General features: G+C 34.5%; 49 protein-coding genes (2 of these 49 only partly in view). 24 read left to right on the forward strand and 25 right to left on the reverse strand.

Annotated elements, in window-relative coordinates; all coding sequences use genetic code 11:
- Nucleotides 1-1,229, reverse strand: partial view of a T9SS type A sorting domain-containing protein gene (locus tag EG348_RS14370; protein ID WP_123983696.1) — the 5' portion only. It extends 556 nt beyond the left edge of the window; only the first 1,229 of its 1,785 coding nucleotides appear in the window; its start codon is at nucleotides 1,227-1,229; its stop codon lies off the left edge, out of view.
- A 337-nt stretch (nucleotides 1,230-1,566) separates the two neighbouring features.
- Between EG348_RS14370 and dnaG the strand changes: the two genes are divergently transcribed.
- The 4 genes from dnaG (at nucleotide 1,567) to EG348_RS14390 (ending at nucleotide 6,405) form a co-directional block, all read left to right on the forward strand.
- Entirely contained in the window at nucleotides 1,567-3,543 is a 1,977-nt protein-coding gene (gene dnaG, locus EG348_RS14375) for a DNA primase (RefSeq protein WP_123983697.1), read from the forward strand.
- A 55-nt stretch (nucleotides 3,544-3,598) separates the two neighbouring features.
- A complete protein-coding gene (gene clpP / locus EG348_RS14380; RefSeq protein WP_123983698.1) occupies nucleotides 3,599-4,288 on the forward strand; it encodes an ATP-dependent Clp endopeptidase proteolytic subunit ClpP in 690 nt (229 codons plus the stop codon).
- 173 nt (nucleotides 4,289-4,461) lie between these two features.
- Nucleotides 4,462-5,001 carry a type 1 glutamine amidotransferase domain-containing protein gene (locus EG348_RS14385; RefSeq protein WP_123983699.1) on the forward strand — a complete coding sequence of 180 codons (540 nt, stop codon included), beginning with the start codon at nucleotides 4,462-4,464 and terminating at the stop codon, nucleotides 4,999-5,001.
- 141 nt (nucleotides 5,002-5,142) lie between these two features.
- On the forward strand, nucleotides 5,143-6,405 hold the full coding sequence (locus EG348_RS14390) for an esterase-like activity of phytase family protein (RefSeq protein WP_123983700.1): 1,263 nt from the start codon (nucleotides 5,143-5,145) through the stop codon (nucleotides 6,403-6,405).
- A gap of 444 nt (nucleotides 6,406-6,849) precedes the next feature.
- Here the strand turns inward: EG348_RS14390 and tpiA are convergent, their stop codons facing one another.
- From tpiA to EG348_RS14415, 5 genes are all read right to left on the reverse strand, one after another.
- Entirely contained in the window at nucleotides 6,850-7,611 is a 762-nt protein-coding gene (gene tpiA, locus EG348_RS14395; RefSeq protein WP_123983701.1) for a triose-phosphate isomerase, read from the reverse strand.
- Between the two features lie 165 nt (nucleotides 7,612-7,776).
- Entirely contained in the window at nucleotides 7,777-9,903 is a 2,127-nt protein-coding gene (locus EG348_RS14400) for a S9 family peptidase (protein ID WP_123983702.1), read from the reverse strand.
- 83 nt (nucleotides 9,904-9,986) lie between these two features.
- The gene (locus EG348_RS14405; RefSeq protein ID WP_123983703.1) at nucleotides 9,987-10,334 is read right to left on the reverse strand and encodes a TerB family tellurite resistance protein; all 348 of its coding nucleotides are present in this window, start codon (nucleotides 10,332-10,334) and stop codon (nucleotides 9,987-9,989) included.
- A gap of 94 nt (nucleotides 10,335-10,428) precedes the next feature.
- Nucleotides 10,429-11,541, reverse strand: a complete 1,113-nt coding sequence (locus EG348_RS14410; protein ID WP_123983704.1) for a BT_3928 family protein — start codon at nucleotides 11,539-11,541, stop codon at nucleotides 10,429-10,431.
- A gap of 2 nt (nucleotides 11,542-11,543) precedes the next feature.
- Nucleotides 11,544-12,110, reverse strand: coding sequence for a DUF1599 domain-containing protein (locus tag EG348_RS14415; RefSeq protein WP_123983705.1), 567 nt, complete (start codon nucleotides 12,108-12,110; stop codon nucleotides 11,544-11,546).
- A gap of 333 nt (nucleotides 12,111-12,443) precedes the next feature.
- On the opposite strand from EG348_RS14415, the gene folP reads away from it, so the two are divergent.
- From folP to ilvA, 8 genes are all read left to right on the forward strand, one after another.
- A complete protein-coding gene (gene folP / locus EG348_RS14420; RefSeq protein WP_123985086.1) occupies nucleotides 12,444-13,217 on the forward strand; it encodes a dihydropteroate synthase in 774 nt (257 codons plus the stop codon).
- Nucleotides 13,218-13,226: 9 nt separating this feature from the next.
- On the forward strand, nucleotides 13,227-13,628 hold the full coding sequence (locus EG348_RS14425; RefSeq protein WP_123983706.1) for an ACT domain-containing protein: 402 nt from the start codon (nucleotides 13,227-13,229) through the stop codon (nucleotides 13,626-13,628).
- Between the two features lie 415 nt (nucleotides 13,629-14,043).
- On the forward strand, nucleotides 14,044-14,946 hold the full coding sequence (locus EG348_RS14430) for a branched-chain amino acid transaminase (protein WP_123983707.1): 903 nt from the start codon (nucleotides 14,044-14,046) through the stop codon (nucleotides 14,944-14,946).
- The gene (gene ilvD / locus EG348_RS14435; protein ID WP_123983708.1) at nucleotides 14,947-16,623 is read left to right on the forward strand and encodes a dihydroxy-acid dehydratase; all 1,677 of its coding nucleotides are present in this window, start codon (nucleotides 14,947-14,949) and stop codon (nucleotides 16,621-16,623) included.
- A 12-nt stretch (nucleotides 16,624-16,635) separates the two neighbouring features.
- Entirely contained in the window at nucleotides 16,636-18,384 is a 1,749-nt protein-coding gene (gene ilvB, locus EG348_RS14440) for a biosynthetic-type acetolactate synthase large subunit (protein WP_123983709.1), read from the forward strand.
- A 9-nt stretch (nucleotides 18,385-18,393) separates the two neighbouring features.
- Nucleotides 18,394-18,681, forward strand: coding sequence for an ACT domain-containing protein (locus tag EG348_RS14445; RefSeq protein WP_123983710.1), 288 nt, complete (start codon nucleotides 18,394-18,396; stop codon nucleotides 18,679-18,681).
- Between the two features lie 34 nt (nucleotides 18,682-18,715).
- Nucleotides 18,716-19,762: a ketol-acid reductoisomerase gene (ilvC, locus tag EG348_RS14450; RefSeq protein ID WP_123983711.1), complete on the forward strand. Its 1,047-nt coding sequence runs from the start codon at nucleotides 18,716-18,718 to the stop codon at nucleotides 19,760-19,762.
- A gap of 5 nt (nucleotides 19,763-19,767) precedes the next feature.
- The gene (gene ilvA / locus EG348_RS14455) at nucleotides 19,768-21,030 is read left to right on the forward strand and encodes a threonine ammonia-lyase IlvA (protein WP_123983712.1); all 1,263 of its coding nucleotides are present in this window, start codon (nucleotides 19,768-19,770) and stop codon (nucleotides 21,028-21,030) included.
- A 123-nt stretch (nucleotides 21,031-21,153) separates the two neighbouring features.
- Here the strand turns inward: ilvA and EG348_RS14460 are convergent, their stop codons facing one another.
- From EG348_RS14460 to alaS, 4 genes are all read right to left on the reverse strand, one after another.
- Nucleotides 21,154-22,626: a M20/M25/M40 family metallo-hydrolase gene (locus tag EG348_RS14460; protein WP_410494128.1), complete on the reverse strand. Its 1,473-nt coding sequence runs from the start codon at nucleotides 22,624-22,626 to the stop codon at nucleotides 21,154-21,156.
- Between the two features lie 13 nt (nucleotides 22,627-22,639).
- A complete protein-coding gene (locus EG348_RS14465; RefSeq protein WP_123983713.1) occupies nucleotides 22,640-22,876 on the reverse strand; it encodes a hypothetical protein in 237 nt (78 codons plus the stop codon).
- Nucleotides 22,877-22,922: 46 nt separating this feature from the next.
- A complete protein-coding gene (locus tag EG348_RS14470) occupies nucleotides 22,923-25,337 on the reverse strand; it encodes a hypothetical protein (protein ID WP_123983714.1) in 2,415 nt (804 codons plus the stop codon).
- Nucleotides 25,338-25,493: 156 nt separating this feature from the next.
- The gene (gene alaS, locus EG348_RS14475) at nucleotides 25,494-28,097 is read right to left on the reverse strand and encodes an alanine--tRNA ligase (RefSeq protein ID WP_123983715.1); all 2,604 of its coding nucleotides are present in this window, start codon (nucleotides 28,095-28,097) and stop codon (nucleotides 25,494-25,496) included.
- A gap of 503 nt (nucleotides 28,098-28,600) precedes the next feature.
- Here alaS and EG348_RS14480 point away from each other — a divergent pair.
- From EG348_RS14480 to msrB, 4 genes are all read left to right on the forward strand, one after another.
- Nucleotides 28,601-29,155: a sigma-70 family RNA polymerase sigma factor gene (locus tag EG348_RS14480; protein WP_123983716.1), complete on the forward strand. Its 555-nt coding sequence runs from the start codon at nucleotides 28,601-28,603 to the stop codon at nucleotides 29,153-29,155.
- An 11-nt stretch (nucleotides 29,156-29,166) separates the two neighbouring features.
- Complete coding sequence (locus EG348_RS14485; protein WP_123983717.1) at nucleotides 29,167-29,439, forward strand: hypothetical protein; 273 nt, start codon at nucleotides 29,167-29,169, stop codon at nucleotides 29,437-29,439.
- A gap of 80 nt (nucleotides 29,440-29,519) precedes the next feature.
- Nucleotides 29,520-29,969, forward strand: coding sequence for a DUF417 family protein (locus tag EG348_RS14490; protein ID WP_123983718.1), 450 nt, complete (start codon nucleotides 29,520-29,522; stop codon nucleotides 29,967-29,969).
- A 20-nt stretch (nucleotides 29,970-29,989) separates the two neighbouring features.
- Nucleotides 29,990-31,093, forward strand: coding sequence for a peptide-methionine (R)-S-oxide reductase MsrB (gene msrB / locus EG348_RS14495; protein WP_123983719.1), 1,104 nt, complete (start codon nucleotides 29,990-29,992; stop codon nucleotides 31,091-31,093).
- 33 nt (nucleotides 31,094-31,126) lie between these two features.
- On the opposite strand, the gene EG348_RS14500 is transcribed toward msrB, so the two are convergent.
- The 5 genes from EG348_RS14500 to EG348_RS14520 all read right to left on the reverse strand — a co-directional run bounded on the left by EG348_RS14500 (nucleotide 31,127) and on the right by EG348_RS14520 (nucleotide 34,963).
- A complete protein-coding gene (locus tag EG348_RS14500; protein WP_228414751.1) occupies nucleotides 31,127-31,693 on the reverse strand; it encodes a hypothetical protein in 567 nt (188 codons plus the stop codon).
- A 101-nt stretch (nucleotides 31,694-31,794) separates the two neighbouring features.
- Entirely contained in the window at nucleotides 31,795-32,448 is a 654-nt protein-coding gene (locus tag EG348_RS14505; RefSeq protein WP_123983721.1) for a hypothetical protein, read from the reverse strand.
- A gap of 4 nt (nucleotides 32,449-32,452) precedes the next feature.
- Nucleotides 32,453-33,127 carry a murein L,D-transpeptidase catalytic domain-containing protein gene (locus EG348_RS14510; RefSeq protein ID WP_228414752.1) on the reverse strand — a complete coding sequence of 225 codons (675 nt, stop codon included), beginning with the start codon at nucleotides 33,125-33,127 and terminating at the stop codon, nucleotides 32,453-32,455.
- 89 nt (nucleotides 33,128-33,216) lie between these two features.
- Nucleotides 33,217-34,062: an ABC transporter permease gene (locus EG348_RS14515; protein ID WP_123983722.1), complete on the reverse strand. Its 846-nt coding sequence runs from the start codon at nucleotides 34,060-34,062 to the stop codon at nucleotides 33,217-33,219.
- Nucleotides 34,055-34,963 (reverse strand): ABC transporter ATP-binding protein, encoded by a 909-nt coding sequence (locus tag EG348_RS14520; RefSeq protein WP_123983723.1) that lies wholly within the window; start codon nucleotides 34,961-34,963, stop codon nucleotides 34,055-34,057. The genes EG348_RS14515 and EG348_RS14520 overlap by 8 nt, the downstream gene beginning before the upstream one ends.
- Nucleotides 34,964-35,162: 199 nt before the next feature.
- Here EG348_RS14520 and EG348_RS14525 point away from each other — a divergent pair, with 199 nt between their 5' ends.
- From EG348_RS14525 to EG348_RS14540, 4 genes are all read left to right on the forward strand, one after another.
- Nucleotides 35,163-36,524, forward strand: coding sequence for an ATP-binding protein (locus EG348_RS14525; RefSeq protein ID WP_123983724.1), 1,362 nt, complete (start codon nucleotides 35,163-35,165; stop codon nucleotides 36,522-36,524).
- 172 nt (nucleotides 36,525-36,696) lie between these two features.
- Nucleotides 36,697-37,350 (forward strand): trimeric intracellular cation channel family protein, encoded by a 654-nt coding sequence (locus EG348_RS14530; protein WP_123983725.1) that lies wholly within the window; start codon nucleotides 36,697-36,699, stop codon nucleotides 37,348-37,350.
- A 104-nt stretch (nucleotides 37,351-37,454) separates the two neighbouring features.
- Nucleotides 37,455-38,567 carry a peptide chain release factor 2 gene (prfB, locus tag EG348_RS14535; protein ID WP_123983726.1) on the forward strand — a complete coding sequence of 371 codons (1,113 nt, stop codon included), beginning with the start codon at nucleotides 37,455-37,457 and terminating at the stop codon, nucleotides 38,565-38,567.
- 85 nt (nucleotides 38,568-38,652) lie between these two features.
- Nucleotides 38,653-39,354: a DedA family protein gene (locus EG348_RS14540; RefSeq protein WP_123983727.1), complete on the forward strand. Its 702-nt coding sequence runs from the start codon at nucleotides 38,653-38,655 to the stop codon at nucleotides 39,352-39,354.
- A 44-nt stretch (nucleotides 39,355-39,398) separates the two neighbouring features.
- Here EG348_RS14540 and EG348_RS14545 read toward each other — a convergent pair whose 3' ends face one another.
- Nucleotides 39,399-40,268 carry an alpha/beta hydrolase gene (locus tag EG348_RS14545; RefSeq protein ID WP_123983728.1) on the reverse strand — a complete coding sequence of 290 codons (870 nt, stop codon included), beginning with the start codon at nucleotides 40,266-40,268 and terminating at the stop codon, nucleotides 39,399-39,401.
- 479 nt (nucleotides 40,269-40,747) lie between these two features.
- Here EG348_RS14545 and EG348_RS14550 point away from each other — a divergent pair, with 479 nt between their 5' ends.
- Entirely contained in the window at nucleotides 40,748-41,629 is an 882-nt protein-coding gene (locus tag EG348_RS14550; RefSeq protein ID WP_123983729.1) for a DUF808 domain-containing protein, read from the forward strand.
- Between the two features lie 4 nt (nucleotides 41,630-41,633).
- Nucleotides 41,634-42,551, forward strand: a complete 918-nt coding sequence (locus EG348_RS14555) for an acyltransferase family protein (protein WP_123983730.1) — start codon at nucleotides 41,634-41,636, stop codon at nucleotides 42,549-42,551.
- A 6-nt stretch (nucleotides 42,552-42,557) separates the two neighbouring features.
- Here the strand turns inward: EG348_RS14555 and EG348_RS14560 are convergent, their stop codons facing one another.
- The 6 genes from EG348_RS14560 to proS all read right to left on the reverse strand — a co-directional run bounded on the left by EG348_RS14560 (nucleotide 42,558) and on the right by proS (nucleotide 49,801).
- Nucleotides 42,558-43,238, reverse strand: coding sequence for a DUF4304 domain-containing protein (locus tag EG348_RS14560; RefSeq protein ID WP_123983731.1), 681 nt, complete (start codon nucleotides 43,236-43,238; stop codon nucleotides 42,558-42,560).
- A gap of 93 nt (nucleotides 43,239-43,331) precedes the next feature.
- Complete coding sequence (gene dnaJ, locus EG348_RS14565; protein ID WP_123983732.1) at nucleotides 43,332-44,453, reverse strand: molecular chaperone DnaJ; 1,122 nt, start codon at nucleotides 44,451-44,453, stop codon at nucleotides 43,332-43,334.
- A gap of 83 nt (nucleotides 44,454-44,536) precedes the next feature.
- On the reverse strand, nucleotides 44,537-45,073 hold the full coding sequence (locus tag EG348_RS14570) for a nucleotide exchange factor GrpE (protein ID WP_123983733.1): 537 nt from the start codon (nucleotides 45,071-45,073) through the stop codon (nucleotides 44,537-44,539).
- Nucleotides 45,074-45,451: 378 nt separating this feature from the next.
- Complete coding sequence (locus EG348_RS14575; RefSeq protein WP_123983734.1) at nucleotides 45,452-46,786, reverse strand: Nramp family divalent metal transporter; 1,335 nt, start codon at nucleotides 46,784-46,786, stop codon at nucleotides 45,452-45,454.
- Nucleotides 46,787-46,896: 110 nt separating this feature from the next.
- Nucleotides 46,897-48,198: an OmpA family protein gene (locus tag EG348_RS14580; protein ID WP_123983735.1), complete on the reverse strand. Its 1,302-nt coding sequence runs from the start codon at nucleotides 48,196-48,198 to the stop codon at nucleotides 46,897-46,899.
- Nucleotides 48,199-48,325: 127 nt separating this feature from the next.
- Complete coding sequence (gene proS / locus EG348_RS14585; RefSeq protein ID WP_123983736.1) at nucleotides 48,326-49,801, reverse strand: proline--tRNA ligase; 1,476 nt, start codon at nucleotides 49,799-49,801, stop codon at nucleotides 48,326-48,328.
- Between the two features lie 144 nt (nucleotides 49,802-49,945).
- Between proS and EG348_RS22035 the strand changes: the two genes are divergently transcribed.
- Nucleotides 49,946-51,025, forward strand: a complete 1,080-nt coding sequence (locus tag EG348_RS22035) for a prolyl-tRNA synthetase (protein ID WP_123983737.1) — start codon at nucleotides 49,946-49,948, stop codon at nucleotides 51,023-51,025.
- Nucleotides 51,026-51,057: 32 nt separating this feature from the next.
- Complete coding sequence (locus EG348_RS14595; protein ID WP_123983738.1) at nucleotides 51,058-52,461, forward strand: OmpP1/FadL family transporter; 1,404 nt, start codon at nucleotides 51,058-51,060, stop codon at nucleotides 52,459-52,461.
- Nucleotides 52,462-52,540: 79 nt separating this feature from the next.
- Here the strand turns inward: EG348_RS14595 and EG348_RS14600 are convergent, their stop codons facing one another.
- The 3 genes from EG348_RS14600 to EG348_RS14610 form a co-directional block, all read right to left on the reverse strand.
- Nucleotides 52,541-54,049 carry a RagB/SusD family nutrient uptake outer membrane protein gene (locus EG348_RS14600; RefSeq protein ID WP_228414753.1) on the reverse strand — a complete coding sequence of 503 codons (1,509 nt, stop codon included), beginning with the start codon at nucleotides 54,047-54,049 and terminating at the stop codon, nucleotides 52,541-52,543.
- Nucleotides 54,050-54,205: 156 nt separating this feature from the next.
- Nucleotides 54,206-56,950 carry a SusC/RagA family TonB-linked outer membrane protein gene (locus EG348_RS14605; protein WP_123983739.1) on the reverse strand — a complete coding sequence of 915 codons (2,745 nt, stop codon included), beginning with the start codon at nucleotides 56,948-56,950 and terminating at the stop codon, nucleotides 54,206-54,208.
- A 417-nt stretch (nucleotides 56,951-57,367) separates the two neighbouring features.
- Nucleotides 57,368-57,671, reverse strand: partial view of a ZIP family metal transporter gene (locus EG348_RS14610; protein WP_123985089.1) — the 3' end only. It continues 422 nt past the right edge of the window; only the last 304 of its 726 coding nucleotides appear in the window; the start codon falls outside the window, past its right edge; the stop codon is at nucleotides 57,368-57,370.

Here is a 57,671-nt window from a genome sequence, read left to right on the forward strand (position 1 = left end):
TGAAACATATCAATATCATCAGTACGATCAATGACTCCTTTATTTTCTATAGCAGAAATTATTCCGCTGGAAATAATGAGGTTTGTAGCTGTGGTAATGCTGTTTCCGTGGTCGTCTGCTCTGTATCCTATATTATTTGTTGGTCCCGATATGATATTGAGATCATCTTCGTGATTTGTAGCATTGGTATAATCTCCTTTACTCCATTGTGTTACGTTTTTGTAATAACTTGCTCCCATAATCGGAGCCCAATCTACGTGTCCGCTATAATAGCTGTATTGGCTTTGCCCGTCATGGTTTAATCCTAATGTGTGGCCTAGTTCATGAGAAGCAATTTCCCCTATAATCTTTCCGGAAGTTCCCGCTCCTGAAGTAAATGCCCAGCATGGTAAATCGCTGTAAGAAGAGAAACTATTGATGAGAGCGATCCCTGCGCCTCCGGGAGAAGCAATATCAGTTGGTGTAATAATGCATCTCCTTTTCCTGTTTTGAGGGTAGGTGTTAAAAACTTCTTCATCGGTTGTTACATTTAAATTGAATGGACGAAAATCTTCTGCTGCAATTTCCCAAGCTTCTAAAATCTGATCATTTGTCATTCCTGAAGGTGCCGCATTAATAGGATTTCCGCCGTTCCAGCCGCTACCTGCAGATACAGTATGTCCGTTGAAATCTAATAAAAGACATCCGGCTGCTCCCGGGAAGCTTTGTAGATTGTAGATGTTAATGTTTTTAGCTTCATTGCTTGGATAATTTGGATCTTTTTCTATTTTAGGAATCTGAATTTTAAGATAATCAATACAAATTGTCTTATTGATGTCAGTTTCTTTGATAAAAGCATCTCCTTTATAATCAGAATAATAGGCGTATGCTTTTTTGTTTTTTAAAAGGATTATTCTTCCATCCAGTTTCTCATTTTTTATTATAATACTGAAACTTCCTCCATTATTATCCAATATTTCTCCCTCTATGTGTATTTCAGAGCTTGAATTTTTATTTTGATAATTTACTTTTGCATTAAGACTTTCAGAATTTGATGTTTTTAGTTTTATTTCATGATTTGTTTTAGATGTTGTAATTAATTGTAACTCGATTTGTTTAAAAAACTCGTTGGTCGTTCCTAATGAATAAGGATTTTGCTTTTCTGTACTGGTTTGGGCATAAATATTACTAGTTGTAATAAAATAAATAATTAAGAATACCCAAATTTTTAAGGCATGTTTTTTTTTCATCTTTTTTGATTTATAATTAATAATTAAGGCTTGAATAAATCAATTAATTTGTGTTTTGTTTTTGTATTAATAATATTAATAAACGTATATGTTTGAAATATTATAATTAAAATTAGGTTAAATCATTATTTTATCTTCATTTAATCGATTTATTATGGAAATGATTTATATTTACAATATTAATAAAGTCTATTGATTTTACCGATTGGGATTGGTTTTATCAATAATGATGAGCTTTTTGTAAGGATTTTTTTTAAGAGTAGAAATTTAGAATTATAGGAAAACTGTCTTTTGATTTTGTAATCAGAATAAAAAACTTATTGCTTATTTTTACAGCATGATTTCTAAACAGACCATAGATAAAATATTTTCCACGATCAGAGTAGAAGAGATCGTGGGCGAATATGTGCAGTTGAAGAGGGCAGGGTCTAATTATAAAGGGCTGAGCCCGTTTCATGAAGAAAAAACACCGAGTTTTGTAGTTTCGGCAAGTAAACAGATCTGGAAAGATTTTTCCAGCGGACAAGGAGGGACGGCGATCTCTTTTTTAATGGAAATCGAAAATTTCACTTATCCTGAAGCACTTCGCCACGCAGCAAAAAAATATGGGATTGAAATTGAGGAAGATCAGCGTGAATATTCAGAAGAAGCAAAAAATGCCCAGTCTGAAAGAGATTTACTCTATAAAATCCATGAAATTGCCAATGAATATTATCAGAATTTTCTTTGGGAAGTTGAAGAAGGAAGATCAATTGGTTTAGCGTATTTCAAAGAGCGTGAACTTAAGGACGATATCATCAAAAAATTCCAATTGGGATATTCTCCTGAAAAGAAAAATGCTTTCACGGCCTTCGCTTTAGAGAAAGGATATTCGAAAGAAATTTTAGAGAAATCCGGACTTTCCATTTTTCCTGAAAATTCTCCTGCAGGAATCGACCGTTTCCGTGAAAGAGTAATTTTCCCGATTCACAGTTTCTCGGGAAGAGTTCTTGGTTTTGGAGCCAGAATTCTTAGAAATAATGTCAAAACAGCTAAATATCTCAACTCGCCCGAAACGGAAATTTATCATAAATCAAATGTTCTTTATGGTTTAAATCAAGGGAAACAGGCAATTTCAAGAAAAAATATCTGTCTTTTGGTGGAAGGATATATGGATGTGATCTCACTTCATATGTCCGGAATTGAAAATGTTGTAGCAAGTTCCGGAACTTCTTTAACGACCGAGCAAATTAAGCTTATCAAAAGATTGACGGAAAACGTAACCATTCTTTTTGACGGAGATAATGCAGGAATTAAAGCGAGTTTCAGAAGTATCGATATGCTGCTGACAGAAGGCATGAACATTCGTGTTCTTTTGTTTCCGGAAGGTGATGACCCAGATTCTTTTGCCAGAAAACATCCACAGGATTATGTTGAAAAATTCATCGAAAATGAAGCGATGGATTTTATTGATTTTAAAGCTGAAATCCTTTTAAAAGATGCAGGAAGTGATCCGATTAAGAAAGCTGATGCCATCAGAAATATTGTAAAATCAGTTTCTTTTGTTCAGAATGCTCTTAAAAGAGAGGTTTATCTTAAGGAAGTTTCCAATAAATTCGGATTGTCTGAGCAGAGTTTGTTCAATGAACTGGATGTTCAGAGACAGGTTACACAAAATCAGACGCAACATGTTCAGCAACAGAAAGAACAGAAGCCTACAAAACTAGAAATTGTACCGAAACCCGAAAAGGAAATAGATTCCGTTCAGTTTAATATTCTTCATCAGGAAAATAAGCTGATCGATACAATGTTGATGTTCGGCGACGTAGTTCTTCACCGGGAAAATGACAAAAATGAAGAATATGAAGTAACCGTAATTGAAGAGATTCTTCATCATTTTGAGGAAGAACAATATGAATTTCAGGTAGAAACCAATCAGAAGATCATCAGTAGTATCAAAGAGGGGATCGAGAATGATGAATTGAGATCAGGAAGTTTTTTCATTACATTTATGGATGCTGATATTACCTTAAAAGTAGCAGACGCATTGATGCACCCTAATGAATTGAGTGATTGGACGACCAGAAATATTTTCCCGCCAAATATGGGAGATCATATTGCAGAAGAGGTTGAAAATAACATCTTAATTCACAAATATTACTATATTCACGTGATGATCAAAAGAGCTACAGCTGAACTTGAAGATTACCGTGACACGGATCAGGAAAAATATTTCGATTCTATCAAGAAAATTATGATGCTTAATGACTTCTCTAAGCAGATTATTGATAAATTAGGCTGGTCGCCTGTGACAAAAAGTCCTATAAAATTTTAGGAACAAAAGTTGTAATTTAAATCTCAAATAAATTTAAAATAATACCAATAGAAATATGGACATTAAAAAAGAATTCAGAGATTTCTCTGTAAAGCATTTAGGAAACAGCGGTCTTGTTACCGATCAGTATATGGGAATGTATGGTCCAACCAATCTTACACCATACATCATGGAAGAAAGAAGGATGAACGTAGCTCAGATGGACGTTTTCTCTCGTTTGATGATGGACAGAATTATATTTCTGGGAACAGGAATTGACGATCAGGTTGCTAATATCGTAACAGCTCAGCTTTTGTTCTTGGAGAGTTCAGATCCTTCAAAAGACATTCAGATTTACATCAACTCTCCTGGAGGAAGTGTTTATGCTGGGTTAGGAATTTATGACACAATGCAGATCATTAAGCCTGATGTAGCAACGATCTGTACAGGTATTGCTGCTTCAATGGGAGCTGTATTGTTGGTTGCAGGTGAAAAAGGCAAGCGTTCTGCGTTGAAGCATTCAAGAGTAATGATTCACCAGCCTTCAGGAGGTGCACAAGGTGTTGCTTCTGATATGGAGATCAACTTAAGAGAAATGTTGAAGCTGAAAAAAGAATTGTATGACATTATTTCTGAACATTCTGGTCAAACTTACGAATGGGTAGAAAAAGCGTCAGACAGAGATTACTGGATGACTTCTACTGAAGCGAAAGAATTCGGAATGGTAGATGAGGTTTTACAGAGAGCCAATAAAGAAAAGAAATAATTTTATTAAAAGAGAATAAATGGAAACGCGTCAATTTTGGCGCGTTTTTTTGTTGTTGAAAATTTGAAAAAAATTAACTCAATAATTAATTTTAACAGATTTTTATTACTATTAATTCTAATAACGGCATTATTTTTCTATTTATAGAGGTATAACACTTAAATCATAGAATTATGTCAAAGAAAATTGCAATTTTAGCTACACACGGTTTTGAAGAAAGTGAATTAAAATCACCAAAAGAGTACATCGAGCAACAGGGCTGGACGGCACACATCATAAGCCCGGAAGCAGGAACGATAAAAGCTTGGGCCGAAAAAGACTGGGGTAAGGAATATAATGTTGATAAAACGTTGGATGAGGTTACAGCTTCAGAGTATGATGCTTTAGTTTTACCTGGTGGAGTTATCAATCCCGATCAATTGAGAACTAATGAGAATGCTTTACAGTTTGTAAAAGAATTTTTTCAACAAAAAAAGCCTGTGGCAGCAATTTGTCACGGTCCACAGATCTTAATTAATGCTGAGGTTGTAGAAGGGAGAAATATGACCTCCGTAAATTCTATTAGTAAAGATCTAAAAAATGCTGGTGCCGATTGGGAAGACAGCGAAGTTATAGTTGATAATGGATTGGTTACAAGCCGTACTCCAAAAGATCTTCCAGCTTTTAATGCTAAAATGGTTGAAGAAATTTTAGAAGGAAAACACGAAGATTAAAAATTTAATTTTAAATGAAATAAATCAAGACTTGGATATTTAATCTGAGTCTTTTTTTTTGTAAAAAATTAAAACACAATTATCATTATATTCAAGATCAGTTTACATTCAACAACTACTTTCGCAGCCATAAAAGTAATTATGAAAAAAATCTTATTGCCTGTTCTTGCTTTCATGGCCTTATCGGCTTGCAACAATGATGATAATGTAAATAATCAGGATATCAATTATTCTAAACTTCCACAGGAATTTTCGTTCACAACTTTAGCAACGGTAAATGGAGTAGATGTTATCAACGGAGGTTTCGGTTCGGGAGCAACGGCACATCCAACAAGAAAAGGAGAGTTTTATGTCATTACAGACCGTGGTCCGAATACAGCCTATTCAAACGGAATAAAATTTTTAATTCCAAACTTCACGCCGACAATTATGCACTTTAAGATCAATGCAGATGGAAATATTGAAGTGATTAAATATATTAAACTTAAAAATCCTTCAGGACAACCCATCACAGGACTTCCAAATCCTGTTGGGATGGGAAGCACGGGTGAAATTGCTTATGGAGTTGACGGAAGTGTTTTACCAACCGATAATTACGGGTTGGATAGTGAAAGTATTGTTGCAGCGGCAGATGGCACATTCTGGGTTTCGGATGAATATGGTCCTCATATCGTTCATTATAGCGCAGAAGGAGTTGAAATGGAAAGAATAAGCCCTATCGGGGTAAATACAGGAACAAGAAAATTACCTGCAGTGTTAGCCAAAAGGAGACCAAACCGAGGAATGGAAGGAATGTGCATGACTCCAGACGGGAAAATGCTAGTCGGCACAATGCAGTCTACAATGTATGTTCCTACAAAAGTGTTGGCAACCAATACAACATTGACAAGAATTGTGACTTTTGATCTTGCCACGGGACAGACAAAACAATATTTATACAAGCAAGATGGAGGAGCTTCCGATTCTGTTTGTGATATTACAGCGATCAGTAACTCTGAGTTTCTGGTAATCGAAAGAGACGGAAACTTCGGTTCACAAGGTGGCCTTAAAAAAGTGTATAGAATAAATCTAACAGGCGCTTCAGATGTAAGTGGAACTGATCTTACAGCCGTTGATGGTTTAAAAATCAATAATAAAACCCTTGAACAATCTACTTGGGATGAAATCAATACTGCAGGATTAAAACCTGTTTCTAAAACGTTAGCTGTTGATCTTGTTTCAAAAATAGGATATGAACATGATAAATTTGAAGGAATTGTCTATTTAGGTGGAAATAAGCTGGCCATTTTTAATGATGATGATTTTGGCGTAGTCGATAATGGCAACGGAAATCCCAAAGCTAAAATTCTTCCTAAAACCGGGAAGGTTGATAAAGGAACGATGTATGTCGTAGATATTCAGTAATTTTTAATTTACTTAAATAAAAAAGTCTCTCAATTTTTGGGAGGCTTTTTTTATGTTAAAATAGTATAAAAAATTAGTTAATATATTTTCATACAAAATTTACAGTTTTCAAATCCGAAAATAAAAATTCTTCGTATATAATTTTTTTAACACTCAAATAATAGACTGGTTATGTCACAATCCAAAAATAATTTCTTAGATCTTATTGCGACTGAGATTGAACAATTTTATGGAATTAGAATTCCGGAGCATACTGGAAAAGAAAAAATTACTTATACTCTTTTTAAATTTTTCTCAGGGATTTACAAAAAAGAACTTGACGTTTATTTTCTGTCTGGAAAAGTTATCAGTTACCAAGTCCATTATTTTATTTTTAACTTCAAAATATTCTGACAATAAAAAAACCACCAAATTTGGTGGTTTTCGATATTTTTAATTGTATTATTATGAATTAAATCCTTCAATAATTTTAGAAAAATCCTCTAATTTCAAAGCCGCTCCACCAATCAGACCACCGTCGATATCAGGCTGAGAGAAGATCTCTTTAGCATTATCAGGCTTTACAGAACCTCCGTACAGGATAGAAACTTCGTCAGCAACTTCCTGTCCATACTTTGCAGCGATGATGCTTCTGATGTGAGCATGTATTTCCTGAGCTTGTGCAGGACTTGCAGTTTCACCAGTTCCGATTGCCCAAACCGGTTCGTAAGCGATCACTACTTTTTTAATTTCTTCCGCAGTAAGCGTGAAAAGAGCAACTTCAGTCTGATTTTTTACCACTTCAAAATGTTGACCTGCTTTTCTTTGCTCAAGAGTTTCACCGTTACAGTAAACAGGAATTAATCCTTTATCAAGAGCTAATTTTACTTTTCTGTTACAGTGAGAATCTGTTTCTCCGTGATATTGTCTTCTTTCAGAGTGACCGATCAAAGTACCTGTAGCGTCGATAGATTCTAACATTTCTGCAGAAATTTCTCCTGTGTAAGCACCACTTTCGTGCTCGCTCATATCCTGAGAAAATACACCGATCTCGTCTTTTTCGAAGATATCTTTTGCCATCATTAAGTATAAAGATGGAGGTGCGATCCAAACTTCGCAGTTTGTTGTATTGTTGTTTTTATAACTTAATAATTGAACCATCAATTGCTGAGCGTCAATTATATTTTTGTTCATTTTCCAGTTTCCTGCAACTATTTTTCTTCTCATAGTTCTATATTATCTTTTTGTTTCTATTATTTTATATTTTTTTCTCGCAGATTATTTTGATCTGGCAGATCTTGTAAACGTTAAAAATGCATTTTCGAACAATGTATGAAATTTAATTTTCTGTCATTGTTAATCTGCAAAATTTGCAAAATCTGTTTGATGTTTTTATTTGTTAATTCCTTCCAATTTAAACATAAAAGCATATACCAAAGCTGTATCCTTCAGATAATCAAATCTTCCAGAAGCGCCACCGTGGCCATAAGCCATGTCTGTTTTTAATAATAATACGTTGTTGTCGGTTTTCATGTCTCTTAATTTTGCCACCCATTTTGCTGGTTCAAAATATTGTACCTGAGAATCATGTAAACCTGTTGTTACCAAAATATTAGGATAATTTTTCTTTTCTATATTTTCATACGGAGAGTAAGATTTCATATAGAAATAAGCTTCTTTATTGTTTGGATTTCCCCATTCGTCATATTCATTTGTCGTCAACGGAATACTTTCATCCAGCATTGTATTGACAACGTCTACGAAAGGAACCTGTGAAATAACTCCATTCCATAAACTAGGACTCATATTCACGATAGCTCCCATCAATAGGCCTCCTGCGCTTCCTCCTTGTGCATAAAGATGTTTTGGAGAAGTGAATTTTTCTTTAACTAAATATTCTCCGGCGTCAATGAAATCTGTAAACGTATTTTTCTTTTTCATCATTTTACCGTCTTCATACCATTGTCTTCCCATTTCCTGACCTCCACGGATATGAGCGATCGCAAACGCAAAACCTCTGTCCAAAAGACTTAATCTTGTGCTGCTGAATGATGCATTCATAGAGTTTCCGTACGAGCCGTAAGCATAGAGTAGAAGCGGACTGTTTCCATCTTTTTTGTATCCTTTTTTATAAACGATAGAAATAGGGATTTTAGTACCGTCTTTTGCCGTAGCAAAAAGTCTTTCAGTGATATAATTGTCTTTATTGTAACCTCCTAAAACTTCCTGTTGTTTCAATAAAGTCCGTTTTCCTGTTTTCAAATTCTGTTCAAACTGAGAACCCGGTGTGATCATTGAGGTGTATCCAAAACGGAAGTTATCTGTATTGTATTCAGGGTTTCCCGATGGGGAAACAGTATAAGTTGGTTCGTCGAATTTTAAGAATTCTTTTTTACCAGTTTTTCTGTCATAAATGACTAATTGTGAAAGCCCGTTTTGTCTTTCACTGAAAACAAGATAATTTTTAAATTCACTGATTCCTTCCATCAATACGTCTTTTCTGTGCGCAACGAAATCTTTCCAGTTTTCAACGCCTGTTTTGTCTAAAGGTGTTTCCACAACTTTAAAGTTTAAAGCGTCTTTGTTGGTTGTAATTAAAAATTTATCTTCCAAAGCAGTTACTTCATACAAAACATCCTTTATTCTCGGTTGAAAAACTTTGAATGTTCCGTTTGGATCATTTGCGTCCAGATATCTTGTTTCAGAAGAAGTTGTAGCGCTGGAAAAGATCAGAATAAATTTTTCATTCTTGGTCTTGTCAGCACCGATGTAATTGGATTTGTCTTTTTCAAGATAAACAACAACGTCTTTAGCCGGATCAGTTCCCAAAGTATGTCTTTTGATCTTTTCGGATAAAAGGGTTACTTGGTTGTTTTCGGTGTAAAAAATTGTTTTGTTATCGTTTGCCCAAACTGCGCTTCCGCCTGTATTTTTAATTCCTAAATCGGTTGTTTTTCCGGTCAAAAGATCTTTTAGAAATAATTTATACTGCCTTCTTGAAACATCGTCTACACCATAGATTATTTTTGTATTATCAGGACTTATGCTGAAACCTGAAGCAGAATAATACGCATGCCCTTCTGCAAGCTGATCGACATCGAGAATGATCTCTTCGGCTGCATTAAGACTGCCTTTCTTTCTGCAATATTTGAAATATTGCTTTCCGGTTTCTGTTCGGGTGTAGTAATAATATCCGTTTTTGAAGGTCGGTACAGATTCATCTTTTTCCTTGATTCTGGCTTTCATTTCCTTGAAAAGATCATCTCTGAAAGGTTCCGTATCTTTCATCATGCCTTCCCAATAGGAATTTTCAGCCTTTAAATAATCTACAACTTTTGTCGAATCTTTTCCTTTTTTAAAATAATCGATCATCCAATAATAGGGATCGTTCACTTTATCACCGTGTTTTTCTCTGATGTGTTCCTGCTTTTGGGCTATCGGAGCTTTCATGTCAGGGAATTTTTGAGCCTGAAACATAGAAGTGCTTATTATTAATATTCCTAAATAAAATTTTTTCATGGCTATGTTTTTTTATTGAGATATTAGAGCTTAGAAGTTAGAGCTTAGTTTAAAATCAAACATAATTTTGTCTAACTTCTTTATTAAATATTCCAAAGATTTTTCAAAAGAATATAGAAAGTATGTTCTTCGTCAGTAACTTTATTATCAGCCTTAATCAACGTTTTAGCAAATTGTACAAAACTTAAACGCTCTTCTTCCGTAGAATCATCTAAGAAACATTGAGCGTGAAATTCGAAGTGACTTTTCCATTCTTCAGGCTTTAATAAAGCGATTACTTCCAATTCATTATCCAGATCCATTTTAAAAGGAAATTCGTCTGCCAAATACTGCTGAACAAGCATTCCTTCTTCAGGTGCAAACTCTCCGTCTACAGATGAAAGGATCATTAATAAGTGGTATCCGGCGATTGATTTATTTGATTTTTGCATTATATAAATGTATAGTTTAAAGTTTAGTGTCTAAATTTTATTGAGAAGTTCCTATTTTGAGTTTTAAAATTCAAAATTAACCATTCACAATTGACTAATCAACATAGTCCTTTGCAGGCTGTTTGTCTACAATTTTTCCGTTTTGTAAAATTAATACAAAAGGATTGCTTCTGGCAATGGTTTTAATGGCAGTGCCGTCCATCATTGCATTTTTAATGGTTTTAAATGTATTCGGATCGGTTGAAACTCCGTAAATTACAGCTCCTTTTTGAGCATTAACTTTAGCTTCAACTTTTTGTAATAACTCTGCTGAAACTTCTTTTGGATGATAAGAGAAAACTAGAATTGCTTTCGGTGCATTGATCACTTCATCTGTCACTTCAAGGCCTGTAGGATCTTCAATTTTGAACTTTACGATCTCAGATTTGTAACCTTCTTTCACCAAAACAGATTCATTTTTTCCTTCCTCAATCTTCCATGGAGAGCCTTCTGCCCAATATTTTGTTTCTTTAATGTAATCGTCCTGATTTACCTTTAAAACTTCTCCTGTTTTTTGGTTTTTAAGAGAGTAAAAAGTTTTGTATTCAGATGGGTTTTTATTAATATTTTGCTTTTCAGTTTTAATATCAGTTCCAATTTTATAATCACGGAAATCAATTAAAGGTTCGTGCATAATTCCCTGAGCCATAATGTAGATCATTCCCAAAGAAAATACAGCTAAAAGAACATATTTAAATGTATTTGAAGATTCTTTTTTAGAACTGAAACTATAATCATCTTTTTTCTTAAACTCTTTTCTGTAAAGGATAAAAACAATGATCAATCCAACCAAAAGCACAACATCTTTAATGAAACTCTGCCAAGGAGTGAATTTGATAGCATCTCCAAAACATCCGCAATCCGTTACTACATTGAAGTATGCAGAGTAAAATGTAAGGAAACCAAAGAATATACAAAGTGCGATCAAGGCTGATAAAGTGAATTTAAGTTTTAATTTTAATAAAAGCATAAATCCAAGAAAAAGCTCCAATACAACGACAATTATTGAGAAAAACAGGGCGAATTTTTCCAAAAACGGCATATTGAAAACCGAAGGAGAAAAATATTCTTCCATTTTAAAGGAAAAACCTACCAGATCTACCGCCTTTACAAAACCGGAAAGGATGAATATAACAGCAATAATGAAACGTAATAAACCTTTGATCATAATTAAATAGTTTTGGGTTGGAAGTTATCTTGCTTTTCAGAGAATTTTATTAAACAGAAAACAGCGTAATTCAGCATGTCAAAATAATTGGCATCTAAACCTTCGGAAACGATGGTAACACCTTGATTATCTTCAATTTGTTTTGTTCTTAAAACTTTTTGATAAATAAGATCCGTGATCGAAGAAATTCTCATATCTCTCCATGCCTCACCATAATCATGGTTTTTTCTTTCCATTAAAGCTTTAGATTCGTTGGAATATTTATCGTAAAGACCTAAAATTTCTTCTTTATTTTCGTTAAAATCATTAGAAAGACCTTTTTCAAGCTGTATCAATCCGATAATTGAGTAGTTGACGATCGCGATGAATTCACTTTCTTCACTTTCATCCACCATTTTCACGTCAGTCATTTGTAACGTACGGATTCTGTTGACTTTAATGTAAATTTGATCCGTAATGGAACTCGGTCTTAAAACCCTCCAGGCTGCACCGTAATCCTGTAGTTTTTTTGAAAATAAATCACGGCACTGACTGATAACTTTCTCGAACTGTATTGAAGTTGTTGACATAAATTCTCTTAATAGCCCAAATATACGAATTAGGTTTTAGGTAGCAGGAATCAGGGATGGGTTTTTTGAGTAGGAGAGTAGGAGAATTTTAGGGTTGGGAAGTTTAATAAGAACTTGTTTTATATTATTGAATGGATAATTTATAGTTTTATCTTTGTAAAGCTTAAAGACTTATTATTGTAAGTATTTTAATTAATAAATTTACAAATTACAACTCAAACTTTCATGCTCCCAAACTCTCAAACCCTTCGACACTCCAACTCTCCGATACCAAAACCCTCAAACTCTATAAATTGTAATGGAAGGCTTATCGATTTGAGTTTTCCGAAGATCATGGGGATTTTAAATCTTACTCCGGACTCTTTTTCTGACGGAGGAAAATTTAATAATGAAAAATCAGCTTTGCATCATGCCGAAAAATTATTGAAAGATGGTGCTGAAATTATTGATATTGGTCCGCAATCTACCCGCCCAAACGCTGATTTTTTAAGCAGTGACGATGAAATCCTAAGAATCGGAACTTTAATCTCTCAAATTAAAAAAGAATTTCCTGAAGCATTGATTTCGTTAGATACTTTTTATTCTGAAACGGTAAAGTTTGGTTTTAATGAAGGAATTGATATTATTAATGATATTTCAGGAGGGCAATACGATAATAAAATGTTTGATGCAGCGGCAGAAACTAAACTTCCTTACATTTTAATGCATGTAAATCCGTCGTATGAGACGATGCATGATAAAATAAAATTTGAGGATATTATTCTGGCCGAGAACAGATACTTTTCTGAAAAGACAAGTGAACTTCTAGAAAAGGGAGTAAAAGACATTATTCTTGATCCCGGTTTTGGTTTCGGAAAAACGGTGGAAGATCAGATGAAAATGATCGATGAAGTAAGATATCTTGGTTTTGAAAAATTTCCTTTATTAATAGGGATTTCAAGAAAATCATTTATTTATAAACCTCTTGGGAAATCTGCTCTGGATATTATTGAGGAAACACAGAAATTACATTTAAAAGTTTTACAGCAGGGTGCTAAAATATTAAGAGTTCATGATGTGGTAGAAACAGCTCAAACAATCAGGGACTTTTTACAACACAAACGATGAAAAAATATTATGACAGGAGAAAAAGATCTTAAAACACTATTACGTTCAATGGAGCCTCAATTGAATGAAGGCGAATATGTATTTTGCACGGTAGAAAAATTTCCGGCGATTGATCTCAATGAGATCGTCTGTTATTTTAAAGAAGAGGAAGGTATTACTTTGATTATTAGAAGAGAACTGGCAGATCAGCTACATTTTAAATATGAATTTATTGCTTCGTGGATCACTTTAAAGGTTCATTCTTCACTTGAAGCGGTAGGTTTAACGGCTGCATTTTCCAGAATTCTTTCTTCAAAAAATATCAGCTGCAATGTGGTTGCGGGATATTATCATGACCATATTTTTGTTTCAGCAAATGATGCAGATAGGGCAATGGAAGAACTTAAAAGATTTTCTAAGGTTGAAATTTAAAAATAGATTATTTTTATTTGAAGAAGCTTAAAAAACAGTATTAGAATATTGCCTAAAAAATAAAAAGTTAAAAAAAAGCTAAAAAAATTGTGTAATATTAAAAAATTAATACCTTTACACCATGAATTTTACGAATCAGAAAAATATTATTGTTATTTCTATTATTAATACTATTGTCATTCAATAGTAAACAACGGTAGTATAACAATAAAATTATTTAAATTATATAAAGCCGTTTCATTGTGAAGCGGCTTTTTTTATTTCAGAAATTATGTATCAATTAACAACAATTATTATCGTCATTATTATTCCCTTGCGACTGTGAGAAGGAAAGATATTGTCTATATATAATCTTAGCCCTCTCACATTGTGAGAGGGCTTTTTTATTTCAACAAACCCTAAACTGAATAAAAAAATGTATTACAACAACGAAACCTTCATTTATTTTAACGGAAAATTTGTAAAAGCAAAAGATGCACAGACTGATCTTTATGGGCAGTCACTTCACTATGGTTACTCTGTATTTGAAGGAATTAAGTCCTATAAAACAGATAATGGGACAAAGATTTTTAAAGCTGAAGAACATTATGACCGTTTGCGTCGTTCCGCAGAGCTGATGCATATTCCATTTTCTTATACAACTCAGGAACTTACTGATCTCACGTATAAATTGCTATCCCTGAATGGTCTTTCTGATGCTTATATCCGACCATTGGTGATTTGCTCACCCAATATGTCTCTTTCTAAAGGGAAAGAATCTTACCTGACCTTATTAGCCTGGGAATGGAGCAACGGATATCTGGGAGATAAAATGCGCATTATGACTTCAAGCTTTCAAAGACCCAATCCGAAGGCATTTTTAGTAGAGGCTAAAGTTGGAGGGCATTATGTAAACTCAATTTTGGCCTGTCAGGAAGCCAAAGATAAAGGTTATGATGAAGCTTTGGTACTGGACGAAAAAGGAAACGTTGCAGAAAGTTCAGGAGCCAATGTTTTTTATGAAAAAGATGGCGTTTTATTTACTCCGTCAAAAGGAAATATATTACCGGGAATCACCCGAGAAACGGTTTTTGAAATATGTAAAGAATTGCATATTCCTGTTAAAGAAACCTTCTTTAAACCTGAAGAAATGAGAGGAGCCGATGCCGCATTTTTTTGTGGTACTGCAGCTGAAATTGTTGGTTTAGACTCTCTGGATGATATTCCATTTAATAAAAACTGGGATGATACCTACAGTTGTCTGATACAAGAAGCCTATAGAAATTTAGTTAGAGGAAAAAGTCTTAAAGAATTAAAAAACGAATTAAAAGTAAGCTAAATGATTAATAAATATTCAAAAACCTTTACGCAAAATACTGAACAACCCGCTGCAAAAGCCATGTTGTATGGAATAGGATTTACAGATGATGATATGCAGAAAGCCCAGATAGGAATAGCCAGTATGGGTTACGACGGGAATACCTGCAATATGCACCTCAATGATCTGGCGCAGATCGTTAAAAAAGGAACGTGGGAGCAAGGGCTGGCAGGCTTGATATTTAATACCATTGGAGTAAGTGACGGTATGAGCAACGGAACGGACGGAATGCGATATTCTCTGGTAAGCCGTGACGTTATTGCAGACAGTATTGAAGCAATTTGTGGGGCACAATATTATGATGGAATCATTGCGTTGCCCGGCTGTGATAAAAATATGCCGGGAACAATCATCGCAATGGGAAGATTAAACAGACCGTCAATCATGGTATATGGCGGAACCATTGCTCCGGGATGTTTTAAAGGAGAACAACTGAATATTGTTTCGGCTTTTGAAGCGCTGGGGCAAAAAATAGCAGGTGAAATATCAGAAGAAGATTTTAATGGAGTGATCAAAAATTCCTGTCCGGGAGCGGGAGCTTGCGGAGGGATGTATACTGCCAATACCATGGCTTCAGCGATTGAAGCGTTAGGAATGAGTCTTCCGTATTCTTCTTCAAACCCGGCCTTAAGTATAGAAAAGAAAAATGAATGTCTTGATGCCGGAAAATTTATAAGGATTTTATTAGAAAAGGACATCAAGCCTTCGGATATCATGACGCGTAAAGCATTTGAAAATGCGCTTCGTATCATCATTGTTCTGGGTGGAAGCACCAATGCCGTATTACATTTTATTGCAATGGCAAAAAGCGTCGGAGTTTCCGTAACGCAGGATGATTTTCAGAAAATGAGCGATGTAACGCCTGTTTTGGCAGATTTAAAACCAAGCGGTAAATATTTGATGCAGGATCTTCATGAGCATGGAGGAATACCTGCGGTTATGAAATATTTATTAAATGAAGGTCTACTACACGGTGATTGTCTTACAGTTACAGGGAAAACATTGGAAGAAAATTTAGCACAAATACCTTCTCTTGATTTTTCAAAGCAAAAAATTATCAAACCTATTTCTGAACCTGTAAAATCAACAGGTCACATCAGAATTCTATACGGTAATCTCGCAGAAAAGGGAAGTGTGGCAAAAATTACAGGAAAGGAAGGTGAAAAATTTGTGGGTAAAGCGAGAGTTTTTGATGGAGAAAAAAATCTCATCAGAGGAATACAAGACGGAAACGTGAAACATGGCGATGTCATTGTTATTAGACATGAAGGGCCAAAAGGCGCACCAGGAATGCCTGAAATGCTAAAACCTACAAGCGCTTTGATCGGTGCAGGGTTCGGAAACAGTGTTGCTTTAATTACAGACGGTCGTTTTAGTGGCGGAACTCACGGTTTTGTGGTAGGACACATTACTCCGGAAGCGTATGAAGGAGGTTTAATAGCATTTGTAAATGATGAGGATATCATTGAAATCGACGCAGTAAACAATACGATTCAGCTTAAAGTTTCTGAAGAAGAAATTAAGAGGAGAAAAAAAGATTGGGTAAAACCGGAATTAAATGTAAAAAAAGGGTTGTTATTCAAATATGCAATGACGGTTTCTTCAGCAGCAGAGGGCTGCGTTACAGATGAATTTTAAAAAACACAGAAAATGAAAAATGAAGGTTTAAACAATGATAAAGAGAGTCTGTTGATGGGGATGGAACTTAGCGGGAGCCAAATTATTCTCGAAGCATTTTTGCGGGAAGGAGTAAAAACAATGTTTGGTTATCCTGGAGGTGCTATCATTCCTATTTATGATGCTTTGTTTGATTATAAAGAACGTTTAGAGCATATTTTGGTACGTCATGAGCAGGGTGCGGTTCACGCTGCTCAGGGGTTTGCAAGAGTTTCAGATGAGGTTGGAGTTGCTTTGGCGACAAGCGGTCCTGGTGCAACCAATCTTGTGACAGGTTTGGCAGATGCATTGTTAGACAGTACGCCTGTTGTCTGCATTACGGGTCAGGTTTTTGATCATCTTTTAGGAACAGATGCTTTTCAGGAAATTGATGTCATCGGTATCACAACTCCCGTTACCAAATGGAATTATCAGGTTACCAATGCAGAAGAGCTTTCCGAAGTTTTAGCGAAAGCTTTTTACATTGCAAAATCCGGGAGACCGGGGCCTGTTGTTATTGATGTTACTAAAAATGCTCAGTTACAGAAGGTTGTCTATAAAGGATATACATCATGTTATTCCGTGAGAAGTTATCAGCCCGAATCTGAACCGAATGATGAAAATATTAAAAAAGCAGCTAAATTAATTAACAATTCAAATCGCCCTTTCATTATTGTAGGTCAGGGAGTTATTTTAGGAAAAGCAGAAACGGAATTTCTACAGTTTGCAGAAAAATCAGGAATTCCTGTTGCTTGGACGCTTCTAGGAATAGGCGTAATTCCTACAAATCATCATCTCGCTGTGGGAATGGTTGGAATGCATGGAAATTACGGACCAAATTTACTGACAAATGAATGTGATGTTTTGATTGCTGTCGGAATGCGCTTTGACGACCGCGTGACGGGAAAACTTGATGAATACGCAAAACAGGCGAAAATAATTCATTTTGATATTGATAAAGCAGAAATTAATAAGAATGTAAAAACCGATGTTCCCATTTTAGGAAACTGTAAGGAAACACTGCCTTTAGTGACGGATTTAATTACGTCTAAAGATCATTCAGATTGGCAGGGAAAATTCAGAAACTGTCATGAGATAGAACAAATTAATTTGATCAGTAATGAATTAAATCCTTCCGAGGGCGATATCACGATGGGAGAAGTGATCAGAAATATCAATGAATTAACGAAGGGAGAAGCCGTAATTGTTACAGATGTCGGTCAGCATCAGATGGTTGCCTGCCGGTATTCCAAATTCAATCATTCTAAAAGTAATATTACAAGCGGAGGGTTAGGTACAATGGGATTTTGCCTTCCTGCTGCGATTGGAGCTGCTTACGGAAAACCTGATCGACAGATTATTGCAATCATGGGAGATGGCGGAGCTCAGATGAATATTCAGGAGTTGGGCACCATAATGCAATATAAACCAGATGTGAAAATCATCATTCTCAACAATAGTTTTCTTGGGATGGTAAGACAGTGGCAGGAATTGTTTCATGAAGAAAGATATTCTTTTGTAGATATTCAAAGTCCTGATTTTGTACAGGTTGCAAAAGGGTATGGAATTAATGGTAAAAAAGTAACAGAAAGAAAAGATTTAAAAACAAGTGTTGAAGAAATGCTTGCTCATAAAGGAGCTTATCTTTTGGAAGTAATGGTTGATAAAAAATACAATGTTTTTCCGATGGTTCCGCAAGGGAAAAGTGTGTCTAAAGTTGTTTTAAACAATAATGAAATTTAAAATAAAAATATGGAAACAGATAAAAAAGAATTTACCATCACCACCTATACAGAGAATTATTTGGGAGTAATAAGCCGGATCAATAATATATTTTCCAGAAGGAGAATTGTTGTTGAAAACCTTAATGTAGGTCCTTGTGAAGTACAGGGCATTAAAAAATTTATCATTGTGATTAATGAAAATGAAGAAGCCATAAAAAAACTGGTAAACCAAATCGAAAAACAAGTCGATGTCTTGGAAGTTCATTATCACAGAAATCCTTGTATGACGGTATTAAGAAATGCAGGGAATTATTAAAATCAAAGTAATAACGTAAATAAAATAGTAAATAATGGCAAAATTAAATTTTGGAGGAATAGAAGAAAATGTAGTAACAAGACAGGAGTTTCCATTAGAAAAAGCTCAGGAAGTATTAAAAAACGAAGTAGTAGCAGTTATCGGATATGGAGTGCAAGGTCCTGGACAAGCGCTTAATCAAAGAGATAATGGTATCAATGTAATTGTAGGCCAAAGAAAAAATTCAAAATCATGGGATAAAGCCATTGCAGACGGATTTGTTCCCGGAGAAACGTTATTTGAAATTGAAGAAGCGCTTAAAAAAGGAACCATTATCTGTTATCTTTTAAGTGATGCCGCTCAGATAGAATATTGGCCAAAAGTAAAAGAACATTTAACACCTGGTAAAGCATTATATTTCTCACACGGTTTTGGAATTACCTTCAGCGAACGTACAGGAATTGTTCCACCAGACGATGTAGATGTTTTTTTGGTAGCCCCAAAAGGTTCCGGGACATCATTAAGAAGGATGTTCCTTCAAAATAGAGGATTGAACAGTAGTTTTGCCGTTTATCAGGATGTTACAGGTAAAGCTAGAGATCGAGTAATCGCCTTGGGAATAGCAGTTGGAAGCGGTTATTTGTTTGAGACGGATTTCAAAAAAGAAGTATATAGCGATCTTACAGGAGAAAGAGGAACATTAATGGGTGCTGTGCAGGGAATTTTTGCCGCACAATATGAAGTACTGAGAAAGAATGGCCACAGTCCTTCCGAAGCTTTTAATGAAACGGTAGAGGAGCTTACACAATCATTAATGCCATTGGTTGCAGAAAACGGAATGGACTGGATGTATGCCAATTGCAGTACAACCGCCCAAAGAGGAGCATTAGATTGGTGGAAACGTTTTAAGGATGCTACTTCTCCCATTTTTGAAGAATTATACAACAATGTAGCTTCCGGAAATGAAGCGCAATTATCTATTGACAGTAACAGCAAACCTGATTACAGGGAAAAACTGGATGCCGAATTAGCAGAACTTCGAGAAAGCGAAATATGGCAGGCCGGAAAAACAGTCCGTAGTTTAAGACCGGAAAATAATTGATTGTGATGAAAGAGAAAAATCGGCAGACCGTTACTTTGGATAATGTCCAAAAGGCGGCTGAGAGACTCAAAGATGTCAGTGTTCGAACTCCGTTGTTAGTAAATAATAATTTATCAACTATTTATGAGGCTCAGATCAATTTTAAAAGAGAAGACTTACAACGAGTACGATCTTATAAAATACGAGGAGCTTATAATAAAATGGCAACGCTGTCTAAAGAAAGTCTTTCGAAAGGGGTAGTATGTGCCAGTGCAGGAAATCATGCGCAAGGGGTTGCTTTTGCATGCAGTGCAATGAAAACAAAAGGAACAATATTTATGCCTTTGCCGACGCCTGGTCAAAAACTGGAGCAGGTGAAAATGTTCGGGGGCAATTATGTAGATATAGTTCTCTATGGAGATACTTTTGATGAAGCTAAAGATGCTGCATTAGAATTTTGTGAAAAGAATGAAGGAGTATTTATCCATCCATTTGACGATCCTGCTATTATTGAAGGACAAGCTACGGTGGCATTAGAAATCTTGGAGCAGGCAGATGGACTTATCGATTATCTTTTTCTACCCATTGGCGGTGGCGGATTAGCTGCTGGAGTTTGCAGTGTCTTTCAATCCCTCTCTCCGAAAACAAAAATTATAGGAACAGAACCTTCCGGCGCAGCCAGCATGACCAAAGCAATGGAACAAGGGAAGCCTTTCTATTTAGAAAAAATCAGCCGTTTTGTAGATGGAGCGGCAGTACAGAAAGTAGGAGACCTTAACTTTAATATCTGTCAGAATGCACTGCATGATGTTGTTACGATTGAGGAAGGGATGATCTGTGAAACCATACTTTCGCTCTATAACAAAGATGCGGTGGTGGTAGAGCCTGCCGGAGCTTTATCGGTGGCTGCTTTAGAGAAATACAAAGAAGAAATTAAAGGTAAAAATGTAGTATGTATTATCAGTGGAAGCAATAATGACATTACCCGAATGGAAGAGATAAAAGAAAAGGCATTGTTATACGCTGGGCTAAAACACTATTTTTTGGTGAGGTTTCCTCAGCGGCCGGGGGCTTTAAAATCTTTTGTAATGGATGTTTTGGGGACAAATGATGATATTACAACTTTTGAATACACCAAGAAAAATTCAAAAGAGAAAGGAATAGCGGTTGTTGGGATCGTTTTAAAGAATAATGAAGATTTTGAACCTTTATTATTTAACATGAAAAAATATGATTTTTTCGTCAACTATCTTAACAATGATCCTTCCTTAATGAATATTCTTATTTAGCTATACTATTCTAAAAATCAATGATGGAAAAGAAAGCTTCACAATTTGTGAAGCTTTTCTGTATTATGTATAATGGTGATTAAGTATGTCTGATCTTCAATTTCAAAGAAAAAGGACAGATTTTTATCTTTCCAGTGTAAAATTAGAAATCACTTTCGGACGGTCAACTTCATTGGCTACTTTCCATGAAGTTCTGTACATCCATTCCGTCATTTTATAGAGTTTTTTATAATTAATATTTTCAGATTCATCTTGCGGAGTGTGATATTGATCATGCAAAACACTCGTGAAAAATATCGCAGGAATTCCCACTTTAGCATACGGAAGATGATCGCTTCTGAAATAAAAATATTCCGCATGATTCGGAGAATCCCAGTCTTTCAGATATTTGAATTTTGTACTTTCATTATTGGCATCCTCAGCCATTTTTACCAATTCTTCTGAGTTTTTATGAGGTGCATTACCTCCTAATAAAGCGGCTTCATTATTGTCGTTTCTTCCGATCATATCACCATTTAGGACGGCAACAATTTTTTCTTTGGGAACTACAGGATGAGCGGCGTGCCATCTTGAACCCAATAATCCTCTTTCTTCAGCACCATGAAAAACAAATAAAATACTTCTCTTTCCAGGTTGTTTTTTATAAGCTCTTGCCATGGCTAACATTGCAACACAAGTACTTGCATTATCATCGGCTCCGTTGTAGATCGTATCGTTTTTTACGGGATGTCTTACTCCATCGTGATCTTGGTGACCGCTTAGTAAGACGTATTCATCTTTTAATGTTGGATCGGTTCCTTCAATCTTTCCAATAATGTTCACAGAAGGATATTTGTACGTTTCTGTGATGAGGTTTAAAGAAATTTTAGGATTATTTTTCACCCAATTGGCATTTTCTCTTTTGATCCAGAGAACAGGAATATTATTCGTTACTTTTTCTCTTAATCCTTCCACACCGTAAACGCCTCTTGTCATTTGTGGCAGAACTTCAACCCAACTTTTTTCAGAAGTATCATCGGTGATGAAAATGATCGCTTTTGCGCCTAATTCAAAGGCTTTGTTGTAATATTTAGTTCTTACAAATCCGGGATATCTTCTCACGAAAAGGGTCATTTCTTTGTCGATATTTTTATCGGACGCATTGATGGCAAGAATTTTTCCTTTAATATTTAATTTTGAAAGATCTTCAGGTTCGGTAGTTCCGGCATAAACGATTTCAGCATCAATATTAGCATTTACAGGTTCTGCTACAAGGAAATCTTTCCACAATTTTAGAGAGTTTTCTCCAATCTTCAAGCTGCTTTGCGGGATGACCTGATGTCTGTACATATCAAAGAACTGGAAAAAAGTTCCGTTGTCTCCGGCGGGCTTCATTCCTGCTTCCTTGGCTTTGTCGGCCAGCCACATGGAAACTTTTAATTCATCTAAAGTTCCGGCTTCACGACCCCAGAATTGATCGGCAGCCAATTCGTACATATCTTTTCTAAGATCTGTTTCTTTGATGGCAGAAACCAAAGGTTTCTTATAGTTTTGAGCATTTCCAAGACTGAAAATAAATAGCGTGAAAACGGATAACAAATACTGTTTTTTAATCATGCTTTTTAAAATTTTAATTAAAGTTAGCCAATTTTTCAGAAAACTGTTTTGAAAACTCTTTTCTGTCTTCTTCAAGTTTTTCCTTATTTGAAGGTAAAATATAATTGAAAAGTAACTTGTCTTCGTTATCTAAAAAAACGATTTCCTTTTCTTCACCATCAATCATTTGAGCAAAAATCTCCCACATTGGCGTGTCTTTTAATCTTAATAATTCAAAAAACTGCTCCGCTTTTATTTGTATTGTCTTCATTTTCATTTTTTATTTAATTATTCATTCATCATTCCATTACCCATATTTAAAACTCTAATAATTTAAGTTTAAACTGTATGGCAAAGTTCTGCTTAAAATTAGGAGTTGTGTAATAACCAACTCTGTAGAATATTCCTAAATTGAAATAACTGGAAAGGAAATTCGTCCATTCCAACCCAACTTCCTGGTACAGATGATCCAGTTTTCTGAAATTGAATTGATGATATTCAGGATGTTTCATATCTCCGATCGTTCCTCTTAACACAAAATCAAAACTCGAAACATTCTGCCCGAAACTTTTGAAATACCAAGGGATTTTATGAGTGAAATAGTAGGCTATGAATTTATCATTATAAAATTTTCCTCCTTCCAATGTTGCAAAACCTAAATAAGAGGTAAGGTTAAAATTAATGTCTCTGCTGGGAGAAGCCAAACCGTTCATTGTGAAATTTTTCCAGATGGGAGCCTCACCGAGAACCATTCCTCCATAAAATCTTACGCCCGTAGTTCCGAGCATTGTTTTAAAATTATGAACAAAAAGAGCATCAAAACGGGTGTAGTTAAAGTCTCCGCCTAATATTTTAAAACTCTGTTCGTAATTAAAATAAAGCTCCGGATATTTTTGATCAATAATAGACTTTCCCTGCGGAGTCATAATATTGGTAGAATTCGGAGAATATTTTAGGGTGAATAAGGTGTTGAAATTCTCAAACGCGGGACCGCTGTCTCTAAATTGATAATCGAATTTAGCTTCTTCAAAATTTCTTTTTGCAGCGAAAACCAATGTCAGACCATTGGTAACATCGTTCAGATAAGAAATGGAAGCGCCTCTGTAATGATAATATTTATCGTTATTAAGGTTGTTTCCATAATTCATCATCCTCATTTTGAAGTTCCATAATCTTCTGTAAAATTCTCCCGAAGCGGTAACATCATTATAATAATCTACCCTGAAAAATGAATTTTTATCTAAATTGGTTTTAATATCAAGCCCGATTCCGTACTTCCATTTATCATCCTTGAAACCGTATGCAAAATAGTAATCCGGTGAAAAATAAGGATTAAAATTTTCATTCAATTTAGCCTTTAAACCAACTCTGAAACCTTCATAAGAGTTGAAATTAACAATTTCATCCACCGCAAAATCTACGATTCCTGCTCGGATCTGCCCATTGATCAAACCTGTTAATATTCTGGCTTTGTTATCAATATTGTATTTTTTTCCGAGGCTGTCGATGGTAGTGTAGGTATTTTTTTCTCTGTCTGTCAGAGGTTCAGTTCGATATAGATCGAGCGACTTTCCGTCTGCATTTTTTACAGCGAAAGTGTATCCTTTGAAATCTTTGGGATCTTCTTCAACAGGCGATTTGAAGTCGAAATATTTTGAAGTGAGAAAAGCATAAGTTCCAAAATTTCTTTTATCCTTGTTCTCCGTTTCATCTTTATTCTGGCTTCTTTTGTCTTCCTGCATCGCCATTTTATTCATTCTGAGCTTTACCGTTTCGTGGGCTAAAAACCATTTATTGTTATAGAAAATCCAGGTGCTGGTAATGATTCCGTCGTTTTTATTTTTACTGAAATTCTCTATTTTTTTAATTCCATAAGTTTCAGTATCAATATAGATTGCGCCGTTGTATTTTCTTTTTTTATCAGGCTTTTTGTAATTCACTTCACGAAAACGGATGACGAAATTTTTTCTGCCATCCATCTCAATAGTATCTGTTAAAAAGAATCGATATAACCCTCGATTTTCCTGTTTCAACTGATTAGGAACTTTATCCCTGTTACTTTGCTGGAGAGCGATCATCTCATAAATGGGTTGTTTAAGACCCGAAATTCTGTTGTCCAGAATGTTGATCTTTTCACCATATTTTTTTGAAAATAAAAATTCCTGAGCCCTTTCCCAAAGAAATAATTTACTTTTTGAAAATATTTGTCTTGCGGAAATATTATTTAATGAATCTTTTTCTCTTTTTTTCTTGAATAAATTATTGTCCTCAAAGAATTGATTAAACTGAGAAATACTGTCTTCATCAATATCTAATGAAATTTTTTCGTAAGATTTGTAAGTATAAGATTCTAAACTTTTCGGGGAATTTTTTGTGAAGTATTGATTTACTTTTTTAAGTATTTCTAACGCTTTCGGATCACTTTTATCTTCAATAATAATTTCTTCAATGGCTGTTGTTTTTGAAGATTTTTTGATAAGTGAAACGGTCATGTCGCTTTCTACAACTGATGTTTCTTTCTGATATTGACTCGCCTGAACGGTGATGCTTTTACATTTTGACTTAAATTCCAAAATACCCTGAGCATCTGTTTCGCCCAATAATTTGTCATTACAAAACACTTTAGCATTGGGAACAGGAATTTTACTAGCATCGTCTACTACTTTGATTTTTGATTGTGAAAAACCAAAAATAGAGATCAAGAAAAATATAAACAGTAAAACCCTTTTCATGTAAAAAAAACTATGTCAAAAGTAATAATATTTATTGTGTTGGAAAAGTTTTAATCATTGATATTCAAATGATTTTTGATAGAGAAAATCTTGGATGAAAAAGAAAAACGCCCGAAAATTTCGGACGTTCTTTATTTTATATTTAAATGAATTTAATTAAATATTTAAAGCTTTCTGATAAGCATTTTCCAAACCATCAAGATTTTTTCCTCCAGCAGTTGCGAAACCTGGGTTTCCACCGCCTCCGCCTTGGATTTCTTTAGCTAACTCTTTAATAAGTGCGCCAGCCTGATAAATTCCGGCTAAATCATCTGAAACTCCAACGGTAATCATTGGTTTTCCGTCTGCGTCGGACAGGATAACCGTTATAGAAGTTGGAATTTCTTTCTTCAACTGGAAGACGATGTCTTTCACTGAACCAGCATCTAAAGAAGTTCTTTTCACTAAAAGTAATTTATCGCCTTTTTGCTCATAAGCACCTTTCCAGTCATCGATTTCGCCTTTTGCTTTTTCTTTTTTGAAAGCTTCTACTTCTGATTTCAATGATGCATTTTCTTCGATTAATTTTTCGATCGAACGTACAACATCTTTAGATTTCAACAATTGAGAAAGCTCTGTAATTTGCTTTTCTAAACCTTTGAAATATTCATCAGATTTATCTCCTGAAATCGCTTCAATTCTTCTGATTCCTGCTGCTGCAGAACTTTCTGAAGTTAATTTGAAATGACCGATTTCGCTTGTATTTTTAACATGAGTTCCACCGCAAAGTTCTTTTGAACTTCCAAACTGGATCATTCTAACGCTGTCACCATATTTTTCACCAAACAAAGCCATTGCACCTTTGTCAATCGCTTCCTGAATCGGAATATTTCTAAATTCCTGTAAAGCAATACTTTCTTTAATCTTTGCATTAACCTTTTCTTCAACCAAAGCCAATTCTTCCTCTGTCATTTTATTGAAATGAGAAAAGTCAAAACGAAGATACTCAGGACCAACGTAAGAACCTTTTTGTTCAACGTGAGTTCCTAAAACATCTCTTAAAGCTTCATGCAAAAGGTGAGTCACCGAGTGATTTGCTTGGGAGTTTTTTCTGTCGGTTGCATCTACTTTAGCATAGAAAACAGCACCTGCATCTTTCGGAAGACCATTGATTAAAGAAATAATCAATCCGTTTTCCTTTTTGGTTTCTAATACTTCGAAACTTTCTGTAGCGTTTTCAAGAACGCCTTTATCACCAACTTGTCCACCACCTTCAGGGTAGAAAGGAGAGTTGCTCAACACAACCTGATAAAATTCACCGTCTTTATTTTCTACTTTTCTGTATCTTGTAATGTATGTTTCTGCTTCGATTTGGTCATAACCAACGAAGTTTTCCGGTTTTTCTTCTAAAGTTACCCAGTCGTACACTTTCTGAGCAGAATCAGCTTTTGAACGAAGTTTTTGCTTCTCCATTTCCGCTTTGAAACCTTCTTCATCGATGGTCAATCCTTTTTCCTCTGCAATAATTCTCGTTAAATCATCCGGGAAACCATAAGTATCATATAATTCAAAAACTTCTTCGCTTGGTAAAACCTTCGACTTGCTTTCAATCGTTTGTTGAATTAATCTTTCAACTCTGATCAATCCGTTTTCAATTGTTTTTAAGAAAGATTCTTCTTCGCTTTTGATAACTTCTGTTACCAATTTTCCTTGTTTTACTAGTTCAGGGAAGAATTGTCCCATCTGATCTTTAAGAACAGCAACTAATTCGAAAAGAAAAGGTTCTTTCATATCCAGGAATCTGTAAGAATAAGAAATAGCTCTTCTTAAAATTCTTCTGATCACGTAACCTGCCCCTCCGTTTGAAGGCAATTGTCCGTCTGCAATCGCAAAAGAAACCGCTCTGATGTGGTCTACCACAACACGGATGGCAATATCTTTTTCGTCTTCTAAAATTCCTGTATATTTTTTACCAGAAAGTTCTTCAACTTTAGAAATCAACGGAGTGAAAACATCGGTGTCATAATTGGAAGATTTCCCCTGAAGCGCCATACAAAGACGTTCGAAGCCCATTCCTGTATCAACGTGTTGTTGAGGAAGTTTTTCCAGTGATTTGTCAGCTTTTCTGTTGAATTCCATGAAAACCAAGTTCCAGACTTCAACAACTTGTGGGTGGTCGTTATTTACCAATTCTAGCCCTGAAACTTTAGCTTTTTCTTCTTCTGATCTGATGTCAATATGAATTTCTGAACAAGGTCCGCAAGGTCCGCTTTCACCCATTTCCCAGAAATTATCTTTCTTATTTCCGTTGATAATTCTGTCTTCAGAAATATGAGATTTCCAGAAATCATAAGCATCCTGATCTCTTTCAAGATTCTCAGAAGCGTCTCCTTCAAAAATGGTTACATATAAGTTCTCTTTTGGAATTCCGTAAACTTCCGTCAGCAATTCCCAGGCAAAAGCAATAGCATCTTTTTTAAAATAATCACCAAAAGACCAGTTTCCCAACATCTCAAACATGGTGTGGTGATAAGTATCTCTACCTACATCATCCAAGTCATTATGCTTCCCGGAAACTCTCAAACACTTCTGTGTATCGGCAATTCTTGGGGCGGTAGGCGTTTTGTAGCCTAAGAAAAAATCCTTGAACTGCGTCATTCCGGAGTTGGAAAACATTAAAGTAGGGTCGTCTTTCAGCACAATTGGAGCCGAAGGAACGATAAGGTGGCCTTTACTTTTAAAATAATCTAAAAATTTTTGACGTATCTCTTGTGATGTCATAATTATATATGTTGCTTTGCTTTTTACAAATTTTCGATAAGATGCAAATTTACTATTTTTAGGTGATTTAGTTTTAAATATTTAATACTTTTGGAAAGATTGTTTCAATAGTTTGAAACATTTTAAGGAGCTATTTCCCGCTTTCCGTTGCAATCTTTTTTTTCAAAAAAGGATTTTCTCTTCAATCGGGGCTAGGTTTGCAGTCATTCTTCTCAATATTAGAAGTAATAATTATCCGCAAACTTTGTCATCCTGGAAGGATCTCGACGGTCGGAAAACAAAGATTTCAATTTTGTTTTTTTTGAGATTGCTTTACTTCGACAGACTCAGTACAGGCTCGCTTCGCTCCTCGCAATGACCAAATGATTTAATGAAAATTTTGCACTTTAAGATTTAACTTTCTATATTCGTTTTAATATTAAATAAAAACTCTCGCAGATTTTTAAAACTCAAACATCTGTGCCAATTTGTGCAATCTGTGGGCAAATAATATTAAACAGTAAATGACGAAAAACGAAACATTAAAAAGTTGGATTGAACAATACTCCGAATCTTTGTTGAAAAGAGCGGTTTATGTGCTTTCAGATAAAATAGAGGCGGAAGATATTGTTCAGGAGGTTTTTATTGCTGCTTTTTCGTCGTATGATTCTTTTGAAGGAAAAAGTAAACCTTTAACTTGGCTGAATACGATTCTTAATAATAAAGTAGCTGATTTTTACAGAAAAAAATATAAATCTGAACCCGAAATCAGGCTTGACCATTTTTTTGATGAAACAGGCTCATGGAAAAATAATGATGTACTGAACGATTGGGATGCTACCAATAAAGAAACAGAGCTTTTGGATAATAATGATTTTAATAAAACATTGGAAGACTGTATCGAAGATTTGCCCTCCAGATGGAAGATTCCGATGAAGATGTATTATCTTCAAGAAAAGAAAGCACCGGAAGTAAGTCAGGAATTGAATATTTCTACGACTAATCTATGGAAGATTCTGCAAAGAAGTAGAATGCAGCTCAGAGAATGTCTGGATTTTAACTGGTTTGCACAATCATAAAGAATAAGAAAATGTTAAAAAAATTTATTCATATATTATTTTTACCATGTAGTGAAGCCACATTGCTCATGGAAAAAAGAAATGCCAATTCCATTTCTCCAAAAGAGAATTGGAAACTTTCCATGCATTTAATGATTTGTAAATGGTGCAAAGCGTATGAAAAGAAATTGAAAATTTTAGATGATATTTTAAAAATAAAACTTTTTCATAAAGAAGAAAATAAAATTAATGAATCTGATATTCAGTTGTTTAAAGATAAGATGTTTAAGAATTTAGATATTTAGAAAAAATAATGTCAGGATTTTGAAATTGTTCCGACTATACTTTTGAAAATAACAAAGTATTAATTCAAAATCTTAAAAAAATGGACGGAACATCATCAATCAACAAAGAATTACCAACGTACAAAACAGGTTATTATATTTCGCTTTTCGGGACAGCTCTTATTTTGCTTTGGATCGGAATTTTCAAATTTACCCCCACCGAAGCTGCGGGAATAAAAAACCTTGTAGAAAACCACTTCCTTACTTTTTACGTATATGATATCATGAGCGTTCAGGCAGTGTCAAATGCTATCGGAGCGATAGAAATTATCATTGCATTGCTACTCATATTTAGTGCGAAATTTGCATACTTACGAAGGTATGCAGCGATAGGAATGATCGTGACTTTCCTTACCACTTTGAGTTACTTATTTACAACTCCCGGAATTTGGAAAGTAGTGGACGGAATTCCTGTAACGGACTTTTTTATCCTAAAAGACCTGATGTTTTTAGGATTTGGATTAATGATACTTCAAAATGACAAAAAATGAATAATAATAAAAAGATAAAAATGAGAAACATATTAGTATTGCTCGGGATGGTGCTGGGCATCGCAGTATTTGCGACAAGTTGCGGAGATTCTTTAAAAAAGAAACCGATAGAAACTAAAAAAGATAATGAGACAGTTATGAACGACAAAAATTTAAAAGAAGTTTATTTTGCAGGCGGATGTTTTTGGGGAACAGAACATTTTTTTCAACAGGTTCGCGGAGTTGTAGGAACGGAAGTTGGTTATGCCAACGGAAAAACTCAAAATCCTACTTATGAAGAAGTGGTAAGTCATACAACAGGTTTTGCAGAAACTGTAAAAGTGAAATATGACCCTGAACAAGTTGATTTAAAACTATTAATTGATCTTTATTTCAAAACGATCGATCCTACAAGTCTGAACAAACAGGGAAATGACAGAGGAGATCAGTACAGAACAGGGATTTATTCAACAGATAAAGATACTGAGGCTATTGTGAAAGAAGAAGTTCAAAAATTAGCTAAAAATTATAGTAAGCCTCTAGTTGTAGAAACGATTCCGTTGAAAAATTTCTATAAAGCAGAAGATTATCACCAAGATTATTTGGATAAAAATCCGGGAGGATATTGCCATATCGAGCCGGGACTTTTTGAAATGGCGAAAAATGCAAACCCTCTTCCAAAGAAAGATGCAAAACCAAAATATCAAAAAGAGGATAAAAAAGTTTTAAAAGAAAAACTAACGGCTGAACAATATAAAGTGACTCAGGAAAATGGTACTGAAATGCCTTTCAAAAACGAATATTGGGACGAAACCCGTGAAGGTATTTATGTAGATATTACAACTGGCGAACCGTTATTTATTTCAACCGATAAGTTTGAATCAGGTTGTGGATGGCCAAGTTTTTCAAAACCGATCACTAAAAAACTGATTGACGAAAAATTAGACACATCAGCCGGAATGGATAGAACAGAAGTGCGAAGCAAAACCGGAGATGCCCATTTAGGACACGTTTTCAATGACGGTCCGGCAGATAAAGGCGGACTTCGTTACTGTATCAACAGTGCTTCTCTAAAGTTTGTTCCTAAAGCGGAAATGGAGAAAAAAGGGTACGGAGAATATCTTTCTCTGTTAGATAAAAAATAATGCAAAAGGAAGGTTGTCGAAAGGCAACCTTTTTTATTTTAAACTTAATTGAAATCTTTCTTTAATGCTTAACATGGAGATGTTTAGAAATAATAAGAATCCGAAGATGATTATAAAAGCCCCTTTTGGAAGTTTAGAGATATTTTGAAAAAACGTTTTATAATATTCTCCGTTGATAAAATCAGAAATTTTATCCATAACAGTTGGATCCCTATAATCAGTAAGATTATCATTACAGAGAAGACATTCATATTTAAATACCTTAGCATTTGGATCCTTATAAATTACAGGTACAAAGAAATGTCCGGTTTTTTCTATATCTAAACCATAAGTTTCATGTCTAGCAATAGCCATATCATTTATTAAAGATGCAAAATCTCCGTAGGTACTGTTTTTATCTAAAATAAATTCAATTCCGGTATTTTTTTCATTTCTTTTTTGAAGTTTTTTAACTTCTGATACATAAAAAGCTGAATTTTCTTTAGCTTTATTGGATATAACTTTTATCTTTTTATATTTCCAATTTCTTATTGATTCAAATGAATTTTTTGAATTTATATCTCTTTCTGAGCTTAATTTTGTTGGAATTCCAAAATCCATAATATTGTAAACGGTTTTATCAATATGCGGACTTATATAATACCAAAACAAAATCGGAATAATAATAGCACTTATCAATCCCGGAAAATAATATATCTTTTTCATATGAATATTTTTCTGTTTATTTGAAATCTCTCTTTAATACTTAGCATTGATATGTTCATAAACAGTAAAAATCCGAAGATGATATAATAAGCTTGTTTAGGAAGGTCAAGCAGATATTTAATTCTTTCAAAACCTGTATAACTTTCTTTATATTTGAAATATTGCCAAACGACACACCCTGTAATTCCATCATATTTTTTTTCAATGGCATTTGGGGCGTTATACTCATGAATCGCAAAAAAATGATTAGTTTTTTCTACATCAACCCCATAGTTTTCTTGATCAGCCAGTTTCATAGCATCCATTAAAGCTATGAAGTCCTGATAATTATTTTTATCATCAATTACAAATTCAATTCCGGTTTCCTTCTCATTTTTTGCCTGTAGTTTTTTTAATTCTGAAACATAATATTGTTGATTTTGTAATGCAGTGTTAGGTTTTACGATAATCTTTTTATAGTTCCAATTTCTAAAAGATTCAAAGGAGGAATTTGAATCTTTTATTCCTTTCTTTATTTTTGCAGGAAGCCCTAAATCCATGACAGTATAGGGTGGATGAACTCTCTGGCTTGCGTAATACCAAAACAAAATCGGAATAATAATAGCACTTATCAATCCCGGAAAATAATATATTTTATTACTTTTTCTCATATTTTTAATTATAAATCCACATCAAAACCGGCTTGGCAGAATTCTGCAATACAGGATCAATCTTTTTCAATGCATCATTAGAAACCGTCGGACAGCCCCAACCTTCAGGCGATCCTTTTGGAAAAACTTCATCATTGCTCATTTTATCCCAAGAATGAAAAACAATCGTTCTTTTTAATGCATTATTATTCGTTTTTTCCAAGCCGTGCATCAAATATTTTACGTTAATTCCCCATTCACTTCTACCTCTTTCTCCAATTTTATATTTTCCTAAAGCTGAAAGGTGGCTTCCGTCTTCATTGCTGAAATCGGGCTTATCTTTTGATTGATCCCAACTCCAGATATTGTTTCCGCATCCGTGGCCAACCAAATATTTCTGTGTAATTTTCTTTTGTTTAAAATCATAAATAAAGAATCGGTTAATTCCCGAATGTAAACTCATATCAATTAAGATACAAAACTCTGTATTAAACTTATTTTTCTTACAAAATTCAAGAGCTTCTTCTCCTTTTTTATCGGTTTTATTGAGGTCAATTGCAGGTTTTGCAACAGGTTTTGGTTTTATAATTGAAGCTGTTTTTTTAACAAAATTTTCCGCTTTTTGATTACATGAGGTAATTACAATTGATGATAATATTGAAAGTGTTGTTATTAAAAATAGAGGTAAGTTTTTCATCATTAGCTTCAAAGAAAATTAAAATTAAACAAAAAAAGTGATTCAAAACATGAACCACTTTAATTTTATATAATGTAAAAGCTGGAATTGACTTACCAATCTCTCTTTTTCAAGATCCAATAAGAACCGAATATGAAAATCACACACCAAACGATACAGGCAATTAAGCTTTCTGTAGGATAGGTGAATTCGTATTTTAATCCAATCATTTTGACCATATTCAATCTCATCATTGGATTAGGAATAAGGCTCGACATACTTTCTAAAGGAAGAAGATGAGTAAAGAAAAAATCATCTTTCATGATTTTCATTCTTTCTAATTCCTGAGTGCCACGAACTTTTTGAAAAACTTCTACAGCCGTTAATATTCCTTCTACAATCCAATAAACGAAGAATCCAAGGAACACAAACATCGATTTTCTTAACAATATAGAAAGAAACATCAGGAAACAAAAAAATGTAAAAAGCTTTACAAAATAGTTCCCAATAAAGAATATTTCCTTGAAAACCATCTCAGAATCTGTATTCTTAGAATAGGTATGACCTAAAAATAAGGTGATGATAAACACAAGAAGGGTAGAAACAATCGTAAAAACTGTAATTGTCAAAAGTTTTGAAGCAATAAATTCTTTTCTGCTAAGTCCATCAATTGTGTTTTGCTTAAACATTCTGTTGCTGAATTCCTGTGAAATAGAAAATACAATGATTAGTCCCAAAAATATTTTCAATAAAGCAACAATATAAGTCGTAAAATTCCAGATTTCCGGAAAATTATATATTCCCTCTTGCTTTAAATTAATCGTAGCTCCAAAAACATCCAAATCTACAAGTCCGATAAAAAGCAATGCAATCAAAATTGCAAAATACATGATGGTGAAAACCTTGAATGGTCTATAATTCAGATTTTTATAATATTCGAGTTTTAATAGTTTAAGCATGATTCGTGTTTTTTACAAGTTCAAGGAATTGAGTTTCAAGAGATAATTTTTTCTTATTCAGATGTGATAAGAAAATACCTTTTTCTGCCAGTTTTTGATTTAGAGCTGAAGCCGAAATTGAAGCATCATCGCGAATCTGAGCTTTAATAATTTCTCCGTCTATTTTTACGGAAGTGAACCATTGAAGTTCTTCCAATGCGCTTAAAAGTTGAGTGTTGTTGTCTGCTTTTAATTCAAAATATCCTTTGTTGCTGGTCATTTCATCCACTCTTCCGGAATAGATTGCGTTTCCTTCTTTTAATACAATAACATGGCTACAGATTTTTTCAATTTCATCTAAAAGGTGACTTGCTATAATAATCGTAATTCCCTGTTTAGCAATACTGTTGATGATATCTCTGATCTGGATAATTCCCTCAGGATCAAGTCCGTTTGTTGGTTCATCTAAAATAAGAACTTCAGGATTGTTCAAAATCGCGGAAGCTATGGCCAGACGTTGTTTCATTCCTAATGAGAACGTTTTGAAAGTATCCTTTTTTCGTTCATAAAGATTGACGGTTTTCAAGACTTCATCAATTCTTTCATAAGGCGTTCCCTTTATTTCAGCTACGATTTTCAGATTGGTTTCTGCGCTTAGATAAGGATAGAAATTAGGCTGTTCGATAATCGCTCCAATTTTTTTCAAAGTGTCGGAATCTGTTCCTTTTTTTCCAAACCAAAACCAATCGCCGCTTGTAGGATTTATGGTTGATAGCAACATCCCGAAAGTAGTGGATTTTCCGCTTCCGTTTGGACCCAAAAGGCCATAAACATTGCCTTTCTCAACATCAAAAGAAATATTGTTTACCACAACTCTTTTGAATTTTTTGGTGAGATTTTTTACTGATAAGATTTTTTCCATGTAATTTGTTTTACATAGTAGTAGTCTTTATAAATTAGAAATTGTTACAAAAATTTAAAATTATAAGTTATTAAGTATGAGTTATGAGTTATGAATTGTGAATTTTTCTGTTTACTGCCTAAAGCTTACAGCATACCACCTACAAGGTATTGCTCATTCATATATTAAATACTAAATTTGATAGAATTAATGATTAATTATGAAGTTAATTGAGTTGGCAAAAGAACTGCATGTTTCTGCAGAAGCTATAAAAAGATTTATACAGGATTTTGATCTTGAATTGGGAGTGTGTATCAGCACCAATTTTGAAGTGAAGAAAGATTTTGAAAAGTTCGCCCGCGAAAATTTAGATTTTTTAAAAAAATATGAAAAAGATCTTGATGAAAACAAAACGCCCGAGCAAATTGCGGAAACCATTAATAAATCAAAGCAAAAGGTAGAACAAGCCATAAAAGAATCCAATCCCAATATTTTTGATAACGGTTTCTTTAAATCTTCTATTTCAAGTTATGGAATTGATAATAAATTAGGCGGAAACTATCAGTTTGTTTATAATTATTTTGGTCATAAAACAAGCCTTGAACACAGAGATTTTATAGGTTACAGAGATTTATTCTTTTATATTTCGAGTGTTTTGGAACCATTTTTAAATCCACAACAAATTAAAGACTGGGGAATTAATAAACCTGCCGGAATGATTCTTTACGGACCTCCAGGAAGCGGAAAAATTTTCTGGGCTAATAAAATTGCCGAAATCATTAATTATAAATTCAAAGAAGTTAAAAAACATTATCTGGGAACCTCTTTGTTAGACGGAAACAAGACCAATTTCAACGATTTTCTTCTAGAAATGATGAAAGAAGATAAAGTTTTACTTTTCCTTGAAGATTTTGACGAAATTATGATGGAGCGAAAAGCCGAAAAAGATATCGCTTCCTGCAATCTTGAGACTCAGGAAATCATTCTTCATCATATCGGAAAGTTCGAAAAAGAAGATGTATTGATGGTTGGTTCCGCGAATACGGTATCGGAAATTGATGAAGAAATTCTGGCTCCGGGAAGGTTTGATGTAATGGTTCCTATTTTTCCGCCCAATGCTTCTGAGCGTTCGGAAATCATTCTGTATGCCATGACAAGAGGTCTTGAACAGGATTCTTTACTATATAAAATTCTTAAAAATAACAAAGCCGATAAAATCCCTTTCTGGCAGGATATTTCATCCAAAATGAAGGTTTTCAGCAACACCATGTTGATCGATTTTACACAAAGCTTAAAAAAACGAATCAAAAATCTTTATCAGAGAACAAGAAACGAAAATCTAAAGATCGATGAAACGCTTCTTACTGGCGCATTAAGAGATGCTACCGGAAAACTTACAGAAGAATATCTTGAACAGATCGCTCGATTTTTAAGTGATGTTATTATCAATAATTCCGATGATTTTCAATATAGAATTCAATCTTTAAAAGTTGAGCTGGAATCTTATAGAATCGTTGAAGAACCGCAAAGGATCATTGGTTTTCATCATAACGGCGAGGAAAAAGGTGAAAGTAAAGGGTAAAAAAAATGATGAGTTACAACTTTTTTTTAATCCCAAATAATAACTTTATATGATTAAATTTTATAATTCAATCAACTTAATTAATAATTTTTAACGTAAAGTATTTGTTATGTGATTATATACTTAAAAGTCAATTAGTTACTATAAATATCTAACTTTGGCTTTTAAAATTATGGAACATGTAAGTTTGAACGGAAGTTATTTGCTTCCTGTTTTTTTTGATCTTTTTGCTGTATTTTTATTTGCCTTTTCGGGCTCTATTAAAGCCATTGAAAAGGGGTATGATTTTATAGGCGTTTTTATTGTAGCCATGGTAACAAGTACTGGTGGTAGCTTGATAAGAGATGTTTTGCTGCAACATGGGGCGCCGGCTCCTTTGCTGGATTACAGATATCTTTTGAGCATTTTTCTTGCAGGCATAATCGCCATGTTTTTATATAAATACAGCAGACATTTTACGATTTTGATTAATATTATTGATGCAATTTCACTGGGAATGTATGCTGTTTTTGGTACGCAGAAAGCAATAGTTTTGGGATTAAGTATTTTTTCTGCTTTTATCATAGGGTTTATCAATGCAATCGGCGGAGGATTGCTGCGGGATATTTTGATGAAGGAAGAGTCGCATTTTTTTAAACCGGGACAATATTATGCAGTCAATTCTATTCTTGCCATTACTGTTTTCTTAATTTTGGGAACGCTACTGAATTTACATGCAGAAACTGCTGCCATAATTGCTATTATTCTTGCTTCTGTATTAAGATATTTGGCGGTTAAATATAATTTTCAGACTAAAGCTGTTAATCAGTGGCGATTTAACAGATAATATATTAAAATCAGTTATTTAAAATCTGAAGAGTTTTCTATTTAAAAATCACGAACAGTAAAAAACCATAAAATATCATTATTTTTGCAAAAAAGAATAATTTCGTGATCAACAACGACCAGATAAAAGAAGTTCAATCCAGAATTGAAGACCTATATAAATATCTTCATATAGAAAAAAAGAAGATAGAAATTTCTAATGACGATGAAAAAACGGCTGCACCTGAATTTTGGGATAATCCTAAAGCAGCAGAAACTTTCCTGAAACAACTTCGTTCCAAGAGGAAATGGGTGGAAGGTTATGACGAGATTAATACTCAGTTTGAAGATTTACAGGTTTTGGTTGAATTTGCCAAAGAAGATCCCGATTCTGAAAAAGAATTAGATGAAGCGTTCCCTAAATTGGTAGAAAAAATCGAAGATCTTGAGTTTAAAAATATGCTTTCCAACGAAGGTGATGAACTTTCTGCTGTTTTACAAATCACGGCAGGAGCCGGAGGTACAGAAAGTTGTGACTGGGCGGCCATGTTGATGAGAATGTACACAATGTGGGCAGAAAAGCAAGGCTACAAGATCAAAGAACTGAATTACCAAGAAGGTGATGTTGCCGGAGTAAAAACGGTAACCTTAGAAATCGAAGGTGAGTATGCTTTCGGATATCTGAAAGGTGAAAACGGAGTTCACAGATTGGTAAGAATTTCGCCATTCGACAGTAATGCAAAACGTCATACAAGTTTCGTTTCCGTATACGTTTATCCTTTGGTTGATGATACGATCGAGATTAATATTAATCCTGCAGATATTTCATTTGAAACCATGCGAAGTTCGGGAGCGGGTGGACAAAACGTTAACAAGGTTGAAACCGCTGTTCGTCTTCGTCACGCACCGACAGGAATTATCATTGAAAACTCAGAATCCCGTTCACAGCTTCAAAATAAAGAAAAAGCAATGCAGTTGCTTCGTTCAAGATTATACGAAAAGGAACTGGAAGAACGTTTGAAAGCCCGTAACGAAATTGAAGCCAACAAAATGAAGATCGAGTGGGGAAGTCAGATCCGAAACTACGTCATGCATCCTTATAAATTGATAAAAGATGTACGCTCAGCTCATGAAACCTCAGACGTAGATTCTGTGATGAACGGAAATCTTACTCCATTCCTGAAAGCATATCTGATGGCAGACGGAACGGGAGGCTCGGCTGATGATATGGACTTATAAATATCATGTCATCTTTTAGTTAAATTCTTATAATTAATTTCCTTTTGAAGTTTATTAGACTTATTTTTGTTACTTATCAATATATATGGAAGATTTCAATAGCTGGCGAGATTTATTAAACCCTGAATTTTATATAAAAATGGGAGGGTTTTGGCTTATTTTATTTATTGTTTTTGCTGAAACCGGTCTTTTTGTAGGATTTTTTCTACCTGGGGATTCTTTACTGTTTGTTTCAGGGATTTATGCTGTTGATATCATCAAAGAGACTTTTGGCTCCACGGGGAGTGATTTCTTAGATACTACGATTTTGGCTTCGGCGGTTGCCCTTGCTGCAATTATTGGTAACGAAGTTGGATATTACGTTGGAGTAAAAGCCGGACCTGCTCTGTATAAAAAGCAGGATACAATGCTGTTTAAGAAAAAATATCTTTATCAGGCGCATGATTTTTTCGAAAAACATGGAGCTTTAGCTGTTATTATGGCTAGATTTTTACCTGTTGTAAGAACTTTTACACCAATGGTTGCGGGGATTGTAAAAATGGATAAAAAAGAGTTTTTAAGAGATAATGTGATCGGAGCTGTGCTTTGGTCGTTCTTATTGATTTTTGCAGGACACTATCTTGACAAATTATTTATGGATCAGTTTGGAATTAATTTAAAGGAAAAACTAGAATACATTATCATTATTATTGTTTTAGTAACAACACTTCCTGTAATTGTTAAATTCTTATTCGGTAAGAAAGAAGATCATTCTAAATATGAAAATCAAGATCAAGATCCTGAATAAATAAAAGACATCATAAAATATCAATAACCCGCTTTTGAAGTGGGTTATTTTTTTATCCATTCCAGAATGTTGGGATAGATAATGCTGTCTCTTTTCTTTTTATTGAATAATCTTGGAACGTGACCTGTTTTTTTCATGAAAATCAGTTTATGAGGAATATTTTTCTCAGTAAGTACAGAATCAAGTAATAAACCCTGATGTTGATTAACTAGGAAATCAGTATTCCCTTGAAATAAAAGAGTAGGAACATTAGAAATATTAGCAATTGGACTTGCTTTTTGGAATTCCTCAGACAAGTTTTTGCGGTCAAATTTTATCCCCACCACCTTTTGAAAAGTAGGTGAAGTATATTTTGAATAAAATGAATTTAAATATTCTTTAGAGTAAAAATCCGTAGGCCCGCTCAGAGAAATAATTTTTTTTACCTGATCAGGATGTTGATAGCCGTAAAGTAAAGACAAATGCCCGCCGGCACTTTCTCCCAAAATGATATAATTGTTTGGTTGAAGTTCTGCTTTTTCTGCCAGAGAATTAAATGTATTGATGGCTAAACCTATATCTTCCAACTGCTCTCTGTAAGTGATTTTTTTTGATTTTGAAACCAGTCTGTAATTCATATTAATGCTTGGAATGTTATTTTCAAAAAGCATTTTCTGAATCTGGATCATATGCTCTTTTTTACCTAATGTCCAGGCGCCACCGTGTACGATAAGAACGACAGGAGAATCAACAGGATACTCTCTCGGGAGGAAAATATCCATTTTTTGTCTCTCATGTTCTCCGTATTTTAAGTTATAGATTTTCTGCTGATTGTTAGCTCCCATCCAGACTCTGAATTTTGTATTACAAGAATTTAATAAAAAGCTGAGACACCCTAAAACAAAAAAATGATATCTGAGAATGAGCTTTTTCATGAAATAAATTTACGCAAAAAAAGTTTTAAACAATTAAGTAGTCAAATGATTTTTACCATTGTTCAATGATATGCAAAAAATTCTGGTGGTAGTGTTTTGGTACATATAATTTAAATGTTTTTAGATAATTACATTGAATTAATGAATCGTTTCTAGGTTAATAGCTTCACTGATGAGTTTTTTTTCTTCTTTTTTTACGTTAAAAAGTTATTCGAAGAAGCCTTTAAGTTAAAATAGTAGGCTTTTAACTTCAATTATCCATGTTCAAAACATAAAATATCAGGCTCGGAACCTAATCGAAGAAGTTATAAGCCTAAAATTTTGTGGTAAGAATTTATATTACATTGTAAATATTTTTTTGAAAGTAATTAATAAATAAAATGTTTTTAATTTCTCTTAAAACCTTTTTGAATCATACAATAAAGTCGAATTAAATAATTATTTTTGCTCCTTAACAATTATTAAAAAAACATTAAAATATGGCTTCTGGTTTTTTTGCAATTTTGGATGATATCGCAGCTTTGATGGATGATGTGGCGGTTACAAGTAAAATAGCGACTCAAAAAACAGCGGGGATCTTGGGAGATGATCTTGCTGTAAATGCAGAAAAAGCTACGGGCTTCCTTTCTTCACGTGAAATCCCTGTTTTATGGGCGATCACAAAAGGATCTTTTATCAACAAACTCATCATTCTGCCTATCGTATTTTTACTCAATTGGCTGTATTCACCGGCGATTAATTATGTATTGATCCTTGGAGGATTATATTTAGCTTTCGAAGGGGTTGAAAAAGTGATAGAATTTCTTTTTCACCGTGACAAAAAGGGTCATGAAGTGGTAGAGGAAATTGTACAAGACGAAAAAAGTTCTGAAGAAATAGAAAAAGCTAAGGTAAAATCTGCAATTACAACAGATTTTATTTTATCGATCGAGATCGTAATTATTGCATTGGGAACCGTATTGGAAGAAAATCATCCCTTCATTACGCAGATTTTAGTAACGAGTTTGGTTGCATTTATTGCCACTGTAGGAGTTTACGGAATTGTAGCGTTGATCGTAAGAATGGATGATGCCGGATTTAAATTGATCAAAAAAAGTAACGATAAAGGTTTCTTCGGGACACTTGGCCATTTTTTGGTGAAGGCTTTACCTATCGTTATTAAAATTTTAGGTGTAGTAGGTACGATCGCTTTGATCATGGTAGCTGGCGGAATTTTTCTACATAGAGTAGAATTCCTTCATGGGGTACTTCCAACTTGGCCGGATGTTTTGAAAGAACTTACGCTTGGAATCGTTGGTGGATTGGGAGCTGTTGCAATTTTCACTTTAGGTAAAAAAGTGGTTTCAGCGGTTAGGAAATAATTGTATGAGAAGCTTATCAATTGATGTATTAAAAATAATTCTGGCATTTTTTGTCGTTTTTTTACACATGCATCTTTTGAGAGATGAGTATCCTTCCTTAAGTTATGTTCTAGTAAACGGACTTTTTAGAATTGGAGTGCCTGTTTTCCTGATTATTACGGGATATTATTTTTATTATGTTGATACTTTTGATAAGTTGAAAAAATGGTCATTAAGAACATTTTTACTCTATTCAATTTGGTCGATAATCTATATTCCGTTGTGGAAAGAGGGGATGGTTTTTACTAATATTGTTTTTGGTTATCACCATTTATGGTACCTGATCGGGACTTTATTTGCAGGGATTCTGTTGTTTGTTCTAAGGAAAAAATCAACTTCTGTATTGGGTGCAACCATTCTTATTTTATTCGGAATTGGTTATACCATTCAGCTTTTGGGAAATCTTCATTATTTTACGGGTGAATTGGATTCAACATTGAATCTATATCCATTTTACAGGAACTTTTTATTTGTCTGTTTTCCATTTTTGGGAATAGGTTTTTTAATTAAAAAATTAAATATTGATGTTAAACAAAATCCTTCATTACCACTTGTTTTAGGATCAATTGCATTAGTTGTTTTTGAGGCTTTTCTAAATTATAAACTCATTCATTTAAACCAAAAGGAGAGTATAGATCTTTTAATTTCCCTATTAATAGCGTGTCCGTTGGTATTTTTATACTGTAAAAATTTACCTTTTAAAACGGATTCTAAAATACTTGCAAGTTTATCGACCGCAATTTACTTAGTCCATCCATTAATTATGAACTGGATCTTTGATATGAATCTGCCTTCATTTGAATTTGTAATTTTCATTACAGTTTTATTAATAGTAAGCCTGATCTTGGTTTTTGTGAATAGGAAAGTGAAATATTTATTATAAGTAACTCTATTTTATTTTCAATCCTTTTACATATGCTAATTTAATTGTATCAGCTCCATGAAATTCAGAGTGATTGAGGTCGATTTCATTCATCGTTTTTAGTTTTTCATAAAGGTTGAAGATATTTCCTTTGTAAGGACAATGACTTATAAAATTGTTAAAAAATATTTCGGCAGTTTCTTTTTCCGAAAAGCAAAGTAGAAAGTTTAAAGGAGAAATAGAATCTTCTGCCCATTGATTAAATTTTGTTCCATTGTTCTTTAAAAAATCGATGGCAATTTCTTTAGAATTGAAAAATTCAAATATGGGAAGTATGTGTTGTTTTATACTTTCTGTAATTTCAGTAATCGAATTGTCATAGGATAAACCTGCCAAATTCCATTCTTTCCAATTATTATAGGGAGTGAAATAGCCGATCTGATTTCCAAAAATTAATCCCTGAGAATACTCATTTTTTGTTTGTTCAATCTGCCATTTCTTTAATATTTTAGAATAGATATTAATATGGGGAAGTATTTGAATGAATGAAGAATCATTCCTAAAACTTGATTGAAAATAAATCTCAAAATAGATATCCTTATCAATCGAAATTTTCTTAAGTCTTTGCCCTTTTTCAAGGGTTTTGAACCCATCAAGCTGATTGGCGATTTCGTGGCAGGCGTTTAAAAATATTGTTCTTGTCTCCATTACTATTGAATAAATTCAGTATAGAAACAAATATAGAAGAAAAAATTAATGGAATAAAAAAAGAGACTTGCAATAAGTCTCTTTTAAATATTTTTAGTTGAATAAATCTTTCACTTTATCAAAGAAAGTTTTTTCTTTTCCGGAAGGTTCTGCAACCATTTCTCCGCTAGACATCTGCTTTTCGAAGAAGTCTTTCTGCTCTTTCGTAAGTTTTTGTGGTGTCCATACATTGATGTGGATAAACATATCGCCTTTTCCGTAGCTGTCGATGCTTGGTAGGCCTTTTCCTGCCAGTCTTAGGATCTTTCCTGATTGTGTACCAGGTTCGATCGTGATCTTAACTTTTCCGCCAACGGTAGGAATTTCTCTTTTAGTTCCCAGTGAAGCTTCAGCAAATGAAATATATAATTCCTGGTGAAGATTATCACCTTCTCTTTTAATTACCTGATCTACTTCTTCTTCTACGATCACCAATAGATCTCCTGGAATACCTCCAAAAGGAGCGTCATTACCTTTTCCTCTTACATTAAGCTGAATTCCGTCTCTAGCTCCCGCAGGAATGTTGATCGTGATTTCGTCTTCATCTTTTATTAGACCTTGTGCATTGGCACCAGCTGGAATTTTATCGGCAACTTTCCCGATTCCCTGACAAGTTCCACACGTAGTCTGAGTCTGCATTTGTCCGAACATCGTGTTCATTACTTTCAACTGAACACCAGAACCGTTACATGTAGGACACGTTTTTGAAGTAGCACCGGGTGCCATCTTCATTTTTTTAACTTTAAGAGTTTTTTGAGTTCCGTTTACCATCTCTTCAAGGTTCAGCTTGATTCTGATTCTTAAATTAGAACCTTTCACTTGCTGTTGTCCTCCGCCAAAGCCACCGCCGCCACCGAAATGACCACCGAAAATATCTCCAAACTGGCTGAAAATATCTTCCATATTCATTCCGCCGCCGAAACCGCCTCCGCCTCCAAAGCCTCCGTTTCCGCCAACTCCTGCATGACCATATTGGTCATATCTTGCACGTTTATTGTCGTCGCTTAATATTTCATAAGCTTCTGCTGCTTCTTTGAATTTTTCTTCGGCATCTTTATCACCAGGATTTTTATCCGGGTGAAATTTGATCGCCATTTTACGGTATGCTTTCTTTATTTCTTCGGCTGATGCAGATTTGCTGATCTCAAGAACCTCGTAATAATCTCTTTTTGACATGTCTTTCTATAATTGATTATCGATAAATGATAAATGATGCTTATAGCCTATCAATTATCTCTCATCATTTATCATTGATGAATTTAGTTTCCTGTTACTACTTTTGCAAAACGAATTACTTTTTCGCCTAACATATATCCTGTTTCGATAACGTCTACAATTTTACCTTTCAAATCTTCTGAAGGTGAAGGAATTTGAGTAATAGCCTCGTGAAGATCTACATTGAAAGTATCTCCGGCTCTTACTTCCATTACTTTCAAGCCTTTTTCAGTAAGTTTATTTTTAAGTTTTTGATAGATAAGCTCAACGCCTTGAAGGTCTGCTTCGTTTCCGTTTTTAGCGATCTCTTTTAGAGCTCTTTCAAAATCATCCAACACACCAAGCATAGATACCATCATGTCTTGATTTGCATATTGGAAAAATTCCATTTTCTCTTTAGAAGTTCTTTTTTTATAATTTTCGAACTCAGCGTAAAGACGAATGTAACGGTTTTTCTCTTCTGCCAAAAGTTCTTCCGGAGTAGGAGTATTTGTCACATTTTCTTCAGCAACTGTTTCGTTCTGAGTATTCGTATCTTGTTGTGTATTGATGTTTTCTTCGTTGATATCCTGATTTTCCATTTTCAATAACTATTTTAAAGAATTGTTTGGCAAAGATACTGCCAAAGAAAAAATTAGGACATTAAGGCAGGATTAGGAATCAATGATCAATAGAAAATGGTCAATTTTTCCAGCTTGTGTGTGAATTTACAATTGATTATTAACAAAGATTTATTTGGTAGAAAGACTACTTTTTTAAATTTAATTATAAAAGATAAGCACACAGTTTGTCATGCTGGAAGGATTTAAACAGTAAAATAAATTTTGTTTTTTAGTTTGACTTATTTTAAGACTTATATTTTTAAATAATTGTTTAGATCCTTCCAGGATGACAAACTGTATGGCTATTATTGATGCTAAATAATTTAGTATTCACAATTTCATCATTCACATTTAAATCTATTCTCCGAAAAATGTTTGATATAATAAATAAAGATTTAAAATAATAATAACAAATGAGATGATCCAGATGCAGACTTTCATTAAAGGCTTATTTACAAATTCGCCCATTTTTGCTTTATCATTGGTAAACATTACAAGCGGAACAACAGCGAAACTCAGTTGCATCGAAAGGATAACCTGACTTAAAACTAATAATTCCGTAGTTCCTTTTTCACCATATATTATTGCTACAATCAAGGCAGGAATTACAGCAATCAATCTTGTGATCAATCTTCTTAGCCAAGGTTTTAATTTAATATTTAAAAAGCCTTCCATTACAATTTGTCCGGCAAGAGTTCCTGTTAATGTCGAGTTTTGCCCAGAAGCTAATAAAGCAATCGCAAAAGCAATACTTGCCATTGAAGCTCCTAAGATCGGTGTCAACATTTTATAAGCATCATGAATATCTGCAACATCATGATTTCCTGTCGTATGGAAAGTAGCCGCCGCCAGAATAAGAATAGCAGCATTAATGAAAAAAGCGAGCATTAAAGAAACCGTACTGTCAATTGTTGCAAATTTTATCGCTTCTTTTTTTCCTTCTGTATCACGAGTGTAATCTCTTGTCTGAACAATACTGCTGTGTAAATAGAGGTTGTGGGGCATAACGGTAGCTCCTAAAATTCCTATGGCAATATAGAGCATTGCCGGATTTTGAAGAATTTCTTTTTGAGGAACCAATCCACCTAAAATTTCGTTAAAAGCAGGTTGAGAAATCACGATCTCATAAATAAAACAGGCTAGAATGATGAAAATAAGTCCACCAACAATACTTTCGATCCATCTGAAACCTTTTGCCTGAAGTAAAAGTATAATCAAAACATCAACGGTTGTAATCACAATTCCCCAAGTTAATGGAATATGGAAAAGTAAATTCAGGGCAATGGCTGAACCGATGACCTCTGCGAGATCACAGGCGGCGATGGCTATTTCACAAAATACCCAAAGCATAAAATTGGTTTTCGGTCCAAAATGATCTCTGCAAGCCTGAGCAAGATCTCTTTCTGCAACAACGCCCAACTTTACAGATAAATGCTGTAAAACCATCGCGAAAATATTAGAAATAAGAATTACCGATAGGAGAGTATACCCAAACTGCGCGCCACCAGCAATATCTGTGGCCCAGTTTCCGGGGTCCATATATCCAACGGCAATCATCAATCCGGGGCCTGCAAAAGCAAGATATTTTCTCCAAAAACTTCCATTTTTAGGTACTTTTATCGAAGAGTAAACTTCTGATAGAGAGTGGGATGTTTTATCTTTACGCCAAGCGTTTTTTAAATTCAGATTCATAAATGTTAGAAATGACTAACAAATTTAATTAAATAAATGAAAATACAAAGTATATAACAAAAAAATCCCGAAAAATTATTTTTCGGGATCTTGATATGTATTGTTGAAGATTATTTTGCAAATCTTACAGCCATTTTTCTGTCAACTGCTCTTTCAGCATCAGAAGCTTTAGCGTCTACTGTTGCAAATTGGCTTCCGTATCCTTCAGCTCCTAAAACTTGTCCACCAAGATTTTGTTTTGCCAACCAATCTTTAATGTAAGCTGCTCTTGCAGTTGAAAGTTTTACATTACTCGCTTCGTTACCTGTTTTGTCAGTATAACCACCGATTTTTACTTTAGCATCCGGGAAAGCTTTTAAAATAGCTGCCAAATTCTCTAATTGTCCTTGTGAACCTGCTTCCAATTCTGTAGAACTTCCTAATTTGAAGTTTACATGGTCAAAATCATACCATTTATCCTTCAAAGCACTGTCATCTGCAGCATTTTTATAACCGTCAGATTTCAGGAAAGCGATCATTTGATCTTCCATTCCGCCTTTATAACCTTTAAGAGCTGTACCGTTAAGATCGATATTTTCATCAACTTTAGTTGTTGTAGCTCCTGTTGCTGTATCTGTTGAAGAAACCGTTGCTGCAGTATCTACAGGCGCCGCAGTTGAATCTGTTGCTACCGTTGTTGTTGTAGTTTCTTTTTTCTCACACTGTTTCCATAGGAAATAACCTGCTGCAAGCAATAATAATAGGGGTAGAAGCCATTTCCAGATAGATCCGCCACCGTCAGAATTGTTTCTGTCTGGGTCTGTTCCTACCGGAGTAGTACTTCTTGTAACCTCTATTTTGGGCTCTTCACGTACAGTTTGTTTTATCGTGTCACCGTCATTGTCAAACTTATATCCTTTAGCCCAGTCTCCAATATTTAAAGAAGCTAAAGAAAGTCCCGCAGGCAACAATGTTGAAACAATACCTTTTTGTTCACTCAGTAAACTAGAGATCCCTGATTTGTCTAAATTGTTATCTGCTGCATATTTTCCAACAGATCCCAGCGTTGCTCCAGTTACTAAATTCAATAGTGAACTTGAAGAATTATTACTAATTCCGGCATACGTTGCAATAGCGTTTACTATTCCGCTTACTTTGTCTCCAAAGATGGAAGATAGTAAAGTACTTATCCAAGAGCTGTTTGCAGAGTTACCCAATAAGTTCCCCAATATTCCACTGGAAGAAGCATTCGAAATGGCATCCAAAACCGCAGCATTGTCCGAATTATTAGCTAATCCGCCTACGATCGCAGGTAATAAGCCTCCAATTGCTTTTGAAATACCAGATTCACTTTCTCCAAGCTGAGATGCAGCCTGAGAGACCAAAGCAGGACCTAATTGTCCTTTAATTAAATCAATGACATTTAAAGACATAATAAATTATTTTGAGATTAATGTGATATAAAATTAAACAAAAATCTGTCCAAATATAGATTTAAATAAAAAAATCTTTAAAAATCACGAAAATTTTTAAAGATTTGTTAATTTATTATGTTAAATGTTAATAAGCTTTTGCGAACAAAACTCGACGTTTAGATGGTTTTCCTGAAATCAGAGAAATACCCTCTTCATTGTCATCGTTTGAAGGAATACATCTGATCGTAGCCTTCGTTTCGTCCTTTATTTGCTCTTCTTCTTCTGCCGTCCCATCCCAATGTGCATAGATGAAACCTCCTTTTTCTTCTAAAACCTTTTTAAACTCTTCGTATGTATCAACTTTAGTGATGTGATCTTCTCTGTGGCTTAATGCTTTAGCGTAGATGTCTTTTTGAATAGTTTTTAATAATTCTTCAATGTAAGAATCTAAACCTTCAATACTGTGAGTTTCTTTTGTAAGGTTATCTCTTCTTGCGATCTCAACAGATCTGTTTTCTAGATCTCTTGGTCCCATTGCGATTCTTACAGGAACACCTTTTAGTTCGTATTCTGCAAATTTCCAGCCTGGTTTGTTATGAGTGTCATTATCAAACTTCACAGAAATTCCTTTAGCTCTTAATTTAGCCTGAATATCTAAAGCAACTTCACTGATTTGCTCTAATTGCTCTTCTCCTTTAAAGATAGGAACGATCACAACCTGAATCGGTGCCAACGTTGGAGGCAATACCAATCCTAAATCATCAGAGTGCGTCATAATTAAAGCTCCCATTAAACGGGTTGAAGTTCCCCAAGATGTTGCCCAAGCATGCTCAATTTTACCTTCTTTGTTAGTGAATTTTACATCAAAAGCTTTCGCGAAGTTCTGACCTAAAAAGTGAGAAGTTCCCGCCTGTAATGCTTTTCCGTCCTGCATTAATGCTTCGATACAATAGGTTTCATCAGCTCCTGCAAATCTTTCAGATGGTGTTTTTACCCCCTGGATTACCGGCATTGCCATGAAGTTTTCTGCAAAATCTGCATATACTTTATTCATTTTTTCAGCTTCTTCAACCGCTTCGTCTTTTGTAGCATGAGCCGTGTGACCTTCCTGCCATAAAAATTCTGCCGTTCTTAAAAATAAACGGGTTCTCATTTCCCAACGTACAACATTGGCCCATTGGTTGATTAATATAGGTAAATCTCTGTAAGATTGAATCCAGTTTTTATAAGTACTCCAGATAATTGCTTCTGATGTTGGACGAACGATTAATTCTTCTTCCAATTTAGCATCCGGATCTACAATCAGTTTCGCAGGATTGTTTGGGTCTGTTTTTAATCTGTAATGGGTAACAACAGCGCATTCTTTTGCAAAACCTGCAGCATTTTTTTCTTCAGCCTCGAATAAGCTTTTGGGCACAAAAAGCGGGAAATAAGCATTAACGTGACCTGTTTCTTTGAATTTTTTATCCATTTCATCACGCATTTTTTCCCAGATCGCATATCCGTATGGTTTTATAACCATGCATCCTCGCACCCCTGAGTTTTCAGCTAGGTCTGCTTTAACAACTAACTCGTTATACCATTTGCTGTAATCTTCGCTTCTTGAGGTTAATTTTGCCATTATTCTTAAAATTTTTTTTAACTTTTCCCTATTATTGTTATCTAAAAAATAAAATCTATTTTTGATAGATTTTATTGACGATATTTTGGTACATTTTTGGTACCGATTGCAAATATAATTTAAATTAAAAATCTTTACGTTATCATGAAAAGAAATATACATAAAAATTTGCTTGGTATGTTGAAATCTAAAGGGATTTTGGCGGTGTCAGGTGGATTATTGCTTATGTCTTGTGGAGCTCAGATGGGTGGATACACGGAGACAGATGGGGTTTACTATGACCCGAATAAAGACACACTACCGGAAGGCGTTATTATTAATAATGATAATGGTAACAGAGTAGGAGAATACTATGATTATTACCAGGATTCAAATATTGTTGAAAATGCACAGATGAATTCTCAGGAGCAAAATAACAGATACGACTCTTGGAGTGATAATAACTGGAATACTAATGCTACGGATTCTGACTGGGGTAACTTTGCAGGATCTCAAACCAATTATTATGACAATTCTTGGGGTTCACCTTGGGGATGGTATGGTGGTTACAGCCCATATTGGGGATGGAACAGAGGTTGGGGCATGGGCATGTCTTTCGGATGGGGTAGCTCATTCGGATGGGGATGGGGAGGCTCTTGGGGATATAGCCCTTGGGGTTATGGATACGGTGGTTTCTACGATCCTTTCTGGGGTGGCGGATATTACGGATACCCTTACGGAGGTGGATACTGGGGTAATGGCTATTACAACAGAGGTATTTACAGAAGAAGCGGTACTAATGGAACAAGCTTTAACAGAATGAGCAACGGTTTCAATACTAATAATAGAGCTGCAAGTGGTTTCAGAAATAGTAACGGAGGCTTCAGAAACAGCAATGGAAATAATGGAGGCTTCAGAAATGGAACTAACGGAGGTTTTAGACAGCAGGGAAGTAATGGTGGCTTTAGAAACAACGGACAAGCCGGAGGATTTAGAAATAATGGTCAAGCCGGAGGATTCCGTAATTCTCAACCAAGACAAAATTATAATTACAATCAACAACAGTCACAGCCAAGATATAGAAATGACAGTGGATTTAGATCCAACGATAATGGTGGTTTCAGATCTAGTGGTGGTTTCAACTCTGGCGGCGGCGGATTCAGATCTGGTGGTTCTTCCGGTGGTGGAGGCGGTTTTAGATCTTCCGGTGGCGGAGGAGGCGGTGGCTTCAGAGGTGGCAGATAATATGTGAAATTTAATAACTATTCAAAAAAATAATGTTAAAAAAATCTTTAGTAATAATGAGTATTTCTGCTGCATTTTTTGCGCAGGCTCAGGATATTTCTGTACTAAGAAATTCTGTTGATGTTTACTCTAATTCTCAAATGGTAGGTTCTTCCAAGTTTAATGCGATGGGAGGAGCTAACGGAGCTTTGGGTGGAGATGCAAGTTCTTTATTAACCAACCCCGCAGGTTTAGGAGTTGCCATCTCTGGTGAGGTTTCCGGGACGTTGTCAATTATGGGTAATAAAAATACTTCAACATTGGCAGGCGCATCAACGAGTTATAGTAATACGAAAGGTGATCTTGGAAATGTTGGCGGTATTATGACTTTCCAACTGATGACAGAAAGTGCTTGGAAGTTCATTAATGTTGGGGTTAATTTCTCAAATCAGTCACTTGATAATTACGTTGAAACTGCAGGAAACAGCAATATACTTTTTACTGATGTGGATACAGGTAATTCATCATCGTATGGTAAACATGCTTACAATAGATATGGCAATCTATCTAAAACAAGTTTTGGTGTAGGTGCAAATTACAATCATAATCTTTATATCGGTGCAGGATTAAATTTTTTCAACGCATCGCTTGATCAGTCGGATACGGCTTCTTTAAATTCTAACACGAATAATTCTACGGAATTTTTCAGCAAAAACGGAACGCCATATTACGAAAGGTCTAATGGTTTTTCAGCTTCATTAGGGGTGATTGGGAAATTGAGTCCGAACTTTAGATTAGGAGCTTCTATTGAAACACCTACTTTCTGGACTATTGATAAAAGCTATAATTTCTACAATGATCCAGTTTACGGAGATGATATTGGCCTTGAAAGCAATAAATTTACTTCGCCTCTTAAAGCAACGGTAAGTGCTGCGTTCGTAGCGAGTAAAAATTTCTCTTTGGACGTAGATTATACATTAGGGCTTACAAAACCTAAATATAAAGTATATACTCAAACAGAAACCGACATAAATAATTTCTTTAAAGATAATTATAAAAACTTATCTGAATTAAGAGTTGGTGCGGAATACCGAGTAAAACAAGTACGATTGAGAGGTGGATATTCTTACACTTCAACACCGTTTGATGCCTTGACTATCGGAAGATATACAGATGGAGGAGATCAGGTTGACCAGTCTTATGGTAACCTTATTCTTAATAACAGAAATGCATTGTCATTCGGTATCGGATATGATTTCAAATCATTCTACATCGATGCTGCTTATCAGAATATAACTTCAAAATATACCAACCCTTTTATGTTTGGTGTATTGGATGATAATAATAATTCTGCTTATTATTCTGCAACGAATAGTGTAGCGAGTGATTCGTTCATTGTTTCGGATGTGAAAAATATCAGAAATAACTTCTTTCTTACATTGGGATGGAAATTTTAATTTCTACCCATATATGTAATGAGTGATTAAATTGAGGCTCCGAATCTTCGATTCGGAGCTTTTTTATGTTTAATTGTTATTAATCAGGATTTTGAATCAGGTTTGGTTGAATTTGTATCTGTTGTTCCGGAATATATTCTATGATTCTATTATTGGTATAAGGTATTGTATAAAATGGATTGTTTCCGCTTAAATGTGTACCCGGATATTGTCTGTTCATTTCCAGTTTATTTCTGAATACATCATATTTTCTTTGTGCTTCAAAAGCAAGCTCAAGTCTTCTTTCTTGAAGAACAATATCTAAAATTGTTTGTCCTGCCGGAACTGTTGCGTATGTTGGAATTCCTGCTCTTGTTCTGATGATATTAACATCAGCTAATGCAGAAGTTGTCATTCCTTTTTTGGCATAGGCTTCAGCTCTATTTAAATATATTTCTGCTAATCTAACCACAACCGGTGACCATAATTGTGCTACACCTTCCTGTAGTGAACATTTTAAGATGTAAAATTTAGGATATCCGTTTCTTTTATCCATGTCATTATCTAAAGTAACATATGTTTTGGCACCTCCTGAATTCATAAAATAATAATTTGTTTTATTAGGTAAAACTTCAGGATATATTTGATAATTGACGTTGTTCATTGTGAAGTAAGTGTTCCCTCCTTGTTGAAATGTCTTTTGAAAAACATAATTGTAAGTTACTCCTCCCGAAGCATTGGTTCCCTGCTGTACCCAATAGGCAACCGGAATTAGCGGATCGCTGTATTTAGGAGAAATAAATTTCAATCTTGCATCCTGAGGATTTTGTCTAATGAGGTTTAAATAAGAAGAAGATGCATACATCTCGCCCCAACCCACACTTTGAATATTCGCGTACATGGATCCGATCGTGTACCAGCCATCGCTGTAATCACCATCTTTATTATATTTAAATGCAAAAATGGTCTCGTTGTTGTTTTCCGGAGTTTTGGTTGCGTAAGAAGGGAGTTCGGAATTCGACAACAGGGTGTATTTTCCGGAATTGATCACTTTATCAGCGTATTCAATGGTTTTATCATTGTTTTCCATATAAAGATAAACTCTGGAAAGTAATGCTTGGGCAGCTTCTTTAGAAGCGTAAATATTTTTTTTATCAAGAGTCATGAGTTGTTCTGCTTTTTTCAGATCATTAGTAATCTGATCGTAAATAGCTCCAACAGTTGCTCTGGGTGGCAATTCATTAACATCATCAGAAGTTTTCAATGGTACTCCTAGGTTTCCTGTTCCTTGATTGTACGGTCTTCCAAATACGTTTACTAAAGAGAAATAAACATAAGCTCTTAGGAAATAATTTTCACCAATAAGTTGGTCTGTCTCGGCATCTTTTCCTTCGGAAAATTTAGATATAACCCTGTTGCAGCCAATAATAGCTTTGTATCCGGCATTCCAGATGGTATTGGATCGTCCGTTATTTTTAATACTTCTGTAGTTGTAATAATAGAAAAACTGATCAGATGTGGTTCCGCTAATATCAATGTTGTCTCCGCCATATTCACCAACTCGATATAGGTTATTAAAAAAGCCGCCGCCGTTGGCATCGCCTTTCAATAGAGCATAATTTCCTAATGTTATCGTTTGTAATCCTGTTGGATCTGCCAGTATTACATCAGATCCTTCGAATCGAAAGGTGATCGGTCTATATTACACGCTGTTAGCGTTAATGCAAAAAATGGAATGAATATTTTTTTCATAATGTTTTAAATTTTAAAAAGAGAAATTAAAGCCCAAAGAAAACCTTCTTGGAATAGGATATATTGTTTCTGCTCTACCGGAATATGTAGTTTGGTTACTTGGAACTCCTACTTCAGGATCAACGCCGGAAAACTTAGTAATCGTAAATAGATTTTCCCCCATGATATAAATGCTTGCAGATTTCATTTTGATCTTTTCTGTTAATGAGGCCGGGAAATTATATCCAAGTCTTAAAGATCTTAATTTAACATAGCTTGCGTCTTCTAAATATCGCGATGAAGGTCTGTTGGTTAAACTACTGCTGTTGTAACTTGCTACCGGATGCGTTGCGATATCTCCAGGTTTTTCCCATCTTGTCCAGCCATTTTGTAGTACCATTTGGTTGTAATAAGGGTAAGCGCCGTCTGAATCAAATAATTCTCTGTCAGAATTGTAGATCTGCCCTCCTTGTGAGAAATAAACACTGGCATTCATATAGAAATTTTTGATCGTAAGATTGGTGTTGAAAGCTCCGTAATAATCAGGCGTCGCATGGCCAACGACCTGTAATGTTGCCTGATTGTAATTGGATGTTAAAGTTCTGCTTCCATCGGCGTTTACAACCTCCCATTGACCAGCGCCGTTATCAGGGTTTACACCCATCCATTTTCTCATGTAGAAAGAAGTAACATCATATCCTGATATTGCTGCTTGGCTGTTATTTAAAAGTTGGGTGGCATTATTTCTCGTAGAAAGAACAGCATTTTTATAAGTACTGATGTTGAACCCCAGATCCCAAGTAACGGTCGGAGACTTGATAGCGATGTAGTTAAAATTAAATTCCCAGCCTTTGTTTTGCACGTCGCCAACATTCAGATATTGTCTGTCAACGCCTGTTAATGAAGGAAGTGTAGCTAATACTAATAAGTTTTTAGTCTTATTGTTAAAATAATCGATATTTAAAGTTAATCTGTTATTAAATGCTGTAATATCTGTACCAATATTATTTTGGTAAATAGATTCCCAGGTTAAGTCCGGATTTCCTAATTGTCTCCATGTTGCTCCGATCTGTCCGTTATATACTTGCGTTAATGCATATAGATCCTGCCAGCCGTAATTTGGAGTTGGAGTGTTTCCTACAAGACCTCGGCTTGCTCTTAACTTCCATTCATTGATCGCTTTTACATTGAAAAATTTTTCTTTGTGAACATTCCATCCTATACTGTAAGAGTAAAATAATCCGTTTCTTTGATCCTTACCAAATGCGGAAGAAGACTCACTTCGTAAAGATCCCTGAACAAAATACTTTTTATCATAAACATATTCTGCGTTGAATAGAAGAGCGTTGTAAGCTCTTTCGAATTTCGTTCCTGATGGTTTTTGTCCTGTTGTAGCTCCATCATCAAAAATATCCGTTCCCGGAACCACACCGTAAACGCCTGCTCGGGATATTTTATAAAACCTGTCTGAATATTCGTAAGCTGCTAATGCATTTACATTATGAACACCAAAATCTTTATCAAATCTCAACATCTGATTAAAAAACTTACTGATGTCCTTTACATATGATTCTGTTAATCCACCTTTATTACTTTCTCCGGAGATAGATCTTGGATCGGTGTAGTACATGTCATCATAGTTCATGTAAGTAATGTTGTTTGTTGTAACAAATTTCAAGTAATCAGTAATCTTAATTTCTGCGTCAAGATTTCCTAAGAGATCTAATTGGTTGCTTTTTCCATAATTCCATTGTAGGTCATGTAAATAATTACTGTAATCTCTTCCGTACCAAGTTCCTTGATAAGTGTTTGGATTTATTAAGTTTCCGTCCGAATCTCTAGGGTTGTCCCAAGGTAAGTTGAGGTACATTTGGTATAGTGAGCCTTGCTGATCTTTTCCTGTGGTGTAGGATAGGCTAACTTTTGGTTTTAAGGTTAACCAAGATTTTACTTTTTGTTCATGATTAATCCTGAAAGATAATCGGTTGAATTCGTATGTTTTAACCGTTCCTGTCTCATTGTAATAATTCCCGGAAATATAGGTTTTAGAATTTTCAGACCCTCCCCTGAAATCTATGGTGTAATTTTGTACAACACCTGTTTGAGTGCCGTTTTTAAGCCAGTTGTAACCATCATTTCTAAGTTCTTGAGGAAGAGGAGGAGCGTTTTTAAGTGATGTGAAGTTATCATATAATTGAGTTCCGTTCATTAGTTTGAAACGGCCATTATTAAATGTATTGAAGGAGTTATTTATTGAAAAGCTCAAGATGCCTTTTCCTGAGTTTCCAGACTTTGTGAATACCTGAACAATACCGTTGGCGCCCCGTGATCCGTATAGAGCGGTTGAGGTAGCGTCTTTCAATATGTTGATGCTTTCAATCTGACTGGGATCTAAATTGGGGGTTCCTGTCATCATTACCCCATCTACCACCCATAAAGCCTGACTAGGACCGTTAATTGTAGAAGTTCCTCTGATTTTTACAGTTGCGGTAGATCCCGGTGCGCCGCCGCCGAGGCTAACCTGGGCTCCTGCTGCTTTTCCTTGTAACATGCTGGATACATCTGAAGTGCTGGCATCTTTTAACTTTTTGTCAGAAATTGTTGAAACTGCTGCGGTAAGACTTGATTTTTTTTGGGCTTTATAACCAATAATGACTACATCTTCAATTTCTGTCTCTCTCAAGGAGTCTTTTTCTTTTCCTGTCTGCGCCGATATAAAGCTGGACATTAAAAAAAAAACAACACCTGCTTTTTTAAAATTTTTGATATGGTTTTTCATGCATCTGCTATTTTATTATCGCTAATGTACAAAAAATGTCGTATTAATTATTTATATATTCATAAATTATGTTAAAATAGTATTTATTAAATAATTATTATGTTTTAATATTAATTAATTATTAAAAATTACAGTAAAATAAAAACTTTTTGATAAATAAATTAATTAGATTTTAACTCATTTCTTTTTTTATAAGAATGTTTTTTTTTATGAGAAAAATTAATTTTTAAAAGCAGATTTCGGGGTAAATTTAAAGGAGATTTTGAGATTATTTTCCATGTTTTAAATGTTAAATTATTTCAAACAAATTATATTTAATAAAAGTTCTTTAAAAAAATAATAAAAAATAGCCATTTAATGTAAATGGCTATCGTTATTTTTATGTATTATATTTAAGATTGATAAAGAGAAAAAACTTTAATGATGATGTCCCACATGGTCATGATTGTGGAAAAGATGCATTAATAAAGCCAACGAAACTCCTAAAATTACCAGTCCGATTTTCATCCAGTCAATATTATGATTTTTATTGCTTTCAAAAATAATTACGGATGATATATGTAAGAAAATTCCTCCTACGATGGCAAGGAAATAAGGTTGCAAATCAGGATTGAAATAATTACCCAACAACATTCCTAAAGGTGAGGCTAAAGCAAATAATGCTACGATCAGTATCGATGGATAGGAAGATCCTTTAGAACCTTCTTTTCTGTTAAACAAA

The organism is Chryseobacterium sp. G0201 (assembly GCF_003815655.1).
Lineage (GTDB): Bacteria > Bacteroidota > Bacteroidia > Flavobacteriales > Weeksellaceae > Chryseobacterium.

Coding starts and splice junctions, on each gene's coding strand:
- EG348_RS14575 (WP_123983734.1), bottom strand. CDS start 46,786: ATGAATCTGAATTTAAAAAACGCTTGGCGTAAAGATAAAACATCCCAC.
- EG348_RS14520 (WP_123983723.1), bottom strand. CDS start 34,963: ATGGAAAAAATCTTATCAGTAAAAAATCTCACCAAAAAATTCAAAAGA.
- ilvC (WP_123983711.1), top strand. CDS start 18,716: ATGGCAAAATTAAATTTTGGAGGAATAGAAGAAAATGTAGTAACAAGA.
- EG348_RS14390 (WP_123983700.1), top strand. CDS start 5,143: ATGAAAAAAATCTTATTGCCTGTTCTTGCTTTCATGGCCTTATCGGCT.
- EG348_RS14480 (WP_123983716.1), top strand. CDS start 28,601: ATGACGAAAAACGAAACATTAAAAAGTTGGATTGAACAATACTCCGAA.
- EG348_RS14555 (WP_123983730.1), top strand. CDS start 41,634: ATGAGAAGCTTATCAATTGATGTATTAAAAATAATTCTGGCATTTTTT.
- EG348_RS14550 (WP_123983729.1), top strand. CDS start 40,748: ATGGCTTCTGGTTTTTTTGCAATTTTGGATGATATCGCAGCTTTGATG.
- EG348_RS14430 (WP_123983707.1), top strand. CDS start 14,044: ATGTATTACAACAACGAAACCTTCATTTATTTTAACGGAAAATTTGTA.
- EG348_RS14570 (WP_123983733.1), bottom strand. CDS start 45,073: ATGGAAAATCAGGATATCAACGAAGAAAACATCAATACACAACAAGAT.
- EG348_RS14465 (WP_123983713.1), bottom strand. CDS start 22,876: ATGAAGACAATACAAATAAAAGCGGAGCAGTTTTTTGAATTATTAAGA.
- EG348_RS14490 (WP_123983718.1), top strand. CDS start 29,520: ATGGACGGAACATCATCAATCAACAAAGAATTACCAACGTACAAAACA.
- ilvA (WP_123983712.1), top strand. CDS start 19,768: ATGAAAGAGAAAAATCGGCAGACCGTTACTTTGGATAATGTCCAAAAG.
- folP (WP_123985086.1), top strand. CDS start 12,444: ATGGGGATTTTAAATCTTACTCCGGACTCTTTTTCTGACGGAGGAAAA.
- proS (WP_123983736.1), bottom strand. CDS start 49,801: ATGGCAAAATTAACCTCAAGAAGCGAAGATTACAGCAAATGGTATAAC.
- EG348_RS14525 (WP_123983724.1), top strand. CDS start 35,163: ATGAAGTTAATTGAGTTGGCAAAAGAACTGCATGTTTCTGCAGAAGCT.
- EG348_RS14400 (WP_123983702.1), bottom strand. CDS start 9,903: ATGAAAAAATTTTATTTAGGAATATTAATAATAAGCACTTCTATGTTT.
- EG348_RS14470 (WP_123983714.1), bottom strand. CDS start 25,337: ATGAAAAGGGTTTTACTGTTTATATTTTTCTTGATCTCTATTTTTGGT.
- EG348_RS22035 (WP_123983737.1), top strand. CDS start 49,946: ATGAAAAGAAATATACATAAAAATTTGCTTGGTATGTTGAAATCTAAA.
- EG348_RS14530 (WP_123983725.1), top strand. CDS start 36,697: ATGGAACATGTAAGTTTGAACGGAAGTTATTTGCTTCCTGTTTTTTTT.
- EG348_RS14505 (WP_123983721.1), bottom strand. CDS start 32,448: ATGAGAAAAAGTAATAAAATATATTATTTTCCGGGATTGATAAGTGCT.
- EG348_RS14510 (WP_228414752.1), bottom strand. CDS start 33,127: ATGATGAAAAACTTACCTCTATTTTTAATAACAACACTTTCAATATTA.
- ilvD (WP_123983708.1), top strand. CDS start 14,947: ATGATTAATAAATATTCAAAAACCTTTACGCAAAATACTGAACAACCC.
- EG348_RS14605 (WP_123983739.1), bottom strand. CDS start 56,950: ATGAAAAACCATATCAAAAATTTTAAAAAAGCAGGTGTTGTTTTTTTT.
- EG348_RS14515 (WP_123983722.1), bottom strand. CDS start 34,062: ATGCTTAAACTATTAAAACTCGAATATTATAAAAATCTGAATTATAGA.
- EG348_RS14460 (WP_410494128.1), bottom strand. CDS start 22,626: ATGATTAAAAAACAGTATTTGTTATCCGTTTTCACGCTATTTATTTTC.
- ilvB (WP_123983709.1), top strand. CDS start 16,636: ATGAAAAATGAAGGTTTAAACAATGATAAAGAGAGTCTGTTGATGGGG.
- dnaG (WP_123983697.1), top strand. CDS start 1,567: ATGATTTCTAAACAGACCATAGATAAAATATTTTCCACGATCAGAGTA.
- tpiA (WP_123983701.1), bottom strand. CDS start 7,611: ATGAGAAGAAAAATAGTTGCAGGAAACTGGAAAATGAACAAAAATATA.
- EG348_RS14545 (WP_123983728.1), bottom strand. CDS start 40,268: ATGAAAAAGCTCATTCTCAGATATCATTTTTTTGTTTTAGGGTGTCTC.
- EG348_RS14415 (WP_123983705.1), bottom strand. CDS start 12,110: ATGTCAACAACTTCAATACAGTTCGAGAAAGTTATCAGTCAGTGCCGT.
- dnaJ (WP_123983732.1), bottom strand. CDS start 44,453: ATGTCAAAAAGAGATTATTACGAGGTTCTTGAGATCAGCAAATCTGCA.
- EG348_RS14580 (WP_123983735.1), bottom strand. CDS start 48,198: ATGTCTTTAAATGTCATTGATTTAATTAAAGGACAATTAGGTCCTGCT.
- EG348_RS14385 (WP_123983699.1), top strand. CDS start 4,462: ATGTCAAAGAAAATTGCAATTTTAGCTACACACGGTTTTGAAGAAAGT.
- EG348_RS14405 (WP_123983703.1), bottom strand. CDS start 10,334: ATGCAAAAATCAAATAAATCAATCGCCGGATACCACTTATTAATGATC.
- EG348_RS14540 (WP_123983727.1), top strand. CDS start 38,653: ATGGAAGATTTCAATAGCTGGCGAGATTTATTAAACCCTGAATTTTAT.
- msrB (WP_123983719.1), top strand. CDS start 29,990: ATGAGAAACATATTAGTATTGCTCGGGATGGTGCTGGGCATCGCAGTA.
- EG348_RS14595 (WP_123983738.1), top strand. CDS start 51,058: ATGTTAAAAAAATCTTTAGTAATAATGAGTATTTCTGCTGCATTTTTT.
- EG348_RS14485 (WP_123983717.1), top strand. CDS start 29,167: ATGTTAAAAAAATTTATTCATATATTATTTTTACCATGTAGTGAAGCC.
- EG348_RS14425 (WP_123983706.1), top strand. CDS start 13,227: ATGACAGGAGAAAAAGATCTTAAAACACTATTACGTTCAATGGAGCCT.
- EG348_RS14560 (WP_123983731.1), bottom strand. CDS start 43,238: ATGGAGACAAGAACAATATTTTTAAACGCCTGCCACGAAATCGCCAAT.
- alaS (WP_123983715.1), bottom strand. CDS start 28,097: ATGACATCACAAGAGATACGTCAAAAATTTTTAGATTATTTTAAAAGT.
- clpP (WP_123983698.1), top strand. CDS start 3,599: ATGGACATTAAAAAAGAATTCAGAGATTTCTCTGTAAAGCATTTAGGA.
- EG348_RS14500 (WP_228414751.1), bottom strand. CDS start 31,693: ATGGATTTTGGAATTCCAACAAAATTAAGCTCAGAAAGAGATATAAAT.
- EG348_RS14445 (WP_123983710.1), top strand. CDS start 18,394: ATGGAAACAGATAAAAAAGAATTTACCATCACCACCTATACAGAGAAT.
- EG348_RS14410 (WP_123983704.1), bottom strand. CDS start 11,541: ATGATCAAAGGTTTATTACGTTTCATTATTGCTGTTATATTCATCCTT.